Genomic DNA, 57671 nt, shown 5'->3' on the forward strand with positions numbered 1-57671 from the left:
TCCGCGAGCCCGTAAAAAGTATGTTCCCCCGACTGGTCGTACAGATGGATAGGATGCGCTGATACCTTAACCATACTATTCAGGAACTCGTCCGTATCTTCAGGCCTGGCCTCATCATAGCGGTGAATGATCTCCCTGCCCACTGTAATCATCTCGTTCTGTCCCTCATAGCTTATTTGCTTCTGAAATACATACAAGCCGATGAAAAAGGAACAGATCAGACTAAAGACAATGATGCCGAGAAATGTGAGTATGACCCGAACATACAGTGTCTTGATCATGACTCAGGAATCAGGCGGTAGCCCAGACCGCGGGCAGTTTCGATATGAAAACCCTCGCCATTGCCGCTGAACTTCTCTCTCAGCCGGCTGACATGCACATCCACAGTCCTGCCGTCCCCTTCATAATTCAAACCCCAGATTTGCTGAATCAGCTGTTCTCTGGTGAAGATCTGCCTGGGGTGGCTGACCAGCAAAAACAGAAGATCAAATTCCTTCAAAGGTAACGTGACCGGCATTCCACCGCGTGTAACCTGAAAAGTCCGGCGGTTAAGCACCACATTGCCAAGCTGTACGGACTGGGAAGTGACAACCAGTGAGCGTTTGAGCAGTGCTTTTACCCGCATGACCAGCTCAACCGGATCAAAGGGCTTGGTCAGATAATCGTCCGTTCCGAGCTGAAATCCTTTCACTTTGTGGGCCGATTCCGCTTTGGCCGTCACCATAAGAAGGGGCAGGTTGGCATCCGTACGCCGGATTTCCCGGCACAGCTCCCAGCCGTTCAGTCCCGGCATCATAATATCCAGAATCACAAGATCGACATGCGAGTTCTCAATGATGGACATCGCCTTGGTACCATCCCCGGCTTCTTCGAGGCCGAACCCTTCTTTGCGCAGATATAGAGACATCAGCTTCCGGATATTGTCATCATCATCCGCGATCAGTATAGTAGCCACGATCATCCTTCTCTCTTAAGCGTTATCCAAACTGCCAGCCGAGCAGATTCCAATAGTAGAAGAAGAACGTCAGCTGGGCAGCCGACAGCATCACTAATGTGTAATGCACCCGCCTGAGGGCGGTCCAATATTTATTTTTCCATACCAGTATAGCTGAGATCAGCATTGCTAAGGTCAAGCCCGCCATAATGATTGGCATAACCAAGCTGACAGACAGTAAAGGGCTGATACTGCTGAGCTTCTGCATAATGTCCATGGACATAATAATCATAAACAGAGTAATAAAAGACAACAGCGCCCAAACGGCAGTTCCCGCAGATAATCGGATGGCCCGCTTTTCCGGGAGCGTCATCGCCTTGAACCTGCGTCTGAAGAAGATAGGTCCGGGCAATGCCGTGAGGAAAATGAATCCCAAGACACCAAGCAGGATAAGCCAAAACTTACTCTGATCCAAAAGCGGCGTACGCTCCAGCGGCATCTCCGGAGCCATGTCCAGGAGCATATGTGTCACTGCGCCGGACTCATCCGTCAGGAAGCCGATCTGGTCGGTCCCTTCCTCCAGCTGGAACAGGTTAGGAGCGACTGCTCTGTACAGCTGTTGTTCACTACCGCTTCCCAAGGATATCTTGTTATCCACAATCGTAACATTCAGCTGGGCAAAAAAGTTAAAGAACTTGTCAATATCACTTATGTTGCGGCGTGTAAATTGATAGGAGCCGGCATATTTCTGTACGGATTCCGCGGAAGCGGAGAACTCCGGCTGCTTCACTTCAGGAGCGGGATAGTACTTGTTGAACAAGGCCTGGACCAGATGGGTCGCAGCTTCGCTGCCTTGACCGCCATTGTAGGATAAGAAAATCCCCAGTTGCTTGGCAGGTGCGAGATACAATTCCGTATTAAACATGGGATCGGAGCCGCCATGAGAGATTAATCTCACCCCGTTCACCCGCTTCTCTGCGAATCCGAGAGCTACTCCCGGCAGGCGCTTATCGAGCTGGAATGCCGTTGAATGCATCAATGCAGCCGTCTCAGACTTCAGAATCTGCCCGGTGCCATATTTCCCGTTCTGCAGATGCGCGATCATGAAATGTGCCATGTCTATTGCAGATACAGTACCCGAGCCGGCAGGACGAAATCCGCCCTCGAATGTAGGTGTGCCAGGAATAAAGCTGCTGTTCCCGCTATTATACCCTACCACCTGGTAAGGGATGAATGACTCCGGCAAAGGCTCAACTACCGTTGAATGCTTCATGTCCAGCGGATCGAAGATATACTTCTGAATATAATCATTATAAGGAATACCGCTGACATCCTCCACGATCATCCCGGCAAGCGTTGCTCCATAGTTAGAATAGGCACTCATCTCACCGGGCGGTCTGATCCGGGCGAGCATATGTTTATTGAGTGTCTCCGAGATGGAACCGGGCAATCCGGCAGGATCAGTAACGATCTGATAACCAACTCCGCCCTCTTCAAATCCTGCGGTATGGGTCATCAAATGGCGCATGGTGATGGGTTCAGGATAAGTGGCAGGAATCTTCACAGATTTCAGGTAGGTGTTAATGTCCGTGTCCAGATCAATCTTGCCCTGCTCCACCAGTTGCATCACAGCCGTCCAGGTAAACAGCTTGGTCGTTGAAGCGATTCGGAACATGCTGGTTGCAGGGTCAACCGGAGCCGCTTGCTCCAGATTCGAGCTTCCATACCCCTTGCCCAGAATAATCTTGCCGTCCTTGACGATAGAGACCACCGCGCCGGGAATTTGCAGCCGGTTCATATACTCTTCCATCATTCCATCCACGAAGGCTGTCAGACTTGCCGTATCCTCAAGATTGGCAGGCGCTTCAATCCGGGAACCCGGTGAAGCGGCTTGCCCTGTCTCCGCACTGGCATGTTTCCCGGGAAATATAAGGCTCGCACTTAATCCCATCACAGCCAATATAGCCAGAGCAGCGATCAGCCTTTTTTTCATAAATATCAACATTATTACCCTCCGCATCATCTTCTATATTTAAGGTTAGGGCCAATCTCCCTAACACTTCTAGAGATTATCAGAGTAGTGTGAATGGAACGTTAACAGGCCATAAATGCTCCAAGAGCAGGTTTATTACACGAGAATATTCATTGATAGAATGAATACAGTAATATTCTCCTCATAAAAAAACTCTAATCGTTATGTAACGATTAATTTCTTTTCCATACCCTTACACTGATTAAATAATATAAAGTCATAAGGGATTGAATTACTAAAATACCCAGCGGAAGTACATAGAGCATTTCAGCCTGATATTTTTGGAAAAGCTCAAAAGATACTACAGCATATCCTCTAGGTTCAACACCTTGTAACTCCACGAAAAGAAACAGAAGTAAACTGCTTGGAATGACCGTAAATAAAAACCAGGTGATTTGGTCGCCTCTCCTATTAGCCCTAATAAACAATGAAGAATTAATAAAACACATGCAGAAGGGCAGGAAGTAGGTTTTGCAAAGTAATATTATTATTCCTGTTCCCCATCCCTCAATTCTTATCTCAAGAAAATAGATTAAAATCAGATGTACTGCAATTGCTGCTAACATATAAAGAACGGCTTGGTATATTGGCTTTATGAATTTCCCCATTCTCTTTTCTCCTTGCTAACATTGTATGAGGCAAAATGATTATTCTATGGATAATATCATAAACCACATTGAGGCCCAAAGGAGTAACTGGATAACTGAATAGATAATGGGGAAGAAAAACATCAATTCCAAATACCCCTGTTCAAAATGCAATTCAATAAATACGGGTTCGCTCGGCTCCGCACCTGCAGCCTCCTTTAATTTAAAGAGAATAACAATACTGGGAAGCAGACTGGTCAATAGCCAAACCAGATTATACCTGATCTTCTTCGTTTTCAACGACCTCATACAAGTTGTATACAACAAAAAAACCGGAGCGCAATATGTCAATGCAATTTGCAGACCCCCTACTTCCTCCCACGCACCCTTTTTTAAATTCAAAAAGCTAATAATCAGCAAATGAATTATACCCACCACTACTACCTGCGCTAATCCTTTAATCCTAATAATCGTCTTCTCACTCACCTTATCTCCCCCGCGATTATATATATTTTCCTTTTACACCGAATATCGGATTTGGCCCTTGATTTATGTATATCAAAGAACATCAAAAAAGGAGCCGTATACAGATACGGCCCCAACTCATTCAATATTTTTATTATTCTTCTTACAAACGAGATGGTACAGACAGAATCAGGATTGCTATACTTTTAACTTAATTGCATAGTAGTCAGGCAGGTATCGTCACTTTCAAAAGTGGAAATCTCAGACTGGGCCTGCTTACCTTCATGAGTAATGGTCATCTTATAGTTCTGATCACGCGGCAGCCATAGGTCGATGAAGCCGTTCGGCTGTGACTTGACGGTCTCGTTCATGATCTCCTTACCGTCCGCATCTTCGATTGTTACCCCGAAGGATTGGCCGACCATCTCTCCCTGGCAGCCCGTCAGGCTGTGCGTTGCGCAGGGATGCGTCTTCTCCACATAGGGGGCCACGGACAGGAAAAATTCATTCTCCGGAAGCTCATAAGCTGCTTCGTTTGGACCTCCGCTGTCCACGATTAGCTGTGTGGAGGTAATCGAAGCGGAATCTGCCGTCAAGGTGCGTGAGCTGAAGTCAGCCACCATTTGCTTGATATCCTGACTGGCAGCCTGACTGCTGCCCGGAGTTGTGGCAACCTCCGTTGTCTTCTTTTCCCCGCTTCCCGCGTACAGGTAGATTCCCAGCGCTGCAATAACCGCGCACGTACCCGCTACTACTTTATTGTTCATGTTAAGATTCAGCTCCTTGTAGATGGCATTCAGCCCATTTCTTCCCGCAGATCATGCTCCATGAACAGAATATCACGTTTCATTTCCTTCATGCTAGCTCTGGAGATCCGTCCGGCCTCGAACATCAGCTGAATGTGGTCACGTTCGAGCTGAATGCCTGCTCTCGACAATTCCTGCAGCGATTCTTCGAACTCCCGTTTCGTGGAGGAGATGGACTCTGGACGGGTTAACCGCATTCTTCCCCGCTCATAGCGCAGAATCAGGGCGCTAATTACTTCAGGCTCCATCTCTCCCGTAGTCTGCAGCTCTCTCAGCCGCTCAAGAACATAAGCGAAAATCCCGGCCTGCAGCCGGTTTGATTCCTCACGCCGCTCCTGCGCGCTTAAGCGGACCTGCTGAATGACACCTGTGATTTCTTCCCAGCTTTTGAACGGAATCAGATCATTCTTGTACTGCGGATCACGGGTGTATATGAACAGCTGCCGGTTCAGGCGGTTCAGATAGCGGTATGCCGTATACGGGTTCACTTCGTGCTGCTTGAGCGCAAGCATAGTGTATTCCCGCTGCCACTTGAGTGCTGTCACCCCAAGCTTACGTTCCATTTCCTCAGCGTCTTCATTTTTCTTCAGCAGACGGATTCTTGCGTTATAGATCCCGGTTAGATGATTCAAGGCGAGGCGGGACTGATCTGTAGCCTGCTCATTTAAGCCCGCAACCACACTGCGCAGAATTTCGATTTTGGCCTCGGCCTCCTCGGCATTGTGCTCTGCTTCATGATCTGAGCCAAGCAGCAGCGGCAGCAGAAAGTTAGACGCCAGCAGGGTCCACAGAATGACACCCGCCGCCAGGAAAATAATCAGGTCTCTTGCCGGAAAGTAGGAGCCGTCATCCAGGAAAAACGGCAGTGACATCGTACTCGCCAGGGTAATCGTACCTCGAACCCCCGACAGTGTGAGAATGAGCGCCTTTTTGAATTCCAGCTTCCAGGGTCCGCGCGGCTCCTCCCCTTCGGGAATATCCATGACCAGCATCCAGATCAGCCTCAGACCGAGGACAGCAGCGGTTAATAGCAGGGTATACAGGATAACCTGGACATTCCCTATATCCGGGTTGTTCCAGACGGTCTGAATAATCTCCGGCAGCTGGGTACCCAGCAGCAGGAAGACCAGGCCGTTCAGGACGAAGATAATGACGGACCAGGTGCTTTTGGACACGATACTCAGCTTGGCTACTTCAGGATTCATCTGCTTGTACCCGAAGGAATGGGCGATCCCTGCACTGACCACTGCCAGAATGCCATTGACTCCCAGCTCCTCAGCGGCCATGAAAATTGCAAAGGGTGTCAGAATCTCAATCAGCATATGTAGCGTGACATTCTCCATCCCGAGCCTGCGCAGCCACCGGACGATCCCGTATTTAATGAGCGTGAGCACAAGGCCCAGCACCACACCGCCTAGCGAGATGCCAATAAAGCTCAGACTGGCCGTTTTGAAAGAGAAGGCGCCTGTAACCATAGCTGCGACTGCAAATTGAAAGGACACCAGACCCGACGCGTCGTTAATCAAAGATTCTCCTTCGAGAATTTGCATTGTCTGATGGGGGATTTTTACTTTTTGTTCCAAAGCGCCTACAGCAATCGCATCCGTAGGGGCCAGTGCCGCAGCCAGCGCAAACGCAGCCGCCAGGGGCAATACCGGCAAAAGCCAGTGCAGGAAATATCCCAGAACCCCTACCGTCAGAAAGACCAGTCCCAGCGCCAGCAGCAATATCGGCTTTTTCAGCTTCCATAAGGCCACTTTATCGGCAAGCCTGCCGTCATTGAACAGCAAGGGAGCAATGAATAATAGCAGGAACAGCTCCGGGTTCAGCTCCAGTTCGAAATGCAGAGGCAACCAGGTCAAGGCCATACCCAGCGCGATCTGAATGATCGGCACCGACAACGAGGGGATAAACCGGTTCACCAGATTAGACAGTGACACGGCTGCCAGCATCAACAAAATATACTCAAATAATTCCAATCGGACAAACCTCCATCTCTACACTTGCTTGTGCAGATACTAAATTACGTTATGTATTTGAACCTCCACACCCTTAAAAGGGTGGGATTCTTAGCTAGTTAGCGGGCGCATCCGTTTCCGCTTTGCCCTACTGCTAAGTTAAGGGCGAGTTCATTCGCCCATCCTAGATCAGAGCTTATAGCTACCTAGGCTGGCAGACTGTTACCATCTGCCACAGGTTGACGCATGATGTTGATGGCACCGACCCGATCCCGATGTGCTGTATAACCGCAGTTGCAATGATACGTTCGATCCTTTGCTTTGTTCCGCTCTCCACAAGAGGGACAGGCTTGCGATGTGTATGCCGGATTCACTTCAACCACTTGGATACCAGCAAGTGTCGCCTTATATCCGATGAACATTTGCAACTGATAGAACGACCATTGATGCAGATTTTTAGCGTTTTTACGACTTGTTCTTGTCGTCTTACGAATATTCGTCAGTTTCTCTAGCTTGATGACAGACACCTTTTCTTGAATCGCCATATTCACGATCTGGCGGCTGATTTTGTGATTCTGATCTTTCATAAAACGACTTTCCTTGTCGCTCTGTTTACGGATCGCGGATAACTTTTTAAGCTTTCCTAATTTGCGGCGATAGCTGCTGTACTTACGGCGAACAAATTTGTTTTTACGTCCATTTCCGCAAAATTTTGTCTTGCCACTTGAGGTTACGGCAACAGCGGGCACTTTCAAGCCTAAATCAATCCCCATCACTTCATGACCATTGGCTGGCTCAGTCGGTCGTTCAATTGAAATTTGAACAAACCATTTCGCTGATTTTTGAACCACGCGCAGAAGTCCAAGCTTCCCATTCGAAAGCATGTCCCGCTCCCGATCCGAAAGAAGCGCAGGAACCACAAGACGTTGTACTTTTCCATCCAGGATCACCGGGAAAGAAATATGGTTGCCCCAAATCGTATAATTTTGATTGTTCACGTAGTACACACTCTTTTGGAGAAGAGGCCGTTTCTTCGTTTTTTTAAACCGCTGAAACAGGCTTTTGGCGTCTCGAATCACTTGATTCTTTACGGCAGAGGGTAGATTGGCATGAACGGTTTTTGAAGTTAGTTTAGGAAACGTTCCAGACCTTTCGGCTTGCTCCGTTAATTCGTTGACGGTTCGGATGTATTCATTGCCCATATCCACCAATACAGACGGATCGGTTGGACAAATGCGGATTTGAATCGTTACGGTTTGCAGGGTCTCACCCCCTTGTTTTTTGTTCCTCAACATATCGTTTGATCGCTTCGTTTGATCGCTTCGCTTGAAACGTCCCCTGCCGTACTGACAAAGTAGGAACGAGTCCAGAGGGTAGGCAAATGGTTCAAGTGCTTACATTGTTCACGAAGGCGCAGAGAAGTGATTCCTTTCAGTTTCGCCATAAGTTCTGCGGGAGAATCGGTTGGCCGTGCGTTTAGAACAATATGCACATGATCAGGCATGACTTCCATTGCGATTAGCTGCCAATCCTGTTCGGCACATATTTCCATAACGATTTGCTTAAACTGAATCTCCACTTGATGGACTAGCACTTTACGTCTGTATCTAGAGCAAAAAACAAAATGATAGTTAATGAATGATACGGTTGTTTTGGTATTTCTATAGGATTGTCTCACACCTAAATTGTAGCAGTTAAAAAATTCACCCGCTACAAAAATATGCGCTCATTTAATATAATTTTGACTACATAAGGATTTTCCTTAAACAAAGATGATCCATCTCACCCCTAAAGGAGTCGGCTTTCTCGACTAACTTCTGTAAACTCAGTATAAACGATCTGGGAGGAAATATCCTCTTGGCGGCTGCTATAGTTAATGAATAAACGTGTAATGGACAGACATCGAAAAACCATTTATTGCCCCGTCCGTATGCCGACGTATAATTAGGTCAGACGAAGAACGTCCCAAGCCATCACTGGCAGAGGGGCGTTCTTTTTTTTGTTAAAATGAAGGAGGTAATGGAGTTTGAAAAAGCGCATCAGTTGCTATTGGACCGGCATTTGTCCATCCGATCAGGGGAGCGCAGAGGCCGGTTGTCACGGGGGCACCAGTATGCTGAGAAGCTGATGCTGCGTAACGTGTGGTGCCGCTATTCGGCAATTTGGATGACCTGCATCCTGAATATGAAATCTATGACTGGAACCGTAAATCACAGTTTCTGGATGTTGCCTTTCTCCCGTCCTGCGGGAAATTCGGTCTGGAATGTGACGGTTATCAGAGCCATGTGAAGGATATGGACCGGGAGAAATTCAGTTACTCGCTTAACCGTGATACATTCTTGAGCGGAATGGGCTGGAGAATCATTCACTTTTCCTTCGATGATGTACAGAACCGCCCGGAAATCTGCCGGATGCTGCTGCAAATGGTCATTACCCCCGCCTTGCTCCGTAACCCCCGTCCGGGCAGTCTCTCTCACCGCTGGAACAAGAGATCCTAAGACTATCCTGGAGTCAAAAGAAGGGCTTACACCCCAAAGATGTGATGCTTCAATGAAACATGAACTTTCGGACAGCCCGTAAACAGCTACAGGAGCTGGTCCGCAGAGGTCTGCTGCGCCCTGTGATCCAAAACACTTATGTATGTTACTACGAACCCGTTGAAGGATTATCCAATTGGTTTCTGTAATGGTTAGGGGTTAAAGGTAGGGGTAGCTGGCCCGCTGAGGAGCAAAGTAGTTCTTTTAAGCAGATTAGATTAGGTGAGGTGGGGTGGGATGAGGTTTGGTTTGGTGGCTGAGGTAGGATGAGGCAAGGCGCGGACACGGCAGGTGTACTAATAGTGTTGTAGTAAATGCAACTTGGATGCATCGATACTTGGGTGCGAAGGAGAATTGTTGCAGAAAATACAGGAATCCACCTGCTTAATGGTTTGGATGGGGCAGAATGCTGCCTTTTGTATCATTATGTGCAGGAATTGTAATTGCGCTGCCGCTTCCACTTCCAAATCAGCAGGGGACGGCTCAGGGGACGGCTCAGGGGACGGCTCAATGTACAGGTCAGCAAAATGACTCAGCAGGTGAACACAATTACAGAGGAACACCCCGCTTATTTCATAAGCGGGGTAACTTCCTGTTCCATTTGTTCGAGCAACTCGTCAACGGTGGACGTTTGCGTGTAGAGACCGTCCATCAACAGCTGGATCTTCGTATCAATCTGTTGCCAGTTCTTATGTCCTGGCGCGATCCGCGCCGTGGCGATCTGATCGAGCACCGCCCGCTGGATGCTCTCCGGTGAAGGCTTGGATGCTGCCCGCAGGAAGACATCGGATTCCAGAACAGACTTGCGTGACGGGACAAAATATTGCGCGGTGATGCTCATAGACTCTGCACTGGTGATGAACTTGAGGAATTCTGCAGCCTCTGCCGGATGACTGGTCTCGAAAACAGACACTCCCGCATAACCGAGGGAGGTCCCTGTCCCCTTAATGCCTGACGGCATCGGAGCGATGTCCCAGGCAAAATCGGTAACCGCGCGGGCCTTGGAAGTATAGCTGTAACGGTCCGTATACATTCCAAGCCGGCCGCTGTCGAAGGCAATCTCATCCCCGGGCAGCGGGTGCACCTTGCTCTTGAACATCATGTCACTGTAGAGCTGGAGCGCTTCCTTCCCTGCGGGAGAATTGAGTGCAAATGATGCTCCGCCGCTGTCGAACAGCTCCGCTCCATGCGACCAGAACAGCGGCAGCAGTGCGTCCGACCAGTTGTTCCAATCGCGGACCAGCTTCACGCCGTAGATGCCTCGCTGCGGGTCGGTAAGGCTTCGCGCCGCCTTGAGGAATTCATCGTAGTTCCACTGTCCTTCCTCATACAGCTCCGTTGGCGTCTTCAGTCCACGGGCCTGGAACAGATCCTTATTGTAATAGATCAGCACCGGGGGCGTGGAGAACGGGATGCCATATAACTGGTCTCCCCGCTTAAAAATATCAAGGGTAGACGGATAAATATCCGCATACCGGTAGTCAGAGTCATCCTGAACCGCTGCGGAAATATCAGCCAGTTGGCCTGATTCAAGCAGTTGCGGGATCATCCGCTCCGCCAGCCAGCCGGCATCCGGCGCGGTGCGGGAGGCCAGCATGATTGACAGCTTCTGCTGATAATCCGCAAAGGGAATCATCATAATCTCGACCTCGATCCCGGAATGAAGCTGTTCAAATTCAGCTATAAGCTCCTCCACCATCGCCTTCTGCGCATCATTGCCCCAGATACTGAACTTCAGCTTCACGGGTGCCAGCACAGCAGCCGTCCCGCTCTCCACTTCTCCCTCCCCGGCTAACCCGCCGGGCGCCCCGTTTCCGGCACCCGAAGAACAGCCCCCAGCCAGCAATACCGCAGCGATAAGCGCTAACAGCCTAATCCGCATTATTCCTCTCCTCCTTGCCTGTCCCCTGCGGGTCCGGCATCATTCATCGCTTCCCAGTTCATCGGCAGGCACAGCGAGACCGTTACGCCCTGCTCTGCCGTGTTATCCAGTGTCAGGCCGTAAGGCTCCCCGTAGAGAAGCCGCAGCCGCTGATGGACATTGCGCAGCGCGAACCCCTTGAGTATCCGGCCAAATCCTCCCTGCTCCGCATCGGCTGCGGCCCGGGGCTGACGGCCATATAGCTGTTCTTCAAGCTCCAGCATCCGTGCGCCGTCGATGCCAAGGCCGTCATCCTTGACCGACAGGACCAGATCCTCTTCGTCCACAGAAGCGGCCAAGGTAAGATGCAGCGTATCCGGTCCCATCGCATGCTCAATGACATTCTCGATCAGCGGCTGCAGAATCAGCTTCGGCACCACACAGGAATCAAAGGAAGAATCAATATGGATCACGGCCTCCAGCTTGTCTCCCAGACGCATGCCTTGAATGCGCAGATAGGCTTCCACGAATTTCACCTCATCCAGCACATACACCATCTGTTCCCGGTGGCCTACGGTATAACGCAGCAGCTTGCCGAGACTGGTTACTACACCTGAGAGCTCCCGGGTATTGCCCTGAAGTGCCAGCATGTTCACCATCTCCAGCGTGTTGTACAGAAAATGCGGATGAATCTGGCTCTGCAGCGCCAGCAGCTCTGCCTCCCGCTCCTTCAGCCGGGTCTCATAGACCTCCTTAACCAGACGGTCAATCTCGCCGATCATTGTGTTGAATCCTTCGGTCAGCTGCCCGATTTCATCGCTGGTGGTGACCGTAGCACGTTCGAGGAACAGCCCCCGCTTCACCTGCCTCATCTTCGACTGAAGATGGGCAATGGGCTTAATCAGGCGGCTCGACAGCAGGATGGCTGCTACGTAAGCCGCCATAAGGGCCACTATGGAGACAATCAGTGTAGAGTTTGTCAGCTCACGGGCATCCTCCCGAAGCTGCGCCCGAGGCATCAGCGAGGTGACCTTAAGTCCTGTGTACGGTGATTCCGCAGAGGCAGTAATATAAGATTCGCGTGAATCGGGAAGCTTGCCGGCCTCGGAGTACAGAACCACCTGATCCTTGCCTGTAATCTGCAGCAGGCCGCTCCCGCTTGAGCGTACCGTCGAGACAATTGATCCGAAGCCCCGGGGCATCAGATCTACCTTGACAATCCCCAGCATGGCATGGGTGTACGGTTCACGGATGACTCTGGCCACGGAGATGATCCCCTGCTTCGCCTCTGTGTAGTAAGCTGCGCTGTGCGGCGGAAGAATGGCAAGGCCACCGTCCGCCTGCTCTACGGTCTCCATCCACTGTGCCATGCTGCGGTCCCACCGCTTCCTCACACTCTGGTCCAGATTACTGAAGATTCCGCCGTCATTGGTGAACACAAGGATGCTCTCGATTTCCCCCCGGTCAAAAGCCAGCGAAGAGATAAACAGGTTCATCTTCAGCGTCTCATCCGTGCTCTGATAGGTGCCGCCCGAACCCGGCCCCCTGTGCTTGCGGAGAATCTGCATCATATCCTCATCATACAGCGGCGCAAGCGTCAGACGGTCCAGCTCCTTAATATAATGCTCCAGATTAATATTAATCTGGCTGACGACCTGATTGGACAGTTCTACCGTGTTGCGTTCTACTCCGGCAATATATTTCTTATAGCTGATGGTGCCTATGACCAGGAACGGAATGGTGATCAGCAAGCAGAATAAAATGATAAACTTCGTGCGCAGCGGTACATAAGCGGATCGGTTGAATCTTTTACCGGATAACATGCGTAACATGCGGACAGCCTCCCCGAACTCTGGTTCTACATCAACATAGCATAATCCGGGATGGAAGTCAGAGCTATCCGCCATGCCCTGCCCAGGCTCAGAGATTCCGGCTCAGCTATTCTCAAGCTCGCTTGACCAGACCTCCGTCTGCCTCCAGAATTCAGCGGCTGTCAGTGTCCCGCTGTGAATCATATACGCGTAATCCAGCAGATTCGGCAAGCAGGGCAGGTCCAGCAGATAACGGCTGAACGCATGCGCAGCGATCTCCGAGGTCTTCGTTACGCCCGCCCGGATACGCAGCGGCCCCAGGGAGAGGCTGCTGATGTCATCCAGCCGCTTGTTGGTGTATCCCAGCTCCGTGAACTCCAGATCATGGAACAGCTCATGGGCGAGATGAATGTCGGTAACCTCCCTGAGGCTGAAGGAACGGCCGGGAAGCAGTACACCGGCATATTGCCGAAGCTCCTCCATGGAGGACCGGTACAGCGTAATGACGCGTTCCTTGGCCGACAGCTCAATCTGGGCGCGGAAGCGGAGCTGCCCGATGGTGCCTTTCCGTTCATTGAGGTTCACCTGGATGCCCCTGTCCCTGCAGATGGCTCCGACATCCGTGCCATAACGTGCCTTGAAGGCCAGCGCCTGCTCCTTCCCGATGGCCAGTGGACGCTCTACATAATAACGCCGTTTGCTCTGCGGTATTCTGTGGAACAGCAGATCACTTTTAAGCTCGGCATAACCCAGCACATCATCGCCCGGCAGCATACGTTCAGCCGTCTTCATCCTCCTGTCCACCTCCTACTGATAGACGACGGCGAGCATTTCGCTGTTGTCCTCAAGCAACCCTGTCTCCACCTCAAGAATGGAGAACAGCTGCTCCTTGGTCTGCATCCCGGTCAAATCGAGCATTTTTTCCTTATAGAAAACAAAGGTCTTGGGGATCGTGGCATTTGCATCCGAATAGATCGTATTCTCCTCCAGGAACGAGGCGAACCGGTCAGCCATATTCTTCTTCAGAAAAGCCAGGTGATACGCATTGGTCTTCTTGAAGCGCACCACCCCCTCACGGTCGAGCACGCTCACATGGCTGAGCTTCTTCTTCACCAGGCCGAACATCGACTTCTTGATCTCGCTGGCCTCGAACAGATACCATCTGCCGGAGGCTGCCTTCAGCTCCGTCTGCTCCGCAGGCTGGCCCAGCGCATCCGCCGCCGTCAGCTTCAGCTCATTCACCGGCACCGCGCGGCTGGCCAGATCCTTCGAGCGCAGCTCCGTGGAGCCGGTGGCGATCGCCCGCAGAATATTGCGCTGGGAGTCGATCTCAATTGTGACATCGACCGTGGATTCGTTCGCCCCGGACTGGACAATCCTCTCCATAATCTCTGCCCGGATCAGCTTGATATCATGCTCGGTGGCACCCACGACCGTCTTCTCGATCTGCTCGCGGACCATCGCCATCCCGACGCCAATCGTGGAGATATACGGCGCATTGTTCGCAATCTGGTGCTTGAAGCCTTCCTTCGCAGCCATGGCCGGGACCAGAACTGCACCGCTGCCTCCGCCGCCCACCAGCGTAATGAATCCGGCGTCCAGCTCATAATCGCTGATCATCTGATTCACCACCGCCATCACCTTACGGATGGCAATATCCATCGCTGCCCTGGCCGCCTCCTCCGCAGACATCCCGAGATGAGAACCCAGCGCCTGCCAGGCGATCCGCGTGCTCTCCATATTCCCGCGCGCATAATCCGTCTCCGGCACATGGTTCAGCAGATTCGCTGCTCCCGCCAGTGTCAGCGCATATTCCTGTCCTCCCCTACTACGAACCGTGACATAATCCGGGTCTCCTTCGCGCGGTCTGACGAGACCGATCGCAGGCTGCTCCAGGTTCTCCTTGCCGGTGAAGCACTCGTATTCCAGTCCCGCAATATGCGCACTGCGCGGGCCGACATCCGTGATCTTGCCCCCGCCGATTTGGATCATACTGCCTCCGGCAACCGCCAGCGTCCGCACATCCAGCGAGCGCAGATAGGTCTTGTGTCCGCCAACCTGGGCGTTCTCAATCATGACCTTACCGTTCTTGATTACGGAAATATCTACGCTGGTGCCGCCGACCTCGAAGAAAATGCCGTCTGATATCTTCTCATACATCAGGGCACCGGCCACGCCGGCCGCCAGCCCCGACAGCATGGTCAGGATCGGACGCTTGCGCACCTCGTCGATGCTCATGACCCCGCCGTCACAGCGCATGATCATCAGCTGGGAGGTAATTCCCGCTTCTTGGACCGCCTGCTCGGTCATATTGGCCGTCTCCATCATCTTGGGGATCAGGCTCGCATTGACGACCGCTGTGCGGGTCCGGGTCTTCAGCCCGTAGAGCTGGGAGATTTCATGTCCGCCGGTGGCGTACACTCCCCGGCTGCGCGCCGCTTCCATCACTCTCAGCTCATTGGCCGGATCATCGACGCTGTAAGCCTCCGAGGCTACAATAACCTCTGCCCCCTGGGCCAGCAGCTGGTCAATCGCATCGTCAATGGCTTCCGCTGTAAGTTCCCGGGAGTCAATGAACTTGTGATACGTAGTAAGATACTTGCCCGCAGCCAATTCGATATCCGCCACATTGGTCTCCGAGCGGGCACTGCGGGCATCCAGCCCCGTCCCCATCCCTACGATGCCGACACGGGCAACATCGCCTTCGAGCAGCGCATTGGTGGCCTGCGTCGTCCCGTGGGCGATGAACTTGATATCGCCGGGAAGGATGCCGTTCTCGCTCATGATCCGCTGGATAATCTGGACAATCCCGCTGGCGACTCCGCGTTTATCGTGGTGCGTGGTGGGCATTTTGACCTTAGACAGCACCTCAAAGGTCTCATTATCTATCGCCACGGCATCCGTGAAGGTTCCTCCGACATCGATGCCGATTCTGATCTGTTTATTGCTCATAGCAGGTTCTCCTCTCCATGAAGCTTAGGTCTCTAAGAGTCTCTAAAAGGCAATCATTCCCGCGATAATCATCGAGATCATCACCGCAACGAACATCCAGGGCAGCGTCTTGCGCAGCGTTTCAATAATATCCGTCTTCGTGTAATCGGCGATCCAGACATTATGCGAGTTGGTCGGATCACTGACGGCCTGCAGATTGCTCACAATACGCAGGGCGAGCATCGCTGCCACAGGGGCCATGCCACCAGCCACGATCAGTGCCGCAATTCCGCTGCCGAGCCCCCATACATTGAGCGGCCCCCGGTAGATTGCCAGCGGAGAGAGCAGGGTGAAGACGAGAATATACATTAGCGGACTCGTCGGAATAATGACTTCGATCAGCGGCTGGATTAACGAGGCCACCTGTGGCGCAGTTACCGCACTAAGCAGCATCCCGATTCCGATCATCAGACCCAGCGCACCGGCCACATCCTGAATGCCTTCAACCAGCGCACTAGACAACACATGGAATGGACGCTTAGGGGTGGCCAGCAGCAGGGTGACCAGAGCCCCCATGAAGACCGCCGAGACAATATCCACCTTCAGGAAAAACACGAGCAGCACCGGAACAAGCGGACTGATGAGCGCAATCGCTCTTACATTCTTGTTGTCCTGAGCCTGAAATTCCGGCTTGAGCGGCATTGCCCAGGCGCGGCGGACCTTGCCGTCTTTGCGGGTGTAATAGACGATCATAATCAGGGCAATCACAATCAGCGGGACGGCACAGACGAGCGAATAAGAAGCAATCGTGTTCGTTGGTACCTTAAGCACATCGGTATAGATCGCCCAGGTAGAGACGTTGAACACCACACCGACCGCATTGGCCAGTAGTACTACCAGACCGCTTACAAAGGGCTTAAGTCCGGCTGTCAGCATAATAGGGATAGCGATGGTCCCGACCAGAATAACCATACCCAGTCCGTTCGCGGCCGAGAAGATCACAGAGGCGGCGAGGAAAAAGATAATGGCTATCGCCAGCGGCTTATCTCCCGCCAGCTCCGCTGCCTTGCGGATAATGGTCTTCGTGATACCCACCTTACTGAGAATCTGGCCGAACCAGGCGCCGAAGATCAGTCCCGCGATCGCGGTGGACAGCTTCATGGCTCCGCCTGCAAGCACACCCTTCGTGATGGTGAAGGTGTCCGGGTTATCAGACAGGAGCGGGATGCCGGCAATCGCCGCCAGCAGAATTGCCATCATTGGCAATGCAAGCAGTGTGGTCAGCTTGCGGGTCATCATCAGACCCACAAACACAATGAAAACAAGTAAAATCCCGATAATTTGCACGGTTTCCAAACCTATTCCTCCTAAATTTTTGTTGAATATACGTTGTTATAAGAAGTATTTACAAATCTATTGAACGTTGGTGGGGGGCTGACCAGCCGCTTTAGTTGCACATATTACAGTTATGACGCCGCGCGTCACACTTCCAGATAAGCGCCATGCGCCACAAGCATCTCCTGCAAGCTCTTATAATCCACCTGCTGCACAGGAACTCCCTCTTTGACAGCCAGTGCTGCCGCCGTACCGCCCGCCTGCCCGATTGCGCCTACTGTCGGTGTAGTCCGCACAGCCGCCTGGGCTTCAAAGGTAGCCGAGAGGCATCTCCCCACAACAATCAGATTGTCGATCTCGCTGGTGATCAGGCAGCGGTAAGGGATGCCGTACATCGCGCCCCACTCCAGATGATCTGTTGCCGTTCCCTCGCCATCCGGGCTGTGAATATCAATCGGATACCCGGAGTGGGCTATCACATCCTCGAAGGGCTTCACCGACAGGATATCCTGTGCGGTCAGTGTGTACACACCTTTGATCTGGCGGGAGCCGCGTACGCCGATAGACGGGCCTGTGGAGACAACCACTGAATCTTCGAACCCGGGAATATACTTTTTCAGAAAAAGCTCCAGCTCCCGGCACTGCTTGCGGCCCTCAATCTCGGCCTCGCTGAGGCTCCACGGGTCTGTGCTGTCCTTGCCGAGAATGCGCGTTGTATTCATGATAATCTCACCGGGATTGCTCGTCTCGAAGAATAGCACATCCTCTCTCGGAATACTGATCTCACCGCGCGCCTTCGCTTCACGGAATTGCTTGTCGAAGCCGACGACAGAGAGTCTGGCCGCCGAGTCCATCACCGTAATATCCAGATTCATGCGCGGAAAGTCCTCACGGTGCTCCCGGATATACGCCTTGATCTTCTCCGTGTCTACTCCCCTCATCTTCATCTTTAGGGTCATCGGCTGCGACTGCTCGTCGGAATCGCGCCCTTTGGTGAACGGGACGCCGGACCAGGCCGCCAGATCACCATCCCCCGTAGCATCAATGAATACATCCGCCGAGACCCTGCTAAGCCCGGCTTTATTGCACAAGGTAAGCGATGTAATGCGTCTGCCGGAGACTTCAGCACCGGCCAGCATCGTATGATACAGCACCTCGCCTCCGCTCTCCTGCAGCATCAGATCCAGCTCGTATTTCATCGCTTCGGCATCGAATGGTGTCACCGAATAGGTGTAATTCGTCGCATCCGGGATATGCCCCGGCGATTTGCCGAGCGCCCGGAGCCGCTGAATCAGCTCATCGGTGATTCCCTGGATAGCCTGCTTATCCCCCGCGTGAAAAGTCATCATCGGTCCTACGCCCGCAGCAGTCAGGGTTCCGCCCAGGAACCCCCCCGCCTCGATAATCAGCGTCCGGGCGCCTGCTCTTGCTGCTGCGATAGCCGCGATGGAGCCGGACACCCCGCCTCCCGCCACAACCACTTCATATTTCCGCATCCTTGCTCCTCCTTCTTCTTCTAAAGTGAACGGTTACATTACTGCTGCTCCCTGTATTGCGTTGGGGTGCAGCCGGTATAGTCCTTGAATACCGCCATGAAATGCTTCGAACTTAGGTAGCCGGATAATTTGGCAACCTCATAGATTTTGAGATTCGTCTCCTTCAGCAGCTGCTTGGCCCGGTTCATCCGGCACCGGGAGACATAATCCGTAAAGTTCTGTCCGGTCTCCGTCTTGAACAGCACCGACAGGTACTGATGATTCAGATGCACCTGCTCCGCCATATATTGCAGCGAAATTTCCTGATCCAGCCGCTGGGCAACCAGTTCTTTCACTTTGCGGATCAGTTGCCTGCCCTTCTGGTCGGTCTCCCCCTCTTCCGGCTGGCCCGGCAGAGCATTCCGGGCTCCATGCTTGCGCTTGAACTCCCCTAAGGCCTGGGCCAGCTCCGTGCGGTCAACCGGCTTCAGGAGATAATCGCTGATGCCGTATTTGATGGCCTGCTTTGCATATTCGAAATCGGCATACCCGCTCAGAATCAGGATATACAATTCAGGGTACTGGTCACGGACCCGCCGGATCATCTCCAGCCCGTTCATTTCATTCATCCGTATATCCGAGATCAGGACATCAGGCTTCACACTCTTGAGTGCCTCCAGTGCAAGTCTTCCGTTCTCTGCCTCACCCACCACCTGAAAGCCGCCGATGACCTCCTCAATCAAATGCTTGAGGCCCGTACGGATCAGGGCTTCATCCTCAACCAGAAACAGCTTGTGCAACCCTATCCCTCCAAATACAGTATCTGGCCAACGCCGCGCTTCGCCAAGCTTCTGAGGCTCATTCCTGGTGAAACGCTTACAGTACCAGTATAAAATTTGAGCACCTGCAATGAAACGGCCCTCATTCGAGAAAAGGTATGAAATTTCGAGATGAATCCGCGTCCGCTCCGCAAGATATGAAACCGGATGCCCTTCACGCCTGTAGTACGGCGGAAATGACATCCGGTTCTGCTTGCTTGTATATACACAGCCCGCTTCTGGCCTGGCTGATTACAGGCTTTGCGCTGTGCTGTTATCATACAGCGCAATCAATTCATCGAATGATGAGATAATGACATCCGAGCCCTTCAGCTCATCCTGCCGCCCGAAGCCGGCATAGGCGCAGCCGATAACGGTCTGTCCGTTGCCCTTGCCCGCCTGTACATCGGAGGAACGGTCCCCGACCATCCAGGCACCGCCGATCTTGTGATTGTCCAGCAGAAGGCCGAGCAGCTCGGTCTTCGTTGCCGTGCCCGAGCCGCCCGCGCTGTACAGCCCCTCGAACAGGTCCTTCAACTCGTGTACGACTACGATGCTATGGATATAATCCTCCAGCCCGTTGCTGGCTACGAACAGCTTCACTCCGCGCGCGTGCAGCGCACGCAGCGTCTCGACTACCTTAGGGTACAGGACTGTCCCTCCGGCCTCCAGCCCCTCAATCTCCAGCTGCAGGAGCAGTTCATCCGCCCGGCGGTGTACCGCCTCATCCGCTTCCGGCATTACGTTCTTCCAGATATCCGCAAGCAGCATGCCTAGACTGCCCAGGATGCGCTCCTCCGGCGGAGTCGGGCCGGAATGCAGGCCTTCTTCCCGCAGGATATCAAACATTTTATGATAGGCGGGCAATAACAGGCTTTCTGTCTGGAACAGCGTACCATCCATATCAAATACGATGGCTTCCGGCTGGTTTAAGTTCGGCAGCGGTCTGTTCCCCGCCTGTGTCTGTTCTTCGTTGCTCATGAGGTGAATCATCCCTTCCAATTGTTCTTCGGTCACACGCCCTAATGATATAGGAAGCAGCAGATGTTGTCTACGAACCCCTAATTACAGAAAGGGACCGCAGTGCAAACACATGGAGTGCTTACACTGCGATCCCTTCTGTTCATACTGCCTGCTGCCTCAGAATCTTAACTTATACGTTGTCGAAGCTTGAGATCAGTTCATCAAGAACATCTTTGCTGACCATTTTACCCTTGAAGTTGATCAGGTTCTCGGAACTTCCGGAGAAGATGCAAGTAGGTTCATATTTTCTGAGAATGATCTTTTCGCCGTCCACAAAAATTTCGAGCGGATCCTTTATGTCAATTCCCATTGTTCTGCGCAGCTCAATCGGAATCACAATACGTCCCAGTTCGTCTACTTTTCTTACTATGCCAGTTGCTTTCATCATTATGCATCCTCCCTTGAAATAACACTTGGATCATCATTCGGTGTTAAAAGCTATCAAAGCTTCTAATAAGTAGAAATGATTAGTCTATAATAGCATTGTAAAGTGCTATTTCTTTCCTGTCAATTTTATTTCTACATCTTTTGATATTTATCGACAAAAAATTCGACAAAGTTTAGAGTTTTTTCGACAAATTTATAATCGAAACCGTTTTATATCCATTTTATTCTTTTCATTCAATTTTTGCCCGTAATGCTGGAGGGGTATGGCTGAAGCGGTTCTCCCCTTAGCTTACGGCTGCTCCTTAGGAACTATACTCTTCCTTTACTTGACAAGAAAGATATACAATCTATATATTTTACGTAATATACTATATTGGAGTGTTTCCATGAGCAAAGAAGCTGAGAAAGAGCAAGCCGTCTATACCGTCATGGAGCATATGGCCAGCGTGCAGCAAAAGTCACAGGCGTTCATAGACCGGATTACGAAAAAAGGGTCACTCTCGCAGAACCAGATCATGCTGATGTTCCTGCTGCAGCTCAGCGGCTCTCTTAATATTACGGATATCTCAGAGCGGCTAGTCATTACGCCGGGAGCCGCTTCGTTCATGTGCGATAAGCTGGAGGATCTGGGATACATCGAGAGAATGCGCACGAAGGAAGACCGCAGAGTCGTCAATATTGTTCTCACCGGATCAGGCAAGCAGCACATCCTTTCTCTCTTCGACACCTTTGCATTGACTGACCTTGACAAAATATCGGTTGCCCTGCAGAGGATCGATGAGCTGATGGGCGGAATGTTACAGTAGCATCAACGGCTATCCTTTAAGCACAGACTGCATTTCCCATCGGGGAGTGCAGTTTTTTTGATAAAGAACATATATTGATTAAATATTTCATTTAATATATATTATAGTTACTTAAATAATATATAACGGTGGTGATTGAACCTATGCCTGCACTGAACCCGACACCTGCGGCCAATAAACCTCTTAAAATCAACGGCTCCCGGATCTGCCGGGGGGATATGGATGCCTCCCATGTGGAGGTGCTGGGCCACCTGCATGTCAGCGGGAGCTTGACCACAGCACGCCTGAGGCTTAGAGGAGAATGCTCCATAGGGTTATCTTGCAATACGCAGGAGCTGAGCAGCTTCGGCAGTCTGCGCGTTCCTGAACTCAGGGGCGTGAGCATCACGGCCAATGGATACCTGTCTGTTACCGGTGAGGTTGCCGCAGAAGAATTCATAGCCGAGGGCTGCGTACGTATAGACCGCTTGTCCTGCATGGGAACCATCCGCATCAAGCTGGGGGCCTTGTGCAAGATCAGGCACATGACCTCGGCAGGTGATATTATCGTGTCGCCCTCCTCCAGGCTGCTCCCTATTCCGCTGAGTCCTTTCCGCAAGCTGCGCTGCGGGATCATTGAAGGGGCTGACCTCACCCTATACCGGACGCAGGCAGACCTTGTGTGCGGACAGAATGTTACGCTCGGGCCGGGTTGCTCCATCCGGGAGATCCGTTACCGGGAGACGCTGACGATTCATCCACATTCCCGGATAGGCAAGATTATTCAGATGAATACATAACGATGGAGGTACACAACATGAAATCTTCTTCTTCTGGTGCAATGCCTATACTGCTGAACTATCTGGCAAAAGGATTCGTCATCCTCTTTGCATTGCCCGTACTGGGCGTCTGGGTGGCCGGGAGCCTCATCTGTGCCATCATCGCTCCGATAGCCGGCTTGCTGCGGACCTTCGGAGTCAGTGCCATAGGGATGGGGCTGACCCCATCCTATTCCGTCCCGGTCTTTCTCAGCTTGCCCTTCAGCCTAGTTCTAGCGTTCCTCCTGCTCTTGTCCTTTTACTACACCCGCCGTTTGCTGCTGTTAAGCCTAAGCTTCATCAAGTAGCAAAAAAGGGGTATTTCAGCAGCCATTCACCGGTGCAGAAATACCCCTTTTTGTATGCAAACCACCCCATATCAGCTGTTCAGCCTCTTCTAGGTGTGCGAAGCTGGCCCTACGAACGAAGCTCGAAGAGCCTCGCAGTCTTGCCGGCGGGCAGCGTAACGGTCAAGCTGCCTTCCGGGGCGTCCCAGCTCCACTGCGCCCCGTGCGCCCCAGGATACGCACACCGGGCCTCCGCCCCGCGGCCCCTTAGCTCAGGTATGGGCAGCGTGACCGCAGCCGCTTCTCCGGCAATCCGCCATACAGCAATATAGCGGATGTCTCCATGACGCAAGCCGAAGCTGATCCATTCCCCTCCACTGTCAGGCAGACCGAGCGGCCAGAAGGCGTAGGCTTGCGGAATGTGGGCGCGGATAGACTTGTAGTAATCCAGCGCCTCCTTCACCAGCGCCCGGCGTCTTGGCGTCAGCTCGGCCAGATGGCCGCTCTGATGAACGCGAAGCAGCAGCGAGTTAACCATATTGAAAATGACCTCTTCATCGTCACCCTCGCGCAGCGGATACGACCAGACCGCCGATTGCTCAGGAGTCAGTGCAGCCGGAGAGCCTGCAGCAATGGCAGCATACTTCACATAATCCTCCTGGTCACTGGTAGACTGGATGCTGTGGCGGCTGAGCATGGCGTAATCCATCCGCATCCCGCCGCTCGAGCAGTTCTCGATGACGAGCTGCGGATAACGGGCGAAGATGCTGTCCAGCCAGGCCAGATAAGCGCGGTTATGCTGCAATAGACCATCCCCGAAGCTGTCCGCCGCCGTCTCCGTGCCAATGCCTGCATTGATATTATAGTCCATCTTGATATACCCGACGCCGTATTCCCCGACCAGCCGGGCAATCACGCTGTCAGCATGCTTGATGACCGCCGGATTACGGTAATCGAGCTGATAGCGGCTGCGGTCCTTGACCCGCTTGCCGTGGCGCATGAAGAACCAGCTGTCGTCGGTCTCCGCAAGCTTCGGACTGTTGATACCCATCACCTCCAGCTCCAGCCAGAGGCCGGGAATCATACCCTTGCTGCGGATCACATCCAGCACATACTTGATGCCTTCCGGGAAGCGCTCAGCTGAAGGCTCCCACTCGCCGACCCCGTCCCACCACTCGCCGGGAGCATACCAGCCAGCGTCGATACAGAAGTATTCACAGCCGACCTCGGCAGCGGCATCAATCAGCGGCAGCAGCTTCTCCGTTGTCGGGCTTCCCCACAGACAGTTCATGTAGTCATTGAAAATCACCCGCAGCAGCTCATTATCCTCATTCGGTCTGCGGATCAGCCGCCGGTATGCGGTAAGCTGCTCTGCCGCCTCTCCGAACCCGCCCTCTACTACACCTGCGGCCACCGGCACGGAGGTGAAAGCTTCGCCGGGGGCGAGCCTCCGCCACCAGTGATTGTCATGCTCGGTAGGCCCGCTGACCAGCAGTGTAAGCTGGTCTGCCTGATCCGTCAGCTCCCAGTGCCAGGAGCCGTTATGTTCAATCTGCCAGAACAGGCTGCTTCTGCTCTCCTTGTTGCGCAGCACGGCCATTGGCAACAGCTCAGCCGCCGACCAGGAGCCGGTATTGCTGGCGGCAACCCGCTTCGATCCACGATCGGCGAGATGGGACATGCCCAGCTCGGGCAGGCTGTAGCTTTTCCACTGCAGTTCACTCTGCCACCCGCTGTGAGCAATACTCACTTCGATTTTGTCATTGCGGTCTCCGCTACCCTCTTTGTCCACTCCAGTGAGTGCGAATGAAGAGATATACTCTACAGCCGCTTCTGCACTGCCTTCATTTCGAACCACTGTCCAGGAACGGACAATCTGCACACCGGTATAGAACTGATAATGCTGTACTGCCTTTACACCCGTCAACGGGTCAGCCAGTGTAAGCTCCAGCTTCCGTCCCAGCGGATTCACCGTGTCCCTATGCCCGTCATACACCATGCGCAATCCCGGATAAGAAGCACGGTGCGTCCGCCCGTGATATTCCTCTCGGTCTTCCCCCGACAGCTGCAGCTCCAGCAGCCGGAAGCTTGCCTTATGCTTCTCTTCTATGCTCCCTGCTTCCAGCGGCGCTGCGCCGAAATGCAGCAGCCGCACATCCTGCTCCCCAGTAATTTCAATCGTAAGATACAGCCCGTTCTCGGCTATGTCTATGAGCCTGCTGTCCATGCCTAATTTGCCTCCTTACAAAGGTTGTTATCTTGGTCTCTTTGTTTATCTTTGGTCTCTTTGCACTTCCTGGCCCATCCTGAATATAAGGTCTTCTCTTATATTCGTAATCCCTGAATTTTTGTGCAGCCGCATAAGTGGCGAAGTAACGGAGGGAGGTTTGGAATTGGAGGAGCGATAGCGCCCGCCTTTAGGTTTGGATTTCTACTGCGGCCAGCAGTTTAAATCGGGAAATCCAAACATAACAGCGGCCGGAAATCCAAAGCTCACGTAGTTACGTCCAACCACTTACACCCCCTCCCCCGCCTAACAATCCGCATTACATAGAAAGATGGCCTCTCAGCAATCCTCAGAGGCCATCCTTAATCCTAATTTTATTCCGCAGACCCGAATTGAATCCAGGCCTTCTGAATTTCATCCATCGCCTGATCCTTCGTCTTGCTGCCGCCGATATAAGCCTGCATCAGCTCACCGAATTTCTGGTGGAACGTATCCAGGGAGTAATTCACCGACAGGTCGCCGGATTTCTCCGTCTTCAGGATTTCTTCCATTTCCTTAGGCATCTGCAGGTCAGGCATCGGAGCATCCTTGATTGGAGGAATGACCTTGGCTACGTTAGAGAACCAGCTCTTCCCGTAGTCGGACGTATACAGCCAGTTGAAGAACTCAATCGTTTCTGCCGCTACCGCAGAATCCTTATTGATCCGCAGTGCCTGGTCAGCACCAGTGATAATCTGGGACTGCTCCGGTTTGTCGCTGACAGGATACCCGGCGATGCCGAGGTCGAAGTCAGGGGTGATTTTCTTAATCGCTTCTTCATCCCACGCGCCTTTACCGGTCATGAAGGCTGTTTTGCCCAGAGCAAAATCACTGACCTCAGCATTGCTGTCGCGTTCAAGCGGCTTGTCTGTTCCGTGTTTAACCGTTGTATCAATGAAGCTGAAGAAGTTATCGCTCAGCACCGGATGATCCTTGAAGGTCGTCTTCCCGGCGATGAAGTCCGCTACGAGCGTCTTGGCATCGGTTCCGGCATCGGTCGCTGCGGCGTCTACGAAGTGCTGGAAGATATGCTTCCATACCCACCACTCTTTATAGGCGTTGGCGAAGGGTGTGATGCCCTTGGCTTCAAGCTTGGTAATCGCATCGTCCATTTCAGCAGTTGTCTTAGGCACTTCAGTGATGCCGGCATCCGCCAGCAGCTTCTTGTTGTACATCAGGACGAACAGGTTGCCCTTCACCGGCAGTCCGAGGACTTTGCCATCGGTAGAGCTCATGTTGGAGCGGACGGCATCCGTCATCGCTGCGGCCAGCGGTTCATTGGTAAGATCGGCACTGTATTCGGCAAAAGTATCGATATCCCCGCCCGCCGTGGTCTGGAACACATCCGGTGTGCTGCCGGCGGCAATTTTGGATTTCAGCACCGTATTGTAGTCTGCCTGCATGATTTCCAGATTGATCGTAACATTCGGCTTAACCTTCTTGTATTCCGCAATATAAGCATTGAAGGCATCCGTGTATTCGGGAGAGGCGGTGAACATATTAATCGTGACGGGCTTAGCAGAATCCGTTGGTGTATTGCCTGAACCAGCTGCTCCACCCGTGTTGTTAGCGGCATTATTGGTGTTATTTCCGCCGCAGCCGGCCAGCAGTCCGCCCACCAGCAGCAGACTCGCAGATAATGCCATGAATCGTTTTAACATGATGTTGCCCCCTTTTTCCTTATGCATCTTGTGGTCTTGCTCATCATTCTAAATAAAAAGAAAAAGGATAAGAAGGTACATAAGTGAACTGATGAGGGTAAAAAAGTGTCCATGTAACCGTTTCACTTTTCTACCCCTGGCAGCTGCAGCCGAAATTCAGAAGGGGAGCAATCATAGTAATTGCGGAACGCCTTGCTGAAATAGTTCTTGTCCTTATACCCCAGCATTTCAGAGATATCCTGAATTTTGAGGGCAGGATCGGTCAGTAGTACTTTGGCTTTGTCCATCCTTACCTTCTGCACATACTCGTGAATGCCGTAGCCGTATTGTCCCTTGAACAGCTTCATCAGATACTCTCTGCTCAGGAAATATTGTTCCGTGAATATCGATATCTTAATATCCTCGAAATAATGGTTATCAATGTATGCCTTGATATTCTCCAGCACGCTGCTGCGGTCTCCGGCCACTGTCCGGCTGATCTCGCCCGCATAACGGTCGAAGATATCGTTAAGCACGCCCGCAAACTGCTCAAAGGAGGAGAAGTCGCTGAGGATGCCCAGAGCTGCCAGGCTGCTGTCCTTCCCGCTGCGGATCTGCGGCGGCATGGCACCCAGCTGGGCAGCAATCTCGCCCAGCAGCAAGAGAAAGCCCTGAAGGGTCCGGTCCGCTTCACCAAGCGTGAAGCCTTCCGTCTCCTGGCATTTGCGGATGAATTCGCTGAGGATGCTGCGGGCATGGTTCACATTCCCGCCCTCCAGCGCGCTGCGAATCTGCGGCATCCGCCCCGTCAGGGAGGGAATATCCTTCGCTACGGGATTCATCACGATGCCCTGCACAATCAGACTGCCCCTCAGGCTGAGCAGGTCAATCGTATCTAGTGATGCTTTGGCCTGCTCATAAGAAGCGGCAATGCTGAGCGAATCACTGCAAGGCTCCCCGATTCCGCCTGCACAGATGATCCCGAACAGCTCCTTCAGGGTAGAGGCTGCTTTTTTCATATGGTGCAGCGACAGGAAGGCCGCATCCGCTTCATAACCGCCCTTCATGGTGAAGATTGCAATGAATTCGCGTTCCCCCTTGGGGCTGGCGAAGCTGAACGACTCGAACTGCCCGTCCGTGTTCTCGTTCATCACATTCGTTACGGCAAAATGCAGCAGATCCCGGTCTCCATGGAATCTTTCCTTACGCACCTTCTCCAGATTCAGCATCCGCAGAAGGCCGACAGCGAAGTGGCTGGCCGCCCCGTCCGCCCCGATCAGCGGGAGAAAAGCCTCATTGGACTGGGTTTTGAAGCTCCGGTCAATGATGGACAGATACATCTTCTCCTTCAGCTTCGGCAGCGACATATTGAGTGTAATATTGCGGCTTATGAACTCGCTCTCCCGCTTCCGCTTGGCCTCCAGCACCCCCACCGCCTTGCGCAGTGCATGGTTAAGATCTGTGCGGTTCACCGGCTTCAGCAGGTAATCCACCACCTTCGAGCGGATGGCCTGGCGCGTATACTCGAAATCATTATAGCCGCTGATCACAATCAGCAGCAGGTCCGGGAATTCCTGCTCGGCAATCTGCAGCAGCTCGGCTCCGCTCAGCTCCGGCATTTTCATATCAACCAGCACCAGATCGAACCGCTCACGGCGCAGCAGCTCAAGTCCCGCCTTACCGTCTGTCGCCTCCCGCACCTCGCTGACACCGAGACCCTCCCAATCCCCCAGGATATGAATCGCTTCGCGCAGCGGCTCCTCATCATCAATAATCAGCACTCTATACATGTTGTCCTACTCCTCCCCGCGGCAGCCGCATATCCATTCGTGTTCCCTGCTCCGTGCTATGAATGACCAGACCCGACTCCTCTCCATACAAAAGCTTCAGCCGGGTATTCAGATTCTTCAGCCCGATACTCTCCATACCGTCCTCTTCGGCCGTGTCCGCTACGCGCTCCTCCCACTGCATCTGAAGGGAGCTGAGCACCTGCTCCAGCCGTTCTCCGCTGATGCCCGGCCCATCGTCCAGCACAGAGATGACGCTGTGTGTGCCGGTGATACGCGCCTCAATGGTGATGGTAACCGTACTTGATACCTTTTCCAGCGCATGCTTGATGCAGTTCTCCACCAGGGTCTGGAGCGACAGCTTGGGAATCCGCAGCTCCATCAGGCTCTCATCCCAGGCGTACACCACCTGCATCCGGTTCCCGAACCGCGCCTTCTGCAGCGCCAGATACCGCTCAATATGCCGCAGCTCCTCCCTTGCCTGCACGACATCCTTGCCGCTAATGCAGTATCGCAGGGTCAGGGCCAGGTTGTCCACCATCTCGACAATATCGTCGTTGTTGTTCTTGAGTGCCTTGGTAGAGATCGCCTGGAGCGCATTGTACAGGAAATGGGGATTAATTTCAGCCTCCAGGGCTTTAAGGACAGCGTTCTTTTCAACGATTTTCATTTTATAGCGTTCATTGATCAGCTCATTCGTCTTCTCGACCATCTTGTTGAAATGACGCGACAGGTAGGCGATCTCATCCTTGCCTGCAACCGCAGCCTGCGCATCGAAGCTCCCGGTACTGAACCGCTGCATCTGGAGCGATAGATTCTTCAGCGGATGGGTAATCCGGTTCGAGGTGAAGCTGACCAGCACCACAGAGACGATCAGGAACAGCAGGCCAATCGCCACACTTAACGTACGCGTCGTTGTAGCTGCTTCATAGATTTGCGTGTAGGGAATCGGCTTAACGAGCTTCCAGCCTTCCTTTTGGCTGATATCATAGATTACCAGGTACTTCTGCCCCTTATCAGACCAGGTTACGCGCCCCTTCTGCTCCGGTGTCAGCAGCTTCGCCAGTCCCGCCTCCTTGCTCTCCCGGTAGAATTCCTTGTCATCCACCTTGAAAGGCTCCCCGTCCGGGCTGATATACATCAGATGCTCTCCGGTGCTGAACGGGATATCCCGCATAATCTCATCGGTCACGGAAGAGTTCAAATATAGCGATAATACCGCCTGCGGCTCGCGTGACACGATGGAGCGGATCAGCCGGTGATAGCCCATGAACACCTTGCTATGGTTGACGGGGTAATCGGCGCTGTTCACGCTGGCCGGCTGCTCCTCCACGAACGACTGATAGGAACGGTTATACGGACTCTTCAGCGCCCGCTTATACCACGGCAGGTCATCAATAGGCGGATGCTCGGAGACCCGGACGGTGATGTTATAGTTCTCCTTGGTGACATAATAATACTTCTGCTCCTTGATTACATAGAGATAGGCAGCCTCCAGATCATTGCGTGAAAAATACAGATTCCGCAGATAATCCTCCACGTACATCCGGGAGCTGTAGTCTTCCGATTCATGCAAAAGCGCATAATTGAACTCATCGTAGGAGATTTGCGGCAGAGACAATTGCTCAATCCCGCTCAGATAACTCTCCAGATTCCGTCCGACCAGGAGCAGGTTGTTGCTAGTACTGGCAATGCTGTTATCGACCGATTCCCGCTGCAGCATGCTATAGGATATGTAGGTGAGTGAACTGACCACCAGGATGATGATAATCGTAAACAACAGAATCAGCTTGTTAGCCAGGCGGCGGGACACCCGCGCCAGTAAAGGCTCGATCAGCTTAACCCACACTTTTCTCATGATGCTCTCCGCTCTCCCCGCTGCCGGTTTTGGGGACTTTTCCGGCCTCCGCAGTCCGTTCACCTTTTTACCCTTAACTGTACTCTTAAATCCATTTTTGACGATACGGGTCTACTCTATAATACACAATATAGACTAACCGGAATGGTTAAGTGTGGCAAGCCAGGCCTACTACTCCCACCCTATAACTCAAGAAGAGGTGCATCCATGTTAAAAACACTCGGCAAAAGATGGCGCGAGAAATTCGAATTCGGAATCTTCACTCTCCCGGTTCTGATCTGTATCGCTGTAGCCTTCTATATTCCGTTCGCCATGACCATCCGCTATTCGATGACCAAGTGGAACGGGATCTCCAAGCACCCCAAGTTCGTCGGGCTGGATAATTTCAAGCAGATCTTCTCTGGCGATACCAACTTCTCGGATGCTGCCTGGTTCACGATTAAATACGCGGTGCTCTACATTATCATAGTCAACGTGCTGGCGATTCTGCTGGCCGTGCTGCTGGACATGAAGCTGAGAAGCACCTCCTGGCTGAGAGCGGCCTTCTTCATCCCTTATATCCTCAGCCTTGTGATTGTCGGCTTCATCTGGAAATTCATCTTCATGCAGGGCTTCAACTCGCTGGGCGAGAGCACCGGCTGGGCGATCTTCGATCTAAGCTGGCTCGGGACACCGGGACTGGCCTTCATCTCCATCCTGGGCGTATCCATCTGGCAGTCGATCGGGTTCTATCTGGTCATCTACATCGCCGGTCTGCAGTCTGTGCCTGAGGATCTCAAGGAAGCCGCTACAGTAGACGGTGCCGGACCGCTGAGACGATTCTTCAGCATTACGCTGCCGCTGCTTGCCCCATCGATCACGATCTCTGTGTTCATGGCGCTCACCAATTCAATCAAGGTATTCGACGTCATCCTGTCGCTGACCGGCGGCGGCCCCGGCGGAACTACGTATAGTATCGCTTATGATATCTACAGGGATACGTTCCAGAACAATCTGTACGGCTACGGCACGGCGAAAGCGCTTATCCTGTTCCTGGCTGTGCTTGTCGTGACGATCATCCAGCTGACCGTCTTCAAACGGAGAGAGGTAGAGGCCTAATGACAACCAAACACAACAAGGCAGGCAAGATCATCCTGGAGGTTATTCTGGTCCTCTTGTCTCTGCTATTCCTGTATCCGCTGTTTCTTACGATTATCAATTCGCTCAAAAGCTTCGGCGAGGTCATGACCGATGTCATCGCCCTCCCGCAGAAGCTGACCTTCAGCAACTACTCCTATGTCTGGGAGTTCATCAACTATCCGCGGCTGTTCCTGAACAACTTCATTATTACCGGTGTCGGCCTGCTCGGTATCGTATTCATCTCCTCCATCGCCGCTTATAAGCTGGCCCGGACCAAGACCAGATGGAGCGGTGTCCTGTACTTCCTGTGCATTATGCCGATGCTGATCCCGTTCCAGTCGATCATGCTGACGGTCCTCCAGACCGCCAAGAACCTCAACCTGTCGGAGAGCACCTGGGGACTGGGTCTCCTATATTGGGGCTTCGGCGCTCCGCTGGCGGTGTTCATCTATCACGGCTTCGTGAAGGGTATCCCAACAGAGATTGACGAGAGTGCGACGATTGACGGCGCTTCCGGCTTCCGCCTGTTCTTCAGCGTGATCTTCCCGTTGCTGAAATCGGTCACCACGACCATCGTCATCATTGATGTCATGTGGATCTGGAATGACTTCCTGCTCCCGCTGCTGATGGTCAACGGTTCACCGGAGACGAAGACGTTAACGCTGGCGGCTTACACCTTCGTGGGCCAGTATACCTCGGACTGGCAGTATGCCATGACCGCTATGGTAATGGCGGTGCTTCCATCGATCGTGGTCTTCATCTTCCTGCAGAAATACATTGTGAAGGGCGTTGTCGCGGGGGCGGTTAAGGGCTGATCCTGTTCTCACAATGCAAAGAGGCGTCCCCATAAGCCGTGTAACGGCTACATGGGACGCCTTTTCTTTTTGTCGCGGGATATACTAATGAGCCTGCAGCCATTCATTCTTGATTTCCGGCGGCAGCTCAAGCCCCAGCTCATTTTTACAAGCCGCTTCAAACTGCTCATACCGTCTATTGATATTCTCTAATGCGCCGCGTCCTCTATACATGCTAATCAGGAGGCGGTTCATTTCCTCCTCCAACGGATACAGCGACAAGTATTGCTCAAGACGTAATTCCGCTGCTGCTCCATTTCCAGCCGTAAGCTCAGCCACCGCCAATTCCCGGACCATTGCTGTATATTGCTTGAAGAAGGCTTCCTCTAACGGGATCTTCCATAAGTAATTCTTGCCCTCCAGCAGCGGCCCCTGATACAGCGAACAGAGCTCTTCGGCTTGCTCTGTGGTCAGTCTGCCCTCACTGTGAACCTGCTGCAGTTGATGATACTGCAGGAGATCATATTGTTTATTTGCCGTATCCAGCCTGTAACCGTCATTAAGCTTCTGTATGCTCATCGGAATTCCGTTCTCTTTCAGGACCTTTTTTAACAGGTACAGGGTATTATGCAGATTGGATAATCCCCGCTCTCCCTTCGCATCCTGCCACAACAAATCAATGAGCTTCCACTTGCTGATATACCGTCCAGGGTGGCAGAGAAGATAAGCGAACAATTCCTCGGTCCGGCGGGTTCGGAAGTGGACCGGGAGTCCCTCCGGATTAAGGACTTCAAATTCACCGAAGCAGCGGACGGAGAAGCTAGACTTGACGGTCTCTGCGGGAATATGGGTTGTCCGGTGCTTGAACAGCCGCCCGGTGACCCGCTGAATCGCTTGCGGCGTGACAGGCTTGAGAATATAATCAAGTGCACTTACTTCGAATGCTTCAAGCGCATAATCCTTATAAGCCGTAGTGAACACTATCTCTGCCTGACCCAGCTGTTCATGGATGTGCACTGCAAGCTGCAGCCCGTTCATCCTCGGCATCTCCACATCAATGAACACGATATCCGGTTGCAGCTCCTGCAGATTCGCCAAGGCCTCTACCGGATTCGTAAAAGCTCCTACAATGCTGTAATTGCTATTTTGGCCAACCAGCACCTTCATTAAATCCAGGATTGGCCGTTCATCCTCAACAATCATCGCCCGAAACATGGAAGACCCCTCCTTCACGCAGAATCATATTTACTCCTACTCCTCAGAAGCCCCTTGCCCGGAGCCGCCGCCGCTGAGCGGCAGATAGATCGTTACCTTCGTACCGCTGTCTGCTTCAGAATGAATGCTTAAGCTGGCTCCCGGAATCATATCCAGACGCTTGCGGATATTCTGAATACCAATGCTTCCTTGCAGCTCTCCTTGACTGTTCAACGTATATAACAGATCAGCAGGAATGCCTACACCGTCATCTTCGACTATAATCCTCATGTATCCGTCACCAGCCTGAATCCTTAAGGCAACCTTGCCTTGCCCCTCCTTCTCGAACAGTCCATGACGGATGGCATTCTCAATAAACGGCTGGATACAGAGGGATGGGATATTCACTGCCTTCAGGGAATCATCCACCTGGCTGCTATAGTCGAACCTCTCCCCGAAGCGGGCTTGTTCAATTTCCACATAGGCTTGAATCAGCTCCAGCTCCCGGTACAACGGAATGACGAGTGTGGAGCGATCCATATCGAGAATAAAGCGCATATATTGGCTGAGCATGGTTAACAGATAAGCTGCCTTGACGCCATCGGTATAACAGAATGAGATGATACTGCTCATCGCATTATACAAGAAATGCGGTTTGATCTGGGCTTGATGGAACGCATGCTCATGCCGGATCGCTTCCTGGATCGACGATTTCATGGCCAGCAGGTTATGAATCCGGGCCATCAGCGTCTCGCTCTCAAAGGGCTTGGTCACAAAATCATTCGCCCCGGCCCGGAAGCCCAGCGCGATATCGGATGGCGCATCCTTGACTGTGGCGAACAGAATCGGCAGATCAAGTATAGAATAACGGCTGCGCAGTGATTGGCATAATTCTATCCCCGATGTACCCGGCATCATGATATCCAGAATGACAAGATCCACTTGCTGATATTCCTGCAGTTTGGTCAATGCCTCCTTGGCGGAGAAGGCTACCAGCACATTATAATCATGACGACGGAGAATATTCAGCAGTGTATGGATGTTGGAGGCCTCATCGTCTACAATCAGAATGGTCTGCCCTTCCCGCTCCAGTACATCAAGCACCGTATAATCAACATCGGCATGCAGCGCGTAAGGTTCGGATAAGGCAGCCTGCTGATATTCTGGAATAGGGTCCACTACGGGCAGCGTAAATACCATGCGGGTCCCCTTGCCCTTCTCCGACCAATCCACCCGAATCACCCCGCCCATACGCTCCACCAGCTTCCTGCTGATATACAGCCCTACTCCCATTCCGGTATATCCGTCCTGCGGCAGCAGCCTGTCCACCTGCTCGAAATATTCAAAGATCGCCGCATGGTTCTCTTCCGATATCCCCGTTCCGGTGTCCTCCACTTCAATGAAGACCTCACTCCCGGCTACTCTTGCTGTAATCTGAATCGATCCTTGACTGGTATGCTTAATCGCGTTATGAACCAGGTTATACATCACCTGCCGCAGTCTGCTCTCATCCGCGAGTACCCATGTATCGGCTTCCACTTGATTGAGCAGCTGCACCTCTTTGCCCGCCAGCTCGAACCGGAGAATATCATATACAATTTGGACAGCCACTCTTAGATCAACAGCGGTCTGGTGCAATCGCAGCTCTCCGTGCCTCAACCGGCTGACATCGATCAGATCCTGGATCAGCATCGACAGCTTCGTGGACGTATCCTTAATCAGCCACAGATTCTGCTTCTGGCCTGCATGCAGATTCTCTTCCTGATTCTCCAGTAAAAAAGAGGTCATATTCATTATTCCGTGGAGCGGTGTCTTAATCTCATGAGAGGTGTTCATCAGGAATTCATCCTTAAGCTGGTTCGCTGTCCATAGCTTACGGGATAGAACCTCTGTTTTGGCATACGCATTCGAGAACCTTACAGCCAGCAGGATATTAATGAGCACAATAAATGCAATAACTCCGCATCTTCCTGTAAAATTACTCTGCACAATATTCTCGGAATAGAGGCCGTCATTCATCAGATAGATCATCAGCGCAATGGCTCCGCCAATGAACAGCATCAGCTCTGCACGGTCTGCCACCTGACTCTGCCTGCGGATATACAAATAGACCATTCTCGCTACAATGCCGAGCATAACGATCCAGAGATAGAGTATAAAGAAATATTTCACACGAATATGCACCGCGTACGGCAAAAGCACAACCATAACAAGATAGGCCATAAACGGGGTAAGAATCAGCTTCAGCCTGCGCAGCGACATCAGGTGCGACTCTACGGTACAAAAGAACACAATAATCAGTATCGCGCTAAGAAAGTGGCTGACATCCAGCAGCTTATACGAAAAATCAAAGGGGACAGACGGCAGGAGACGCTGAAACATCTTTTCCCCATACAAGGAGTTCTGCAAGGCCAGAAACAATAAGAAAAATCCGCTAAACAAATACTCCTTCTCTTGGCGGCCAACAAAATAGAAGCTGAGATGATAGGCACCGAACATGGCCAGGATCAAAATGATTCCGATATCCGAACCGATCTGTATCATATTGCGCCGGGTGATGTCCTCTTGTGCTCCAAGCGTGAGGGAGTTCACAATTCCTCCGGTGACAAAATTATAGTTAGAGACTTGGATCACAATCTCGAGCCTGCGGGCATCCGGATGAAAAAATACTGAATACGGTGTGTTTCCGGGTTGAAACGCGCCTTTGTCTGTGGAAGGAAGCCCGCTGGCCCCCTCCTCCTGTCCACCAATAAACAGACGGTGGGCCATGCGGATGCTTCTTATTTTCAAGCCGAGTATTTCATCGGTATCCTTCAATAATACCTGCAGACGGTAGGTGCCTGAACCCCTGCTGCTCATCCCGCCAGCGGGATTCTTGCCGCGCCAGGTGCCGGGAACCTCCAAATAGGCTGGCGGAGAATCATACCGGCCTTGCCGGAAATCCTCAGGGCCCAGCAGCTCATCCTGGTAAAACTCCCACTCACCATCCAAATTCACGACTCCCTGCTGCTCAAGATTCCATGAGGACAGATCCAGTACTCCCTTCTCCACGCTTACCTCATTTTGAGGAGGCCGGGTCAGTGAGAAGATCATGAAGATCAAAGAAAAGATAATACAGAAGAATATGCCGATTCCCGCAAGTCTGCGGATATTTACCTTTCTCACAAACAGCCTCCAGTTCAAATCATCGATGTTCTCATTCTAACTTAATGCACTTATAAAAATCTCACAAAATACTCAAATAGAAAAAAGCACCATCCAGCGGAGCTTCCTGGACAGTGCTTCCTTCTTGCATTATCTTGTTAGTCTGATCCGGTACACCTTCGTAGCGGTCACACTATGGAACACGGCAACGGCTTCGCCCTCAAATACCTTCTCTACAGCCATGGCAGCATCGTCGGCCAGCTTAACAGCACCTGTCCGGCGAGGTGTCGTTTCCAGAACGATCTCGCCCCGGCGCAGCACATCGCGGAACCGGGACAGGCCGATTTCCCACGGCAAGCCGTTATAGAAATGGTCGTGGAACAGCTGTCCTGCCGCGAAGGCATAGCCCACATTCCCGGTATAGTCAATGCTCAGCAGCACTTCTTCCGAGCTCTCGAGGACATCCTCAGGTAACTGGAGGACAACCTTGTGGTCCTGAATCCGGCGCATCGTAACCGCAACTTCCTTCTGCGGAACCTGTACCTCATAAGCCTGGAACCAGTCCTCTTTACGTCCGCTGACCGTTGCATCAGCCTGTGCCGTATTCCACTGCGTTGCCGTCTCTGCTCCGCCTGTGTATTCACGGAAGGTGAATGCATGATGTCCCTGGCTGATGAATTCAATTCCGCCTGCGGTCTGAACCGGAGGAACCGGTGAGAAGATGATCCGGCTGCGGCCGTCCTCCTCAAGCTCCCACAGAGCCGCAGCTTCACGAGCGCTCATGGCATAGATACGGACTTCTCTGGCTCCGTCCCGCCGGATCACAATCATGGAAGATTGGCCGTGCGGAATCAGTATATTGTAGCCGCTATTCTCTGCTACGTCCCCGGTCTCCGCGCTCACCTCCAGAATACCGGCATCCGCGTCAATCTGGAACTCAGCGTCGATGCCCTCCGGCATAGAGAAGAAGTAGGTGGCTGCTTCCTCCGTTTCAATAGCCGTAACAGGCTGGGCCGTGGCAGCCTTAAGATTAAGACCATCCAACGCGAAGTTGAACGGCAGCAGGAAGGAAGCCTTGGGCTGAACCGTCAGCTTGCTCCGCTGCGGGAAGCTTAGCGTCTCCTCTCCCAGTTCTACCGCAAACACAACCTCCTCGTGCGTATCCATCTCCACATGGTCCTGATAATTATTGACGAACAGGAAGCCGGACTTGCCGTCCGTGCGGACTGCATAACGCAGCGTATGCGCATCCTCCGGCGTAACTGCTTCTGCCCCTTCAGGAAGCACAGTTGCCATCGGTGCAAGCCGGTCAGCGAACCGGCGCAGGAAATAATGAAGCGGACGAAGCAGGTGATTCGACTCACGGATCTGGCCAAATTCACCAATTGGCGCCTGGAAGTCATAGGTCAGCTTCGGCGTAGTGCTCTCATTCAGGTATCCCGTTCTTCCCACCGGATTGGTTCCGCCATGGAACATATAATACCCGATGAAGTTGCAGCCTCCGGCAAGCTTCATTAAGGTCATGGCGATGACACTTTCCGGCTCCACCTGGAACCGGGACAGATACCAGGTCTGCATCCCGCCGCCCATCTCACAGCAAGCGAACGGGTATTTCGTCCGCGCATACGGCGGATTGAATTCGCCGCCCGGCGCCTTGTCATCATGGAAATTCACGAATACGTATTCCGGTGTCGGCTTCTGAACCTGATTCGGGTCACTGATGCTCCACGGAGTATAGGCATACCCTCCGTAGAGCGGAAGCACCTCATCCTCCAGGAACGGCGCCTCGCCCCAGCCGGTGCTGGTATAGATCGGAGCGATCAGACCGGAATCCACTGCATACTGCTTAAGCAGACGCATATGCTCAGATCCCGCTTCACCGCTCGCTCCGCCGCTGAGATATTCGTCACCCTGCTTGGCGGTCTCTTCCCAGAGAGCGGCCGCAGCATTCAGCTCATTCTCCAGCTGAATCCCGATCACCGGTCCGCCATCCTTGAACATCAGCCCATCGGCCTGATTGCCGATCTCCTTGAACAGGCGGTTCACATACTTCAGGTAGCCCTCGTCATTGGAGCGTACATCGAATTCCCGGCCGAACAGCCAGTCCGGCAGTCCGCCGTTGCGGACCTCGCCATGACAGAACGGACCGACACGCAGGATGACGTATAGGCCATTATCCCGGCACAGCTCCACGAATCTCCGGAGATTGCGGTTGCCTGCCCATTCGAACGCTCCTTCCACCTCTTCATGATGATTCCAGAAGATATAGGTCGCCACCACATTGATGCCGGACAGCTTCATCTTGGCAATTTCGCTCTCCCAGTCCGCTTCGGGATACCGTGAATAATGGAATTCACCGCAGATGGCGAAATAAGGCTTGCCGCTGCGCTCCATATAATAATTCGTGAAGCGGATCTCATCCCCTTGGGGATTGCTCCCGCCCAGCCGCAGTGTGGACGGGTAGATCTCTTTGGCGGCCCTTAGGGCCTGAATCGTATATTTCATTGAAATTGCTCCTTTGCCATAATGTATGATCCGTATATAACCTATACTTATAATTTCACAAAAACTGCCCCAAAGCTATTGCTTTGGAGCAGCCCGTAAGCTTATTCTGTTATTTCTGCGCTGCAAGGAATGCATCGATTTGTTTCTGCATTTCAGTCTGCACCTTATCCAGACCAGCTGATTTCAGCTGCTTGATCAGGTCTGCCTGGCCTTTCGCCAGATCTTCGATCAAGCCATACTCCAGCGGAATCGCATAACGCAGCATCACGTTGCCGATGTTAGCCACTTCGTTCTTCACTGGCGTAGTGTCGAAGACGAAGGTTTCCAGCGGGAAGTGATAGATGCTGGACTGCCAAGTGTTGAACATATCGTCCGCTTCCTTAGGATACGCTGCATCCTGACGGTTCAGCGGAGAATTCCAGCCCCAGTTCGAGAAGCCAGTGTAGTTAGCGGCAGCAGGACCGGCGGTGAACTTCTTGTCGCCTTCCGGATTGTAGTTGCTTCCGGCGATACCGTACATAGTCAAATCGTGAATTTCCTTGTCATTCTGCAGTAAATCCAGCAGCATCAGTGCGCGCTCAGGATTCTTGGAGGTTGCATGCACGGACATCCCGTTCTGCGTTGAGATCGCAGCAATTTTCTTTTTGTCCGGGGTAAGGTCAGCAATACCCAGCTCCACATCCGGTTTGTCACGGCGCATTTCAGCCAGGTTAGCAGCTACAGTACCCAGATTGTGCGCATAAGAGGATACTTTGCCTGCTTTCACATCCTGCCATACATCGTTTTTGTTGCTGACTACGTTCTTGGACCACGCGCCATTATCGGCCAGGTCTTTGTAATATTGAAGCAGGGAAGTGAATTCCGGTGTGTCATAGATATTGAAGACTTTACCGGAAGCATCGTCCAGCTTGTAGGCTAGCGGCAGCAGGCTGGCATCTACCAGGTTGAAGTTGTTGTTCTGCTCCAGCAGCGTCTGATCCAGCTCATGGAATTTCCAGCCGTCCGCCGGCTTAGCTCCATAAGCAGTAATGCCCTTTTCGTCCTTGGCAATCGCCTTCAGGTAAGTCGCGTACGATTCAGGACTGTTGATTTCCGGCAGGTTATGCTTTTTGCGCAGATCCTCACGGTACAGCACCACTTTGTCGGTTACTTCAACATTGTTGTTAGGAACCATATAGAGCTTGCCGTCCACCTTGGCTTGCTGCCAGTTCACTTTCGGCATCGCTTCCCAGGTCTGTGGCATGTATTTGGTCAGCATATCATCCGTTAGCTCCAGGAATCCGCCTTTCAGCGCCTGATCGTTATAGAAGGCCCAGTTCGCTGTATATACGAGATCGAAGTCTTCATTCGCTGCGAATTTCAGCGGGTATTTCTGGGTCCAGTCAGACCAGTCGAGGAATTCGGTTTCTACGGTAGCATTGATTTTTTCCTTGAGCTTGGTGTTCAGCTCTCCGAAGACCTTGTCATAATCCCCGGGCTGTGGCCCGAGCAGAATCATTTTGAGCTTCACTTCTTTGGAGGTGTCCACAGCGCCGGAATTCGTTCCCTCGGATGCTGCCGGAGCCTTCGTAGCCTCCGCTCCTGTATTACCATTATTATTGCCGCCGCAGGCACTGAGGACTGTTCCAAGCGCCATCATCGTTGCAAGCGTAACTGTCAGTTTCTTTTTCTTGTTCATCATGACCTGTATTTCCCCCTTAAATAATAGTTGCTTTAAGTCTTATATTGATAACCAGGTTGCCCTGTAATCATCCTTTGACTGCGCCAATCGTAAGTCCTGTTACAAAATACTTCTGGATGAACGGATACGCCAGCAGGATCGGTCCTGTAGCCACAATCGTCATGGCCATCTTCAGACTTTCGGTTGGCAGGTCTGTGTTGACCACCGCACCGGAAGCCATCATCGCCTTACGCATTCCATCCATATTGCCTAACATTTTGTAGAGATAATACTGCAGCGGCATCAGCTCCGACTTGGAGATGAAGAGCAATGCGTTATACCAGTCATTCCAGTAGGCCAAGGCAATGAAGAGGCCAATGGTCGCCAGCGCCGGCTTGGACAACGGCACGATCAGCTGCATGAAGATCCGGAAATCGCCGGCTCCGTCAATTTTGGCGGATTCAGTAATCGCATCCGGGATGCTGCTCATGAAGGACTTCATGACAATAATATAGAAGACGTTCATCATCATCGGCAGAATCAGTACCAGAAGCGTATCCTTCAGATGCAGATAGTTGATGATCATCAGATACCATGGAACCAGACCGCCGCTGAACAATGTAGTGAAGAAGAAGAAGAAAGAGAAGCGGCTGCGCCATTTGAAATCTCTCCGGGACAGCACGTAGGCTGTCATTGACGTCAGGAACAATCCGACAATAGTACCGATAGCTGTAACGGAGATCGTCACGCCATACGCTCTGAGCATCTCAGCCGGATACTTGAACAGCAGGCTGTACGCCTCTGTCGAGAAGGCGGTCGGGAAGATCTGGAACCCTTTCTCGATAATCGCGCTCTCTTCACTCAGAGAGGAAGAGATGACCAGAATGAATGGGAAGATACAGAATATGGCCAGTACCGTTAGGGTTACGTATCCGATGATGGATAGCACCATCTTGTCCCGGTTAGCAGGCTTTCTGCGTACTTCCGGTGATTGAATATTTGCAGTGGTTGAACTCATTGGGCATTACCTCCTTGTCCTAGAATAGAGCGCGATCCTTATCGTATCGGCGTACTGCATAGTTGGCCAGCATGATGGTTGCGAAGCCGAGCAGGGATTGGTAGAAGCCGGCTGCCGCAGACATCCCGATTTCATTGGATGTGGTCAGCGAGCGGAAGACGAAGGTGTCGATTACGTCTGTGGATGAGAACAGCAGGCCGTTGTTGCCGACCATATTGTAGAACATCCCGAAGTCTCCGCGGAAGATATTACCGATCGCCAGCAGCACCAGAATGATGACAGTCGGCATCAGGTTCGGAATCGTAATTTTCATAATCCGCTGGAAAATATTCGCGCCGTCAATTTCGGCGGCTTCGTACATCTCGGTGTCTATGCTGGTGATGGCGGCCAGATACATGATCGTTCCGTAGCCCAGTGTCTTCCAGGCGGAGACAATGACCAGGATAAACGGCCAGTAGGCTGCCGTATTATAGATATCCACCGGCTGCATACCGAGTCCCTTCAGCAATACATTAACGGTACCTACATCGAAGTTGAACAGGTTGTACGCAATGGCTCCAACTACAACCCAGGAGATGAAATAAGGCAGGAACAATACCGTTTGGGTCAGCTTGCGGAACCATTTGCCCGCTACCTCGAACAGCAGGATCGCTGCGAAGATCTGAAGCCCGTTGTTCACAACGATGAATGCGATGTTATATAACGCTGTATTTCGGGTTACGCGCCAGGCGTCACCGGAATCAATGAAGAATTTGAAGTTATCCAGTCCGTTCCACGGACTGCCGAATACCCCGCCAGTATAATCAAATTGCTTGAATGCCAGCACTATGCCCGACATGGGCAGATAAGCAAATAGCAGAAAGAACAATACTGCCGGTGTCAGCATAAGAAGCAAGGATCTGTATTTCTTGACGTCATCCCAGAATCCGTGTTGTTTCTGTTTCATCTTGAATCCCCTTTCCCATTCCCATTTCTCTATAGCCTTATTATAAATAAGCGTCCTTCCGGTGTGGATTAGGGCTATCAACTAAAAGTAATACTTTTTCAACGATCCGTTTAAATATATACTTTCCAAAAAAACAAAAAACGTTGCCTCTGATTTGGAAATCAGGACTGGCAACGTTTGGTAATCATCAGCTTAGATTTTCTGCTTCTTGCGGTATTCCCCCGGCGTCATGCCGGTGATCTGCTTGAACTGCCGGTTGAAATAGATAATATTCTTATAACCCATCCGTTCGGCTATCTCATAGATCTTAAGCGTCGGATCACTGAGCAGCTCGAACACTCTGCCTGTCTTGCGTTCGTTAACATACTCGCTGAAGGGAACCCCATACTCTTCCTTGAACAGGAAGCCCAGATAATTCGGGGTGAAGTCGAAGTGGGCGGCTACCTCCTTCAGCGTGATCTTCTTCTCCAGATTCTCCTCCACATAATTCATAATCTCGTCGATCAGCTTGCGCTTCTGCCGCTGCCGCTTCACATACAGCAGCTCCGACAGCTCGAAGAATCTCCGTCTCATCCACGACAGGATATCGTGAATCGTCTCGAACTGGAACAGGATGTCCGGCTGATGAGACTCCCACTGGAGCAGCTCATACAGATTCTCATTCTGCTGCTGCAGGTCCGCATGCAGCTTGGAGGTGATCCGGATAATCAGCTCATAGACATCCTTCTTGCCCGCATTCGTGAACAGCTCCAGCAGATGATCGTCAATCGCCACCAGATCGTACTGGATGATAGCCTCCAGCAGCTGCACAACAGTCTGTTCAATCCTTGCCCCCGGCGTCCCGCGCGGGGAGGACTCCAGATTATCGCGGATCAGCCGGTTCTTGCCCAGCAGCCACTTCGCACTGAGTGCAGCCGTTGCCTGCTGATAGGATTCATGCAGCCCCGCCTCATCCTGAGCGTAACGCCCGACCCCGATGGTTAAGGTGCAGGGTGAGCTCCCGGCCATCTGCTTAATCAGCTCGTCCAGCAGACTGAGGAAGCTGTCCTGCGGAAGGCTGCACAGAATGACGAACCGGTGATGATGTACAGGAATCAGCGTTCCCAGCTGGGTGCTCTCTACGAACGCTCTGATCAGTCCGGCCATCTGCCGCGTCTTGACCCGCGCATCCTCCTCGGACAGGTCGCGCATTTTCCATTCCAGATCATCAATCTCAATAATTGCTGCAGCCGCCCCCTTCATGAGCAGCGGATTCAGGGCACTGCGCAGATGCTGCTCCGCCGGCTCAGGCGATGCATCCTCGAACCAGCGCAGAATCAGCTCCTTGTTCACCAGGGACAGCGCCTCGGTAAATGAACGGTTCTTCTCCCGTTCCTGCTCCAGAGCGGCAGACAGGGATTCGAGCATGTCGTAGAGATCCTTGTCTTCCACAGGCTTCAATAAATAACCGGAGGCATTGATCTCAATCGCTTCCTTGGCATAGCTGAAATCCTCATGGCCGCTGATGAAGACAATTTTGACCTTTGGATGGATCACCTTCGCCCGGCGCGCGAATTCTGTCCCCGTCATAATGGGCATCCGTATATCGGACAGGATGATATCCACCCGCTCCTGCTCCATAATCTTAAGCGCATTGAAGCCGCTGTTCGCCGTTCCTACCACTGCAAGATCCAGCGGGCTGGCCAGTACTCTGCGCCGCAGCCATTCCAGATCAATCGCTTCATCGTCAACCAGCAATACATTGATACTCATCGCAATCTTGTCCTCCTGTATGTGTAACTGACCCTAAGTCTTACAGCTCCTCATCACCCTGAAGCCCGGCAGGGAGCAGCAGCCGCACGGTTGTCCCGCCTCCGTAGAAGCTGGCAATGCTCACCCCGTAAGCATCGCCGTATCTGAGCTTGATCCGCTCATCCACATTTTTCACACCGTAACCGCCTGACTGGCTCGGCCCCTGCATCATACGCTTAACCACTTCAGGACGCATGCCAATCCCGTTATCGATTACCTTGAGCTCAATATTGTCCCCCACCCGCTTGCCGGTCAGCCGGATGGCGATGGTCTCACCGAACCAGGCGTGCTTGAATATATTCTCGACAAAAGGCTGAAGCAGCAGCTTAATCACCTGCATGTGCAGAATCTCCTCGTCCACATCCACGTGCAGCGTGAAGGCATCCGCATATTTGACCCGCTGGATCTCCAAGTAAGTAGCCACCTGGTCCAGCTCCTTCTCCAGTTCAATATAGACATTGCCTTGATTGAGCGTCAGCCGGTAGAACCGGGACAGCCCCTGGACCATCTCCGTGACCTTGCCGATCTCACCCAGATTGGCCAAGCTGCTGATGGTAGAGAGTGTATTATATAGAAAATGCGGATTGATCTGTGCCTGCAGGGCTTCCAGCTCCGCCTGCTTCTTCTGAATTCCCTGCACATACACGCTGTTGATCAGCCCCTGGATGTTGGAGGCCATATCATTGAAGGAATCTGCGATCTGTACGAATTCATCATTGCCGGAGAAGCGGATGCGCTTCTGGAAGTTCCCGTCCTGGAAGGAGCGCACCAGGCCTACGATCCGGCTCATTTTACGTCCCGATATCCGTGCCACCACATACCCGATCAGGGTCATAACCAGGAAGCTCAGACTGCAGACTGCGATAATCACACGGCGCAGGCGTCCGGCATCCTGAGTGAGATATTTATGCGGAACCATCGCTTCAATCATGAAGTTACTGCCCGGAATCTGCTCCTGCAGCCTGAGGAAGCTTCCCTCCCCGCTGCTATTATTGGCGGGACCCCGCTGGAACAGAACGTCCCCGGTGGTCTCTTCCACCAGCCGCAGCGTAATTCCTTCCTCCAGCGGGAAGGTGTCGAAGCCGCCGAACAGGTCCTCCAGCGATACCGTAATCCGCACATAACCGATCAGCGACTTGTAATCACTGAAGTTGACGAGTCTGCGTACATGCGAGAGGTTGCCCAGCTTCTGGTCCGTATCAATCTGCAGCCACAAATTATCACGCTTGGAATCCTTCAGCGAGCGATACCATGGACTGCCTGTAATATCATCCAGAGGCAGAATATAGTAATCGCTGGTAATGATCGGCTCATCCAGATTATCCCCGGACACAATGTTCAGATCTGGGTTCGGGGTGTAGAGCATGAAGCGGATCTTGTTCCCGAACAGCTGCAGCGGCGCGGTAATCTGGGGGATAATCTCGTCAAGCATCGTCAGATAGATCTCAAACGGCGTCCCCTTCAGCTCAAGCGCACGCTGGAACGGCTGGCTGCCGAACAGGTTGTCCGACATCCGCTGTATTTCATCCATCTGATAGCGGATATTGTTCCTCGACTGCTCCATACCTGTGCGGATGTTGGACTCGGCCATCTCTGTCCTGGAATCCGTCAGCATGGAATAGGAGATATAGCCGATGAACACATCCGTGAGGAGAACCAGCAGCAGATAAGGAATCATCATTTTATAGGTGAAAGGCATGTACTTCTTAAGCTTGGGCATCATTCACTGGACATCCTCTGCATGGAATTCGTTACAGCTATTCTATTCCGAAACGGACCGCAGCACCACTTCTGCGTTATCCCCCTTGGTAGAACTAATATTCATATTGTAGAGCAGATTCACTCCGCGCTGTTAGCACAATGCTAAGAATGAATAGCACAAAATGAAGAATACCGGGAAAACGCAAAACAGCCCAGGGAGGATTAGGAAGCGGCTCCCCGGGCTATAAGAGATGGATCATACAGATTCATGGATAAGAACTGTTACGCCGGCTTATTTCACAGCTTCTCACCGACTGCCCCGTTCGCTGCAATCTTCGCATTGAAGGAGAGCTGGTTCAGCTTCTTGATGGTTTCTTTATTGTAGGCATCCCCCATGAAATTCGGCTGGCCGCCAATGATTTTGACCGGTGTAATGCTGCTGGTTACCCCTGACGGGTTAATGGTGAAGTTAACCAGCATGGAATGCAAGGTCTTGTCTCCGCCCCGTGTAGAACGGTTGAACACAAAGTTGCCCAGTGAATAATAGATCGGCTTATGCTTGTAATATTCAATACCCATGAGACAATGACTGTGCGCGCCAAGGATGATATCTGCCCCGCTGTCGATCATCTGCTTGGCCAGCTTCCGCGCATACGCTTCCGGGTAATCCTTGAATTCCTGATTCCAGTGAATATAGACAACCGTATAGTCATTATCCTTGGCAGACTTCTTAATCGCACTTAGCAGCGGCTCTGCCGTATAGGCTGAGGCTGCTCCCGGGCTGTTCTTGCCTGCATACCAGGAAGGGTCAGACAGCACACGGCTTGTACCCAGAACGGCGATCCGCTTGCCCTTGACGGTCTTGACATACGGTTTGAAGGCTTCATCCATATTAGCACCCGCACCGGTGTGTCCAATATTGTTCTTATCCAGATGAATCAGCGTGTCCAGCATCGCGATCCGGCCGTAATCCAGAATATGATTATTGGCTACGCTCACGCCGTCGATCCCCGCTTTGCTTAATCCCGCAAGTGCAGCCGGCTTGGAACGGAAGGCGAACGTCTTGCTGGCCGCAGCCCCGCGCACGGAGACTGGAGTCTCCAGATTGGCAAAAGCAAGATCGGCCTTCTGCAGCACAGTTGCTACCTTGGCGAACGGGAAATCCATGCCATACTTGGCAATCTGGTCGCCGACAAAGCCGTCCAGCAGAATATCCCCGGCAAACGTAAGGCGGATCTCCTCCTGCGGAGCAGTCCCTTGGGCGCTTATCCCCGCAGCGGGGACCAGCAGAAGCAGAATCATGAATATAACAGCATATCTGCGCAACGTTCTCTAGCTCCTTTTTCTAATGTAATATAATAATGACTGTGACTAGGAAATATAGAACACAACGCAGGATGCACTCGCGCTTGCCTGCTGGTAGAACTCCCGGATGGCCTTGAAATACGTATAGATATAATCAAAGAATTCTTCCGCCTCATCATCCTCCATAAGGGGGTAGATTCCTTCCTCCATCATCTGCCGGAAAGGGTAGTGTTCCCTCAGCCAGGCTTCTTCTATTCCCTCCAGAGCTGAAGCAATTCAGCATGTACAGCCAGGTAATTGCCGATCATCCCCATGAGATTGTCTCCTTCTTTCTTCTGCCCTTGAAGCTATTCTACTACAATGGAAGGAAACAACCAAATGATGGGTGAATTTTGCTAGATTTGCGCTTTTTTAAGCACTGCCCGGAAGCAGCTCAGGCCGCCCCACTGGTCTGTACGCACGGCATCTGCCGGAAGATTGAAATCCGTCTCGCCCCAATACTGAAATCCGGCCTGGAGCAGAATCTCATTCATCCGCGGCAGGTTGACGGTCGGATGATCAAAGGTCAGCACCAGCAGTCCTTCTCCATTAAGCGTTCTATGAAACTCACGGACGGCCAGGACCGCTTCCTGCACAGACAGATGCTCCAGCACCGAGATACAAAAAACCGTATCAAAGCTCTCATCCTCATAAGGCAGTGAGGTCAGATCAGCCTGGGCTAAGTGCAGCCTGTTCACAGGTCCGGCCTCCACCTGACGGGCTGCAGCTGCTCCGACATCCTCGGTGATATTCTGCATAATCGCTTCATGCGACAGAATCCGGGCATCCTTATCACAGGCATAGACCTCAGCGCTATGCTCGGCAAGATAGAATTTGAGCGGATGAGAGATCCCGCAGGCGGCATCCAGCACCACATCATGCGGTGATATGAAATGGGTACACCATTCATATTCATAAGGACGGCTCCACCAGGCTTCCGGCAAATCATAAATCAGCTTGTCACGGCGTGCATCGGTATTCACAAAAAAACGGGAGACGTAAGGATGTGTCGGCATGACCAGGACTCCTTTACTCGTGGGGATTTCGGTAGTCAGAGTATATTCACGAATCCGGGTTTCATGCTATACCTGGGTTATAACCTGACACTGCTTATACACAAACAGGCACCATCCTCTATGGACAGCACCTGTTCCGGTATGAAGAAATATTCTGATAGATACTATTAGTTCTCTTTACACGTAATAGGTCAAAAGCTTCGCATCAACGCCATGCCTTGCAATCAATCCGTCCAGCATTTTGGACCAATCCTGGTCAACTGTGCACAATTCAGGATGGGCCTCGAACCAGGCTACCGACCGTTTCACCCCTTCAGCGAACGGCACAGTAGCGGCGAAGTCAGGAACGAGACGTTTGATCTTGCTGTTGTCGAACACACTGCTGACCGCCTGATCCCCGATCAGCCCGTCCGCTGTTCCCGGCGGGGTATTCGCAGCGATGAAATCCGTAGACATGTGTACAACCTTCGGCTCACGGCCGGCCGACTCCCCGATGGCCGCATAGATCTGATTCCAGTTCAGCACCTCATCCGAGGTAATATGAACCGCTTCTCCAATCGCCTCCTGAAGTCCCAGCAATCCAACGAAGCCTTTGGCAAAATCCGTATTATGCGTCAATGTCCATAGAGAGGTACCATCGCCATGGATGACGAGCGGCTGGCCCTTGCGGATGCGTTCCACCAGAGACCATGGATGGCTCCAGCTGGTCAGCGCCGCCGGAATAGCTGTATCTCCGTACGTATGGGATGGACGGACAATGGTCACCGGGAAGCCGCTGCTCTGATACGCTTCCAGAAGCAGCTGCTCGGAGGCAATCTTATCCCGGGAATACTGCCAATAAGGGTTCACCAGCGGAGTCTCTTCGGTAATCAGATAATTACGCTGGGGCTTCTGGTAAGCGGAAGCCGAGCTGATATAGATATACTGCTGCGTCTTGCCTGTGAACAGATCAATATCTGTCTGCACATGCTCCGGCGTAAAGGCAATCCAGTCCACAACAACATCGAAGTCATGCCCCTTCAGCGCCTCGGCTGCCTTCTCTTTGTCACGGATATCGCCCTGAATCACCTGAGCGCCCTGAGGCACGAAGCCGCTGCGCTCTCCACGGTTGAACAGATACAGTTCTATTCCCCGTTCCACTGCCAGCCGGGAAACCGCCTGACTGATAAGTCCCGTACCTCCGATAAATAGAACCTTCATCTGTATCCTCCCTCTCTCTTAACCGATAATCTCTTCAATTCGGGCCAGTATATCCTCATTCAGCTCAATACCGGAAGCCTTTACATTCTCCTCCACCTGCTCAGGGCGGCTCGCGCCGACCAGGGCACTTGCTACATTAGGCTGGCGCAGAATCCAGGCCAGCGCCAGATTGCCTACAGAGATATCCAGTTCAGCAGCAACCTTGCCCAGTTCCTGAACCTTCGCAAGCTTCTCTTCCGTAATTCCTTTGCGCATCCAGTCGAGCCGGGCTGCCCGGCTGTCTGCCGGAATCTCGGAGACCGAGCTGTATTTGCCGGTCAGCAGGCCTTGTGCGAGCGGAGAGAACACGACTTGTCCGATTCCCTTGCGCTGGCCAAGCGGGATAATCTCCTTCTCGATATAACGTTCAAACATATTATAGACCGGCTGATTGACCACGATATGATCCAGCAGATACCGGTCGGCAACCGCAAGGGCTTCGGTCATCTGTGCCGCTGTCCATTCACTGACCCCCACATAGAGCACCTTGCCCTGGCGGACCAGATCATCCAGCGCCCGCAGCGTCTCCTCGATCGGGGTCTCCGGATCATACCGGTGACAATAGAGCAGATCCACGTATTCAGCGCCCAGCCGCTTCAGGCTGGCATGGCATTGCTCGGTAATATGCTTCCGGGACAGGCCGCGGTCATTGGGACCGTCGCCCATGACCCCGAACACCTTGGTCGCCAGCACGTAGGATTCGCGCGGATAGCTGCTTAGGGTAGCTCCAAGCACCTGTTCCGCCGCCCCCTTCTCATAGACATTCGCGGTATCAAAAAAATTAATGCCCAGGGAGTAAGCGGTTTCAATGGCCTTAACGGCATTGTCCTGCTCCACATATCCTCCGTAGGTCAACCAGCTTCCCAGGCTAATCTCACTGACCTTAAGTCCGGTCCCACCTAATCTGCGGTATTTCATTAATCCTCTGCTCCTCTCTGAATCCGGCAGTTCCCGCCAACCGGTTGCTATATGCACCTACTCATTCTAGAACAATTTGGTAGAAATAGAAAGCGGAGCGGACGGCGGGACCATCTGGTTACGCTCCATGAGTGCCCACAATTGCCCGGATAGCTCTGTTGCTGAATAAGGCGTTGCACGCGTAACCAGCTGTTCGATCATGCCGGTCATTGCCACAGCCAGAAATTGCACCAGGATTCCCTTGTCCATCATCTTGTTAATGCCGCTCATATCCATCTGTTTGTCGAATCCCCGTATCAGTACCGCCTGCAGACGATTTCGGAACGCGGGGACCCCTTGGTTAGCCAGCGCCGCTGCATAGAACGAAGCATGCTCATCGAGGTAACGGAATGTATAGTGCAGAGCCGCCTCAGTGGGAAACAGCGCCTGCTCGCCGCACGGCAGACAGCTGTCAATCAGCTTGACAAAATGTGTCCTGATGCACTGGTCCAGCAGATCGTATTTGTCGGTATAATGCGAATAAACGGTGCCCCGGCTTACATTGGCCCGCTCGGCTATTTCGTTTATCGTAATTTGTTCGAAGTTCTTCTCTGCAATCAGCTGGATAAAGGCTTCAATAATAGCCTCCTGCGATTTACGTATCCTTCTATCCATAAATAACCCCTTCTTCGCCCCGTTCGAATTGATTTGAACACTTCTACAGATTCTGTACAATACTGAACACATTCCGAAATTCTAGCAATTGATGCAGCTATACCACACTGGTAGGATCATTATAGTGAACGTCTACCCGTAAATCAACAGAGGTTCAAAATACACGGATCGGAGGATTTAGCTATGCATGCAATTGCTATTCAGCATTATGGTAATCCCGAAGTATTCACAGAAGAGGTACTCCCTACTCCCGCTATCACCGAGACTCAGGTGCTCATTGAAATGTACGCCACAACTGTCAGTTCCGCTGACCAACTGGTGCGCTCAGGCGCATTCGAGGAGTTGATGCAGCTGCAGTTCCCCCATGTGCTGGGAGTAGAAGTAGCCGGAATAGTGAGGGCGATTGGGAAAAATGTGTCACGGCTGAAGGTGGGCGACCGCGTCATGGGGCTCTCCAGGTCCGGCGGCGGTTACGCAGACTTCTTAGCTCTGGAAGAGAACTCAGCGGTTGTTATTCCGCTTGAGCTTTCCTTTCAGGAAGCTGCCGCCCTGCCCGCTGCAGCCTTGTCAGCCTGGCAGTCCTTATTCCAGTACGGCAAGCTGCACCCGGGCCAACGGATTCTTATTCACGCTGGCGCTGGAGGGGTAGGACATCTTGCGGTGCAAATGGCCAAGCAGCACGGCGCCTATGTCCTGGCCACAGCACGGGAGTATAATCATGAATTTGTGCGGCAGCTTGGAGCAGATGAGGTTATTGACTACACGACCACTGATTTCGCAGAAGCAACCGGCACAGTAGATATTGTACTGGATATGGTGAGAGAGACTTCCATTGATGCGGACACTGGAATAGGAGCAACCGAACAGAAGAACCTTCAGATTCTGCGGGACAACGGCAGGCTAATCTCCCTGGTAGACCCGCTGATCACTAACCACCCCAAGGTTCGCGGAATCGAAGCCCAGTTTGCCTATATCGAGCCGAACCCAAAGGATCTGGCTTCCATTATCCAGCAAGTCCGCGAGCATAAGCTTAAGGTGCATGTGGAGGAGATTTTCCCGTTTACAATGCAGGGGATAGTAGGTGCGCATAATCATTATGAGACCCGGAAGGTTCGGGGGAAATTAGTGATTCTGAGACAGGGATAGAACATTATACAGAAACAGACTATTATGTCGCACTTGGAGTACAGATAGATTCCAGGTGAATATTTAGCACCCGGATCACACGTTGTTTATTCATCCTGTCAGGCTCCAGCATGGCATGAAGGGCCAGGCCGTCAATCAGAGCATACAGCCGTTCAGCTTCATCCCCCTTATCCAGCCCCTGCTTAAAGAGTGCGTGCTGATCCAGGTAGTCAATAATCTGCACAATCAGCGGATAGATCGCATCATTAAGCTCAACAGGCTTCTCCCCGCCAGTCTTGAGATGGAAGGTAAATGCGAACCATACCTCCATCTCAGCCATGCTGCTGTCGTCTGTAGGGAGCAGCTCCAGCAGCACCTTCAAAATCTGCTCCCGCGGAGGAAGCTCCGACTGCATAATGTCCACAATCCTCGCTGTTACGCGCTCCTTCACCAGATTCATAGCAAACTCCAGCAATTCATGCTGAGTGGAGAAATAATGGCGCAGCGCGCCCAAAGAAACACCCGCCTCGGCAGCAATATTACGCACCGTAGCCCCTTTGATTCCCTGCCGGATAATGACCCGCCAGGTGGCTTCGGCAATATTCGATTTTCGTTCGGAATGATCTACAATTTTTGGCATGCCCATATTGTAGCATACCCGAAATGATAAGCACAATTTAAATAATACGATTGTATTATTTAAAATCCGCTGTTATACTTCGACTAGGCTATAACTACTATCAACAATAACAAGGGGTGCTATATGAATCTGGTGGCATGGGCGATTGTGACCTGTGAGGTCTTGTTCTGGGTGGTCATTCTTGCAGGCTTTACAGCACGTTATATCTTCAAGCGGCCTACACTGGGGCTAATTTTCCTGGCGATGACTCCGGTCCTCGATATCCTACTGTTACTGATCTCCGGCGTGGATTTGGCACGGGGCGCTACCGCTACGACAGCCCATGCGCTTGCGGCTGTGTATATTTCTGTGTCTCTTGTATTCGGTAAAAGCATGATCGCTTGGGCCGACGAACGCTTCCGCTACTATGTTACCAAGCAAGGGACGAAGCCGGCCAAGCGTTACGGCATGGACCATGCCAAGCATTATTTCAAGGGCTGGGTGAAGCACTTGCTCTCTTTTGTGCTCGCTGCCGGTATTCTGTATGGATTGATATTGTGGATCGACGATGCCGCCCGTACGGAGGCGCTGTTAAGTATCCTGACTGTATGGTCTGTCGTGGTCGGCATTGACCTGATCATCACTGTTACCTATTTCATCTGGCCCAGACAGGCCAAGAGTTCAAGCTGAGCCCCGGCAGGAGCAGCTGGTTCATCGGAAAAAAGCCGGCTTATATGCCGGCTCTTATATTTTTCACCGTCCGCTGTTCCAGTGAGAAATGCTTGTAGATTCTATCCCCGCCATCGCCAGTAGGGGCCTGCGCCAATAACCCAACCTTGACTGTGTCTCCCACGGGAAGGTTAAAGAAACGCATCATGTCAAACCGTACGCCGTCGGTCGAATAATGAAAAGCAAAGGCATTTCCGGATCTGGCGGCCTGCAGCCATACCTCATTGCCCTCAATATTGCAGCCGTTCGCATCATCCGAGGTCTGGTTCGTAACTACGCTGACCACTGCGTGGGTATCAAAATCTGTCAGCTCGAAGCAAGCCTTCGCCCAGACGGACAGATCCTGCATAATCATAATGGAAGAAGAATCGTACGTGTCCCGGAAGTCATGACTCACCTTCACCCGCAGCACGAAATCCCCGGATACTTCAGTATAGAAGAAAGGCGCGTTGGTCAGACTCTCAGGCGTCAGCCCTTCTTCCGCAACCGCCCCGTTATTGCAGAAAAAATCACTGTTAGCAGTGGCCTCTATTATAATACTGTCCTCCTCAAACCTGATGTTCCCCTCATTCATCCATTGGTACGCTGCAAAATCAGTCTTGGTCATTTGGTAGTCCTCCTATTAATGGATATTTCTATTTAATTGCAAGGCATTCTCATCCTATAGCAAAATGGAAAACTAACCAATAGTAATATTTTGACAGACTCTTATAAATTAGGTTGACTTAAACCTTGGTTTAAGTCGTATCCTATAACTGTCGACACCTAAACAATCAATTGGAGGCCTCCAGATGAACTATTATTCCATTGGCGAAGCGGCAACGCGGTTAGGGATTCCGGAATCTACCATACGTTATTATGAGAAGCAGGGGTTACTGCCCCGGATGGAGCGGGATGAAGCGGGCAGGCGGATTTTCACGGAGGATTACCTCGTTTTCCTTAAGATCATCCTCTATCTGAAAAACACACAGATGCCCATAAGCCAGATCAGGCAATATGTAGACTGGATGGCGGAGGGGGACAGCACGATTGCATTGCGGCTTGCCATGTTTCAAGAACATAAGCAGGCTGTATTGGCACAAATCGCGCTCATGACCGAATCCTTGCGGGGAATTGAGAAGAAAATAGAACGTTATACGAATTATTTAGAGACTAACGGGAAAGAGGTTTTATCATGAAGCTCTCAGGAAACACTCTTCTGATTACAGGTGGAGGCTCCGGCATCGGACTGGCTGTGGCGGAACGGTTCATCCAAATGGGGAACACAGTCATCATTACCGGACGGCGTGAGCAAGTGCTACAGTCGGCTAAGGACAAAGTCCCCGGCCTGATTACCCGCTCGTGCGATTTAATGGTAGAGTCAGAACGCCTTGCTCTCTTAGACTGGGTAACATCAAGCTATCCGGGAGTGAATGTCCTGGTGAACAATGCCGGGATTCAGCAGCGCTCTGCGTATGTCACGGGACCAGATTGACGAATATGCAGCGCAAATGTATGAGGCGACGAAAGGCTACATTGAATAAAAGATTTGAATCAAAACGCGCCGAAGAGACCGTCTTGGGGTAGACGGTCTGTTTGGGCGTACGCATAATATGATAGAACTCCGCTTACATCAGCTTCTTAATCTTCTCTACCGGTAACTCCACCGCTTTGGAGACCTCTTCCGGAGTGAATCCGTGAAGCAGTAACTTGCGGATAATCTCCGCCTGGCCTTTTTCTACTCCTTGTTCAATTCCTCGTTCTATTCCTTGTTCTATGCCTTTCTCAATTCCCTGTTCTATTCCTTCAGCTATGCCCTCTTCATATCCCCAACGCTTCCAGGCTGGCATGAGTTCCATAATCGCTTCACCCTCCTCCGGGTATTGTACCATTAATTCTTTTATGATCTCTTCATCCTGGGCCCGGTCCGGCTTGAAATATAAATCCGCCACTGACATCACAAGTGCCAGCCGTCCTTGATCGAGCCGTGTCTTCAGCTTCATGAACATGCGCAGGAACTCCCGGCGCACATCTCTTGCTTCTCTTGTAGTATACCCCATCTTGGCTAGTAACGCAGCAGCTACTGCATTGTCTGAATCAATAAATCTTCGCCAGTTCTGCTTACGCAATTCTACCTTGAGAAACTGAAAGCGCAGGATCTGATGCTCAGGAATAACCATCTCCAAGGTGTCCTGCTCCTCCCTGATCTCATCTGAAGTGAAGATGGCAATCGGAATAATCAGCTTATGCTCTTTGCGGTAGCGCTCAAACAGACGGCTGAAATAAATAAACATCCGTTCGTGAAACTGTGAATCCCGATACGACTGCGGCTCCAGGTGAATCAAAATATAACCGTCCAGTTCTTTGTAGCGGATTTCCAGCAGGAGATCCAGTTCCCGCGCTTCCTCACCAACAATATCCACCAGCAATTCCTGCATGAGGAACCGGGTTTCACTATAGTCCAGCATAGAATCAAGCTCAGGAAAAAACAACTCAATAAATTCCTGAAAAAACGTCTCCAGCAGCTTCTTAAAAGCCTCATCATGTGGTAAAGGTATTTTAGTCGCCTCCTGTTATATCCTGCTTGTTTCTTGTGATTATATTCCATTTCAATGGAATATAATATAACAAAAAGCACATGTGTTCGCATTTCGATCGTAGAAAACTGCCTTACCCTCCGCTTTACCTTGCTAAAAAAGAGCAGCCCCGATTAATGGGGCTGCCCTTGTCTGCTCAGAAGCTTTAGCTTTGTCTGCTTATCCTACTCCTCACCCGCTTCAACAAGCTTATCCATGAGCCGGACGATCATCACTACGGCTTCAGCACGGGAAGCAGATTCCTTGGGTTTGAAGGCTCTGTTGCCTTTCCCTGAGACAATCCCTGCATTAGCGAAGGCATTGATTGGCTCTGCCGCCCAACTTGCCGAGAGGTCGGAGAATAGCGCAGGTGTGCCGGGAACATAGCTCGTAAGACGCGCCAGCATAGTCACAGCTTCCGCGCGGGTGATCTCCTGCTTGGGTTGGAAGGAACCATCGGCGTAACCCTGAATCACACTATGCTCTTGAAGCGCCGCAAGTGCCATAGAAGCCCAATGCCCATGCGTATCCGAGAATCCGGTCCCCTGCGCACCCGTGAGGCCAAAAGCTTTTGTGAGCATTACAGCAAACTCAGCGCGTGTTACTTTGGCTTCAGGATGGAATGAACCATCCGCGTAACCCGTTATCATCCCCATCCGAGTTGCACGATTTATGAATGGTGCACTCCACAGAACGGCAGGTACATCCTGGAACTTGACAACTGCAGCCGTCCGGCCTTTTGCAACGATAGATTTAAGCGCATCTAAGTCCAAGGTGTCTTTCAGGACAGGCCTGGTTACCGTTGGCTTTGCGGGACCGGCAGTTATAGCTGGTGTTGGTGCCGGTGTCGTCGTTGCTGTTGGTGACGGTGTTGCTGTCGGTGTTACCGCCGGCTTTGGTGCTGGCGTTGCTGCCGGTGTTCCTCCCGATTGTGGCGTTGGTGTCGGCGTCGGCGTTGCCACCGGTACCGTTCCGCCCTCAACCACGATGGGAATCGCAATGGTTAAGCCGCCGAAGGAAGCAGTAATCGTTACCCCGTCCCCCGCTGCAATACCCGTAATGATCCCCTTGTCCGATACCGAGGCGACCGCAGGATCTGAAGTTGTCCAACGAACCTGATCCGTAACCACTATATTTGCTCCATTGTCATATACCGCTGTAATCACGGAAGCCGCTTGCTTGTTCACCTGTAAGGTGTG

General features: G+C 52.1%; 48 protein-coding genes and 2 pseudogenes (2 of these 50 cut by a window edge). 10 read left to right on the plus strand and 40 right to left on the minus strand.

The window, feature by feature from the left end; all coding sequences use genetic code 11:
• The 9 genes and pseudogenes from MHH78_RS26240 to tnpA form a co-directional block, all read right to left on the minus strand.
• Positions 1-281, minus strand: partial view of a HAMP domain-containing sensor histidine kinase gene (locus tag MHH78_RS26240; RefSeq protein ID WP_341169332.1) — the 5' portion only. 1078 nt of this gene lie to the left of the window's left edge; the window shows 281 of its 1359 coding nt (coding positions 1-281); it begins with the start codon at positions 279-281; the stop codon falls past the left edge of the window.
• On the minus strand, positions 278-955 hold the full coding sequence (locus tag MHH78_RS26245) for a response regulator transcription factor (RefSeq protein ID WP_341141099.1): 678 nt from the start codon (positions 953-955) through the stop codon (positions 278-280). Before MHH78_RS26245 ends, MHH78_RS26240 begins: the two co-directional genes overlap by 4 nt.
• 22 nt (positions 956-977) lie before the next feature.
• Complete coding sequence (locus MHH78_RS26250; RefSeq protein ID WP_341169333.1) at positions 978-2939, minus strand: serine hydrolase domain-containing protein; 1962 nt, start codon at positions 2937-2939, stop codon at positions 978-980.
• 200 nt (positions 2940-3139) lie between these two features.
• On the minus strand, positions 3140-3574 hold the full coding sequence (locus tag MHH78_RS26255) for a hypothetical protein (RefSeq protein ID WP_341169334.1): 435 nt from the start codon (positions 3572-3574) through the stop codon (positions 3140-3142).
• Positions 3575-3613: 39 nt separating this feature from the next.
• Positions 3614-4039: a hypothetical protein gene (locus MHH78_RS26260; protein WP_341169335.1), complete on the minus strand. Its 426-nt coding sequence runs from the start codon at positions 4037-4039 to the stop codon at positions 3614-3616.
• A gap of 185 nt (positions 4040-4224) precedes the next feature.
• A complete protein-coding gene (locus tag MHH78_RS26265) occupies positions 4225-4785 on the minus strand; it encodes a CueP family metal-binding protein (protein WP_341169336.1) in 561 nt (186 codons plus the stop codon).
• A gap of 29 nt (positions 4786-4814) precedes the next feature.
• Positions 4815-6803, minus strand: coding sequence for a Na+/H+ antiporter (locus MHH78_RS26270; protein WP_341169337.1), 1989 nt, complete (start codon positions 6801-6803; stop codon positions 4815-4817).
• 185 nt (positions 6804-6988) lie between these two features.
• A complete protein-coding gene (locus MHH78_RS26275; RefSeq protein ID WP_341169338.1) occupies positions 6989-8077 on the minus strand; it encodes an RNA-guided endonuclease InsQ/TnpB family protein in 1089 nt (362 codons plus the stop codon).
• Positions 8049-8460, minus strand: a pseudogene (gene tnpA / locus MHH78_RS26280) (IS200/IS605 family transposase). Before tnpA ends, MHH78_RS26275 begins: the two are co-directional and overlap by 29 nt.
• Positions 8461-8944: 484 nt before the next feature.
• Between tnpA and MHH78_RS26285 the strand changes: the two are divergent.
• Positions 8945-9280 carry a hypothetical protein gene (locus MHH78_RS26285; protein ID WP_341169339.1) on the plus strand — a complete coding sequence of 112 codons (336 nt, stop codon included), beginning with the start codon at positions 8945-8947 and terminating at the stop codon, positions 9278-9280.
• A gap of 607 nt (positions 9281-9887) precedes the next feature.
• Here the strand turns inward: MHH78_RS26285 and MHH78_RS26290 are convergent.
• The 9 genes from MHH78_RS26290 to MHH78_RS26330 all read right to left on the minus strand — a co-directional run bounded on the left by MHH78_RS26290 (position 9888) and on the right by MHH78_RS26330 (position 20961).
• Positions 9888-11201, minus strand: a complete 1314-nt coding sequence (locus MHH78_RS26290; RefSeq protein WP_341169340.1) for an ABC transporter substrate-binding protein — start codon at positions 11199-11201, stop codon at positions 9888-9890.
• Positions 11201-13012 (minus strand): sensor histidine kinase, encoded by a 1812-nt coding sequence (locus MHH78_RS26295; protein ID WP_341169341.1) that lies wholly within the window; start codon positions 13010-13012, stop codon positions 11201-11203. The genes MHH78_RS26290 and MHH78_RS26295 overlap by 1 nt, the downstream gene beginning before the upstream one ends.
• A 102-nt stretch (positions 13013-13114) precedes the next feature.
• Positions 13115-13783, minus strand: a complete 669-nt coding sequence (locus tag MHH78_RS26300; RefSeq protein ID WP_341169342.1) for a hypothetical protein — start codon at positions 13781-13783, stop codon at positions 13115-13117.
• 15 nt (positions 13784-13798) lie between these two features.
• The gene (locus MHH78_RS26305) at positions 13799-15943 is read right to left on the minus strand and encodes a hydantoinase/oxoprolinase family protein (protein WP_341169343.1); all 2145 of its coding nucleotides are present in this window, start codon (positions 15941-15943) and stop codon (positions 13799-13801) included.
• Positions 15944-15985: 42 nt separating this feature from the next.
• Complete coding sequence (locus tag MHH78_RS26310) at positions 15986-17269, minus strand: citrate transporter (protein WP_235191726.1); 1284 nt, start codon at positions 17267-17269, stop codon at positions 15986-15988.
• 134 nt (positions 17270-17403) lie between these two features.
• A complete protein-coding gene (locus MHH78_RS26315; RefSeq protein WP_341169344.1) occupies positions 17404-18753 on the minus strand; it encodes an FAD-dependent oxidoreductase in 1350 nt (449 codons plus the stop codon).
• Between the two features lie 38 nt (positions 18754-18791).
• A complete protein-coding gene (locus MHH78_RS26320) occupies positions 18792-19532 on the minus strand; it encodes a response regulator transcription factor (protein ID WP_076079025.1) in 741 nt (246 codons plus the stop codon).
• A 270-nt stretch (positions 19533-19802) separates the two neighbouring features.
• The gene (locus MHH78_RS26325; protein ID WP_341169345.1) at positions 19803-20531 is read right to left on the minus strand and encodes an HAD family hydrolase; all 729 of its coding nucleotides are present in this window, start codon (positions 20529-20531) and stop codon (positions 19803-19805) included.
• A gap of 172 nt (positions 20532-20703) precedes the next feature.
• Positions 20704-20961, minus strand: a complete 258-nt coding sequence (locus tag MHH78_RS26330) for an AbrB/MazE/SpoVT family DNA-binding domain-containing protein (protein WP_036721536.1) — start codon at positions 20959-20961, stop codon at positions 20704-20706.
• A gap of 385 nt (positions 20962-21346) precedes the next feature.
• Between MHH78_RS26330 and MHH78_RS26335 the strand changes: the two genes are divergently transcribed.
• The 3 genes from MHH78_RS26335 (at position 21347) to MHH78_RS26345 (ending at position 22871) form a co-directional block, all read left to right on the plus strand.
• Complete coding sequence (locus MHH78_RS26335; protein WP_341169346.1) at positions 21347-21766, plus strand: MarR family winged helix-turn-helix transcriptional regulator; 420 nt, start codon at positions 21347-21349, stop codon at positions 21764-21766.
• Positions 21767-21909: 143 nt separating this feature from the next.
• Positions 21910-22545: a hypothetical protein gene (locus tag MHH78_RS26340; protein WP_341169347.1), complete on the plus strand. Its 636-nt coding sequence runs from the start codon at positions 21910-21912 to the stop codon at positions 22543-22545.
• Between the two features lie 17 nt (positions 22546-22562).
• Positions 22563-22871: a hypothetical protein gene (locus tag MHH78_RS26345; RefSeq protein WP_036721527.1), complete on the plus strand. Its 309-nt coding sequence runs from the start codon at positions 22563-22565 to the stop codon at positions 22869-22871.
• A 109-nt stretch (positions 22872-22980) separates the two neighbouring features.
• On the opposite strand, the gene MHH78_RS26350 is transcribed toward MHH78_RS26345, so the two are convergent.
• The 4 genes from MHH78_RS26350 to MHH78_RS26365 form a co-directional block, all read right to left on the minus strand.
• Positions 22981-25077: a glycoside hydrolase family 36 protein gene (locus MHH78_RS26350; RefSeq protein WP_341169348.1), complete on the minus strand. Its 2097-nt coding sequence runs from the start codon at positions 25075-25077 to the stop codon at positions 22981-22983.
• A gap of 374 nt (positions 25078-25451) precedes the next feature.
• Complete coding sequence (locus tag MHH78_RS26355) at positions 25452-26777, minus strand: ABC transporter substrate-binding protein (RefSeq protein WP_076079030.1); 1326 nt, start codon at positions 26775-26777, stop codon at positions 25452-25454.
• Positions 26778-26899: 122 nt separating this feature from the next.
• On the minus strand, positions 26900-28546 hold the full coding sequence (locus MHH78_RS26360) for a response regulator transcription factor (RefSeq protein WP_341169349.1): 1647 nt from the start codon (positions 28544-28546) through the stop codon (positions 26900-26902).
• Entirely contained in the window at positions 28539-30401 is a 1863-nt protein-coding gene (locus tag MHH78_RS26365; protein WP_341169350.1) for a cache domain-containing sensor histidine kinase, read from the minus strand. Before MHH78_RS26365 ends, MHH78_RS26360 begins: the two co-directional genes overlap by 8 nt.
• 207 nt (positions 30402-30608) lie before the next feature.
• Here MHH78_RS26365 and MHH78_RS26370 point away from each other — a divergent pair, with 207 nt between their 5' ends.
• The gene (locus MHH78_RS26370) at positions 30609-31499 is read left to right on the plus strand and encodes a carbohydrate ABC transporter permease (protein WP_036721513.1); all 891 of its coding nucleotides are present in this window, start codon (positions 30609-30611) and stop codon (positions 31497-31499) included.
• Positions 31499-32335, plus strand: a complete 837-nt coding sequence (locus tag MHH78_RS26375) for a carbohydrate ABC transporter permease (RefSeq protein WP_341169351.1) — start codon at positions 31499-31501, stop codon at positions 32333-32335. Before MHH78_RS26370 ends, MHH78_RS26375 begins: the two co-directional genes overlap by 1 nt.
• Positions 32336-32419: 84 nt before the next feature.
• Here the strand turns inward: MHH78_RS26375 and MHH78_RS26380 are convergent, their stop codons facing one another.
• The 14 genes from MHH78_RS26380 to MHH78_RS26445 form a co-directional block, all read right to left on the minus strand.
• On the minus strand, positions 32420-33529 hold the full coding sequence (locus tag MHH78_RS26380) for a response regulator (RefSeq protein WP_341169352.1): 1110 nt from the start codon (positions 33527-33529) through the stop codon (positions 32420-32422).
• A 36-nt stretch (positions 33530-33565) separates the two neighbouring features.
• Positions 33566-36673: an ATP-binding protein gene (locus MHH78_RS26385; RefSeq protein ID WP_341169353.1), complete on the minus strand. Its 3108-nt coding sequence runs from the start codon at positions 36671-36673 to the stop codon at positions 33566-33568.
• A 129-nt stretch (positions 36674-36802) separates the two neighbouring features.
• Entirely contained in the window at positions 36803-39157 is a 2355-nt protein-coding gene (locus MHH78_RS26390; RefSeq protein ID WP_341169354.1) for a beta-galactosidase, read from the minus strand.
• Between the two features lie 109 nt (positions 39158-39266).
• Positions 39267-40835 (minus strand): DUF3502 domain-containing protein, encoded by a 1569-nt coding sequence (locus tag MHH78_RS26395; RefSeq protein WP_076079131.1) that lies wholly within the window; start codon positions 40833-40835, stop codon positions 39267-39269.
• Positions 40836-40905: 70 nt separating this feature from the next.
• On the minus strand, positions 40906-41769 hold the full coding sequence (locus MHH78_RS26400) for a carbohydrate ABC transporter permease (protein ID WP_425355110.1): 864 nt from the start codon (positions 41767-41769) through the stop codon (positions 40906-40908).
• 85 nt (positions 41770-41854) lie between these two features.
• On the minus strand, positions 41855-42781 hold the full coding sequence (locus tag MHH78_RS26405; RefSeq protein ID WP_036721498.1) for an ABC transporter permease: 927 nt from the start codon (positions 42779-42781) through the stop codon (positions 41855-41857).
• A 192-nt stretch (positions 42782-42973) separates the two neighbouring features.
• On the minus strand, positions 42974-44533 hold the full coding sequence (locus tag MHH78_RS26410) for a response regulator (protein WP_036721496.1): 1560 nt from the start codon (positions 44531-44533) through the stop codon (positions 42974-42976).
• Positions 44534-44573: 40 nt separating this feature from the next.
• Positions 44574-46295 carry a sensor histidine kinase gene (locus tag MHH78_RS26415; RefSeq protein ID WP_341169355.1) on the minus strand — a complete coding sequence of 574 codons (1722 nt, stop codon included), beginning with the start codon at positions 46293-46295 and terminating at the stop codon, positions 44574-44576.
• 275 nt (positions 46296-46570) lie between these two features.
• Complete coding sequence (locus MHH78_RS26420) at positions 46571-47575, minus strand: CapA family protein (RefSeq protein WP_445668104.1); 1005 nt, start codon at positions 47573-47575, stop codon at positions 46571-46573.
• 69 nt (positions 47576-47644) lie between these two features.
• Entirely contained in the window at positions 47645-47854 is a 210-nt protein-coding gene (locus tag MHH78_RS26425; RefSeq protein WP_341170384.1) for a DUF1877 family protein, read from the minus strand.
• Between the two features lie 119 nt (positions 47855-47973).
• Positions 47974-48633 carry a class I SAM-dependent methyltransferase gene (locus MHH78_RS26430; RefSeq protein ID WP_076079038.1) on the minus strand — a complete coding sequence of 220 codons (660 nt, stop codon included), beginning with the start codon at positions 48631-48633 and terminating at the stop codon, positions 47974-47976.
• Between the two features lie 177 nt (positions 48634-48810).
• Positions 48811-49833: an SDR family oxidoreductase gene (locus MHH78_RS26435; RefSeq protein ID WP_341169357.1), complete on the minus strand. Its 1023-nt coding sequence runs from the start codon at positions 49831-49833 to the stop codon at positions 48811-48813.
• A gap of 18 nt (positions 49834-49851) precedes the next feature.
• Positions 49852-50790 (minus strand): aldo/keto reductase family protein, encoded by a 939-nt coding sequence (locus MHH78_RS26440; RefSeq protein ID WP_076079040.1) that lies wholly within the window; start codon positions 50788-50790, stop codon positions 49852-49854.
• A 66-nt stretch (positions 50791-50856) separates the two neighbouring features.
• Positions 50857-51444 carry a TetR/AcrR family transcriptional regulator gene (locus MHH78_RS26445; protein ID WP_341169358.1) on the minus strand — a complete coding sequence of 196 codons (588 nt, stop codon included), beginning with the start codon at positions 51442-51444 and terminating at the stop codon, positions 50857-50859.
• A 183-nt stretch (positions 51445-51627) separates the two neighbouring features.
• Between MHH78_RS26445 and MHH78_RS26450 the strand changes: the two genes are divergently transcribed.
• Complete coding sequence (locus tag MHH78_RS26450; RefSeq protein WP_341169359.1) at positions 51628-52590, plus strand: NADP-dependent oxidoreductase; 963 nt, start codon at positions 51628-51630, stop codon at positions 52588-52590.
• 22 nt (positions 52591-52612) lie between these two features.
• On the opposite strand, the gene MHH78_RS26455 is transcribed toward MHH78_RS26450, so the two are convergent.
• Positions 52613-53209 (minus strand): TetR/AcrR family transcriptional regulator, encoded by a 597-nt coding sequence (locus MHH78_RS26455; RefSeq protein WP_076079134.1) that lies wholly within the window; start codon positions 53207-53209, stop codon positions 52613-52615.
• A 123-nt stretch (positions 53210-53332) separates the two neighbouring features.
• Here MHH78_RS26455 and MHH78_RS26460 point away from each other — a divergent pair, with 123 nt between their 5' ends.
• On the plus strand, positions 53333-53878 hold the full coding sequence (locus MHH78_RS26460) for a hypothetical protein (RefSeq protein ID WP_341169360.1): 546 nt from the start codon (positions 53333-53335) through the stop codon (positions 53876-53878).
• Between the two features lie 40 nt (positions 53879-53918).
• On the opposite strand, the gene MHH78_RS26465 is transcribed toward MHH78_RS26460, so the two are convergent.
• The gene (locus MHH78_RS26465; RefSeq protein ID WP_341169361.1) at positions 53919-54524 is read right to left on the minus strand and encodes a DUF1349 domain-containing protein; all 606 of its coding nucleotides are present in this window, start codon (positions 54522-54524) and stop codon (positions 53919-53921) included.
• 184 nt (positions 54525-54708) lie between these two features.
• Between MHH78_RS26465 and MHH78_RS26470 the strand changes: the two genes are divergently transcribed.
• Together MHH78_RS26470 and MHH78_RS26475 are read left to right on the plus strand one after the other, a co-directional pair.
• A complete protein-coding gene (locus MHH78_RS26470; protein ID WP_341169362.1) occupies positions 54709-55095 on the plus strand; it encodes a MerR family transcriptional regulator in 387 nt (128 codons plus the stop codon).
• Positions 55092-55364, plus strand: a pseudogene (locus tag MHH78_RS26475) (SDR family NAD(P)-dependent oxidoreductase); the annotation flags it as partial. The gene MHH78_RS26470 and the pseudogene MHH78_RS26475, both read left to right, overlap by 4 nt.
• Positions 55365-55524: 160 nt before the next feature.
• Here MHH78_RS26475 and MHH78_RS26480 read toward each other — a convergent pair.
• Together MHH78_RS26480 and MHH78_RS26485 are read right to left on the minus strand one after the other, a co-directional pair.
• On the minus strand, positions 55525-56454 hold the full coding sequence (locus tag MHH78_RS26480) for an Rpn family recombination-promoting nuclease/putative transposase (protein WP_341170385.1): 930 nt from the start codon (positions 56452-56454) through the stop codon (positions 55525-55527).
• Positions 56455-56657: 203 nt separating this feature from the next.
• On the minus strand, positions 56658-57671 hold the final stretch of the coding sequence (locus MHH78_RS26485) for an S-layer homology domain-containing protein (RefSeq protein ID WP_341169363.1). The gene runs 3300 nt beyond the window's last position; the window shows 1014 of its 4314 coding nt (coding positions 3301-4314); its start codon lies beyond the right edge, outside the window; the stop codon is at positions 56658-56660.

The organism is Paenibacillus sp. FSL H3-0333 (genome assembly GCF_038002805.1).
Taxonomy (GTDB): Bacteria; Bacillota; Bacilli; order Paenibacillales; family Paenibacillaceae; genus Paenibacillus_AQ; species Paenibacillus_AQ silagei.

Coding starts and splice junctions, on each gene's coding strand:
- MHH78_RS26250 (WP_341169333.1), bottom strand. CDS start 2,939: ATGTTGATATTTATGAAAAAAAGGCTGATCGCTGCTCTGGCTATATTG.
- MHH78_RS26255 (WP_341169334.1), bottom strand. CDS start 3,574: ATGGGGAAATTCATAAAGCCAATATACCAAGCCGTTCTTTATATGTTA.
- MHH78_RS26265 (WP_341169336.1), bottom strand. CDS start 4,785: ATGAACAATAAAGTAGTAGCGGGTACGTGCGCGGTTATTGCAGCGCTG.
- MHH78_RS26275 (WP_341169338.1), bottom strand. CDS start 8,077: ATGTTGAGGAACAAAAAACAAGGGGGTGAGACCCTGCAAACCGTAACG.
- MHH78_RS26290 (WP_341169340.1), bottom strand. CDS start 11,201: ATGCGGATTAGGCTGTTAGCGCTTATCGCTGCGGTATTGCTGGCTGGG.
- MHH78_RS26295 (WP_341169341.1), bottom strand. CDS start 13,012: ATGTTACGCATGTTATCCGGTAAAAGATTCAACCGATCCGCTTATGTA.
- MHH78_RS26300 (WP_341169342.1), bottom strand. CDS start 13,783: ATGAAGACGGCTGAACGTATGCTGCCGGGCGATGATGTGCTGGGTTAT.
- MHH78_RS26305 (WP_341169343.1), bottom strand. CDS start 15,943: ATGAGCAATAAACAGATCAGAATCGGCATCGATGTCGGAGGAACCTTC.
- MHH78_RS26315 (WP_341169344.1), bottom strand. CDS start 18,753: ATGCGGAAATATGAAGTGGTTGTGGCGGGAGGCGGGGTGTCCGGCTCC.
- MHH78_RS26325 (WP_341169345.1), bottom strand. CDS start 20,531: ATGAGCAACGAAGAACAGACACAGGCGGGGAACAGACCGCTGCCGAAC.
- MHH78_RS26330 (WP_036721536.1), bottom strand. CDS start 20,961: ATGATGAAAGCAACTGGCATAGTAAGAAAAGTAGACGAACTGGGACGT.
- MHH78_RS26335 (WP_341169346.1), top strand. CDS start 21,347: ATGAGCAAAGAAGCTGAGAAAGAGCAAGCCGTCTATACCGTCATGGAG.
- MHH78_RS26340 (WP_341169347.1), top strand. CDS start 21,910: ATGCCTGCACTGAACCCGACACCTGCGGCCAATAAACCTCTTAAAATC.
- MHH78_RS26345 (WP_036721527.1), top strand. CDS start 22,563: ATGAAATCTTCTTCTTCTGGTGCAATGCCTATACTGCTGAACTATCTG.
- MHH78_RS26350 (WP_341169348.1), bottom strand. CDS start 25,077: ATGGACAGCAGGCTCATAGACATAGCCGAGAACGGGCTGTATCTTACG.
- MHH78_RS26355 (WP_076079030.1), bottom strand. CDS start 26,777: ATGTTAAAACGATTCATGGCATTATCTGCGAGTCTGCTGCTGGTGGGC.
- MHH78_RS26360 (WP_341169349.1), bottom strand. CDS start 28,546: ATGTATAGAGTGCTGATTATTGATGATGAGGAGCCGCTGCGCGAAGCG.
- MHH78_RS26365 (WP_341169350.1), bottom strand. CDS start 30,401: ATGAGAAAAGTGTGGGTTAAGCTGATCGAGCCTTTACTGGCGCGGGTG.
- MHH78_RS26370 (WP_036721513.1), top strand. CDS start 30,609: ATGTTAAAAACACTCGGCAAAAGATGGCGCGAGAAATTCGAATTCGGA.
- MHH78_RS26375 (WP_341169351.1), top strand. CDS start 31,499: ATGACAACCAAACACAACAAGGCAGGCAAGATCATCCTGGAGGTTATT.
- MHH78_RS26380 (WP_341169352.1), bottom strand. CDS start 33,529: ATGTTTCGGGCGATGATTGTTGAGGATGAACGGCCAATCCTGGATTTA.
- MHH78_RS26390 (WP_341169354.1), bottom strand. CDS start 39,157: ATGAAATATACGATTCAGGCCCTAAGGGCCGCCAAAGAGATCTACCCG.
- MHH78_RS26395 (WP_076079131.1), bottom strand. CDS start 40,835: ATGAACAAGAAAAAGAAACTGACAGTTACGCTTGCAACGATGATGGCG.
- MHH78_RS26400 (WP_425355110.1), bottom strand. CDS start 41,769: ATGGTGCTATCCATCATCGGATACGTAACCCTAACGGTACTGGCCATA.
- MHH78_RS26405 (WP_036721498.1), bottom strand. CDS start 42,781: ATGAAACAGAAACAACACGGATTCTGGGATGACGTCAAGAAATACAGA.
- MHH78_RS26410 (WP_036721496.1), bottom strand. CDS start 44,533: ATGAGTATCAATGTATTGCTGGTTGACGATGAAGCGATTGATCTGGAA.
- MHH78_RS26415 (WP_341169355.1), bottom strand. CDS start 46,295: ATGATGCCCAAGCTTAAGAAGTACATGCCTTTCACCTATAAAATGATG.
- MHH78_RS26420 (WP_445668104.1), bottom strand. CDS start 47,575: ATGATTCTGCTTCTGCTGGTCCCCGCTGCGGGGATAAGCGCCCAAGGG.
- MHH78_RS26430 (WP_076079038.1), bottom strand. CDS start 48,633: ATGCCGACACATCCTTACGTCTCCCGTTTTTTTGTGAATACCGATGCA.
- MHH78_RS26435 (WP_341169357.1), bottom strand. CDS start 49,833: ATGAAGGTTCTATTTATCGGAGGTACGGGACTTATCAGTCAGGCGGTT.
- MHH78_RS26440 (WP_076079040.1), bottom strand. CDS start 50,790: ATGAAATACCGCAGATTAGGTGGGACCGGACTTAAGGTCAGTGAGATT.
- MHH78_RS26445 (WP_341169358.1), bottom strand. CDS start 51,444: ATGGATAGAAGGATACGTAAATCGCAGGAGGCTATTATTGAAGCCTTT.
- MHH78_RS26450 (WP_341169359.1), top strand. CDS start 51,628: ATGCATGCAATTGCTATTCAGCATTATGGTAATCCCGAAGTATTCACA.
- MHH78_RS26455 (WP_076079134.1), bottom strand. CDS start 53,209: ATGCCAAAAATTGTAGATCATTCCGAACGAAAATCGAATATTGCCGAA.
- MHH78_RS26460 (WP_341169360.1), top strand. CDS start 53,333: ATGAATCTGGTGGCATGGGCGATTGTGACCTGTGAGGTCTTGTTCTGG.
- MHH78_RS26465 (WP_341169361.1), bottom strand. CDS start 54,524: ATGACCAAGACTGATTTTGCAGCGTACCAATGGATGAATGAGGGGAAC.
- MHH78_RS26470 (WP_341169362.1), top strand. CDS start 54,709: ATGAACTATTATTCCATTGGCGAAGCGGCAACGCGGTTAGGGATTCCG.